We start from the raw sequence: 57,212 nt of genomic DNA, 5'->3' as shown, positions 1-57,212 counted from the left end.
CGCACCACCCGCTTCACTCCCCACCGCAACAGACCTGCACGCACCCCCGGCTTCGGGTGGGGGTGTTGGTTGTAAATGTGATATCAGTTTGGTAGCTTGGGGGTATCGAGAGGAGTTTGTGATGGTGGATGTGCAGATGCCGGCGCCCAAGGTGGTTGAGCGGGCGGGGGGTGAGGTCAACGGGTGGCTGATGTTTCTTGTTGGGCTTGCGTTGACGGTGGCTGGGGTGTTGCTGCTGATCTTCGGGGGCCGGGGTGAGGCGGTGGTGATCGCCGGGATCGTGCTGGTGGTGCTCGGGGTGATCGTGCTGAAGGGGCTGACGGCGGTGTCGCCGGGGCGGGCGCGGGTGTTGCAGATCCTGGGGCGGTACTCGGGGACGATCCGTACCAACGGTCTGCGCTGGGTGAACCCGATCTCCACCCGGCGTGAGGTTTCCACCCGGATTCGCAACCATGAGACGTCCGTTGCCAAGGTCAACGATGCCGACGGCAACCCGATCGAGATTGCCGCGGTGGTGGTGTGGCAGGTCGAGGACACCGCGCAGGCGACGTTCGAGGTGGACGATTTCGTCGAGTTCGTGGCGATTCAGACCGAGACCGCGGTGCGGCACATCGCCAACAGTTACCCGTACGACGTGCACTCCGAGCAGGACGTGCTGTCCTTGCGGGACAGTACGCACGAGATCACCGAGAAGTTGTCGGCCGAGATCGGCGCCCGGGTGCATGCGGCGGGCGTACGGGTGATCGAGTCGCGGATCACCCACCTCGCGTACTCGCCGGAGATCGCCCAGGCGATGCTGCGCCGCCAGCAGGCCGGTGCGATCGTCGCTGCCCGTCAGCAGATCGTCGAAGGTGCGGTCGGGATGGTGGAGCTCGCGCTGGACCGGCTGTCCGAGCACCAGGTGGTCGACCTGGACGAGGAGCGGAAGGCGACGATGGTCAGCAACCTGATGGTGGTCCTGTGTGGCGACCGGGACGCTCAGCCGGTGGTCAATACCGGCTCGCTGTACCAGTGAGTGGTCGCCCGACGTGGCTGTCGAACGGAAGAAGATCCTGCTCCGGCTCGATCCGGTGGTGTACGACGCGCTGGCGCGGTGGGCGGCTGACGACCTGCGCAGCGCCAACGCACAGATCGAGTACTTGCTCCGGCGCGCGCTGGCCGACGCCGGCCGGCTGCCTGCCGGAGTAGGCAAACTCCGCGGCCCGGGCCGCCCGCCCAAAGAGGAGAGCGATGAATAGGACGGTGGTGACGCCGTTACGGCGGCCAGGCCAGTCAGGCCAGTCAGGCCAGCCACGCCAGCCAGGACGGTCGGGTTCGGCGCGGCCCGGCCGGGCGCGCAAAACTGTTGCCCTCGGCAACTCAACGGCACCGGACGGGCTCGCGGCCAGGTTGTTCCTGCTCTCCTGGGACCCAGCCAAGGGAAAGCTGCGCGGGCAAGCCAAGCTAGGCAAGCTGTTACGAGCCGCAGTGCTGATCGACCTGCAGCTGAACGGAAATGTTGCCGACGACAATGGCCGCGCCCGGGTCACAACGGCGGCAGCCCCCACCGACCCCGTGCAAGCGGCAGTACTGGAAGAGCTCCGCGCAGTTGGCCCGCGACGATGGCGGCACTGGATCGACCGGCGGACCCATACGACTGTGCGGATGGTCCGCGACGAGCTCGCCCGGGCGGGGTTGATCAAGGTCGAGCCGCGTCGCGTACTGGGCATCTTCCCGGCCGCCCGGATCACCGTCCGGCACCCACTCGTACGCCGCCAGCTCCTGAACGCCGCCCACGACACGCTGCGCCCGTCCCGGCTCGTGTCCCGGGTGGATCTCCGGGACGCGTCGATCGCGGTACTGGCGGCCACCGCCGACCTGCGGATCGTGATCAGCAAAGAGCAGCGCCTTCGGCACAAGGACCGGCTGGCGCAGCTCGCGGTCCGGGTCGGCCCGGTGGTGCCTGTCCTGAAGAAGTCGCTGCAGCAGAGCCAGTACTCGGCGGGCGGCTGACCCGCCAGAGGTGCTATGGTTCGTTACTCAAGTAACGAACCAAACAACAAGCCGGCGAGAGGGGGTGCTGATGTTCGACGACCGGAGCCCGATCTACCTGCAGATCGCCGACCAGATCAAGAACGACATCCTCACCGGCGCACTCGCCGAGGACGAGCAGGTGATGTCGACCAATCAGTACGCCGCCTTCTACCGGATCAACCCCGCGACCGCCGCGAAGGGCTTCGGCCAGCTGGTCGACGAAGGTGTGCTGTACAAGAAGCGCGGGATCGGCATGTTCGTCACGCCGAACGCGCGCGACCTGCTGCGTACCGGCCGGAAGGAATCGTTCTTCGCCGACGTCGTCGACCCGATGATCCGGGAAGCGAAAGCGATCGGCATCCCGCTCACTGACATCGTCCGGCACCTCGCCAGTTACGGAGACGCGTGATGACGTCCGCCCTGACCGTGCGGACCGAGAACCTCTCGGTCCGGTTCGCCGGCGTACCCGCGCTGGACCGGCTCGACCTCCGGCTGGCGCCGGGGAAGATCCACGGGTTGCTCGGCCGGAACGGGTCCGGCAAGAGTACGCTCGCGGCCGCGCTGGCCGGCTTCCGGCAGCCCGACGAAGGGCGCGTCCTGATCGAGGGCGGTGATCTCGGCCCGGCGCAGGAGCCGTACGAGAACGCGATCGTCACCTCCCGGGTCTGCCTGATCCGGGACTCCGGCGACAACCCGGCCGGCGCGCTGGTGAAGCAGGCCGTGCAACTCGCGGCCGCCCTGCGCCCGTACTGGGACGCCGACCTCGCGGGCGAGCTGCTCGACCGGTTCGAGCTGCCGATGAAGCAGAAGATCCAGAAGCTGTCCCGCGGTAAGAAGTCCGCGCTCGGTGTCGTTCTCGGGCTCGCCAGCCGCGCGCCGCTGACCATCTTCGACGAGAGCTACCTGGGCATGGACGTACCGTCCCGGAACCTGTTCTACGACGCCTTGCTCGCCGACTACGCCGAGGTCCCGCGCACGATCGTGCTCTCGACGCATCTGGTCAGCGAGGTCAGCGCGATGCTGGAAGAGGTCGTCATCCTGGACCGCGGCCGGCTGGTCACGCAGTCGCCGGTGGACGCGCTGCGCGGGCGTGGCGCGTCGGTTGTCGGAGCGGCCGCGGCGGTCGACAAGTTCACCGCCGGCTTCACCGTGCTCGCCGAGGAGCGCCTCGGCGGGACCAAGTCCACCACCGTCCTCGGTGACCTCGACCCGGCGCTGGTGGCCGAGGCGGCCGCGGCCGGCCTGGAGATCGGCCCGGTCGGTCTGCAAGATCTGTTCGTCCACCTCACCGCCTCGACGGGAGCTCGGTCATGACCGAAACGACCGCCACCCTCCCTCGCGGGGTCACCGATCTCCAGCGGCTGAAGCATGTCGTGAACGCGATGACCCAAGGCCTCAAGCAGATGCTGGTCGGCTACTGGGTGGTGATGCTGGTCGCGCTGCTCGGTGTCGGGATCGTCCTCGCGCTGCTGACCGGCGGCGTCAAAACCAGCATGTGGGACTACGGTACCCAGTCCCCGAAGTACTTCTCGATGGCGATCGGGATCACCCTCACACCGGCGTTCTTCACGCTGCTGATCGCGCAAGGCGTCACCCGGCGGATGTACTCAGTTGCCTCTGGCATCTATCTGACCGGGACCGCGGCGGCCACCGCGCTGCTGTGGGTGCTGGCGTACCAGGGCGAGCATGCCCTGTACGGGTGGCAGGACTGGCCGGACAAGCTGTCCAACCCGCACCTGTTCACGAACACCTCGCAGCTCGGCCTGATGTTCGCCGAGTTCTTCCTGATGATCCTGTCCCACGAGGTGACCGGGTGGCTGCTCGGGATCACGTTCTTCCGGCTCAGCTTCTGGCGCGGCGTACTGCTCCTGCCGGCGAGCCTGATACCGGCCGTCGCCGCCGAGCTCCTGCTGGTGGCCCAGTGGCTCGCGGACCTGCTGCGCAACGCCGGGTACCAGCGCCCGCCGCTGGCCGTCGCGATACCGTCGGTACTGGTCGTCAGCGCGCTCGGCATCTACGCGGGCTATAGGCTCCTTCTGCCGCTCGCCCCGAAGCCCGCCAAGGGCTAGTTATGCACAGGGGTTGTGCATAACTAGCCCCGATTCTGTGGACGATTCGGCAATTGCTGTGGACGACCGGATCTGGTCCCAGGAAAGGGTTGTGCCGGCCCGGCGACGAGCGTAGAACTGACGGCACGCGGCTTCCACTCGAAGCGGCGGGTCGAACGGAAACCGAGGGCCCTTGCGGTGGGGATCCCCACCGAGGTAGACCGGTGACGGGGTCTGCCGGCCTCCACGGACCCGGATCGGGAAGCTGGAGACGTCACTGTCCCTTCAGCTGGTGCGGGCCCCTCCGACTCATACCTGGAGGGGCCCGCCTTCGTCCTACCAGCTCACTGCAAGGTGATCGCCAGTACGGAGTGCGCGCCGCGCGCCGGTGCCTGCACCTGGGTGCCGCGACTCGTCGTCACGATCTGGTACGCGGCTGGCTGCCCGTTCAACGAAACGCTCTTCACCTTCGCACCGGACGGGATGACGGCGCCCACGGTCAGCGCGGCCCCGACGCCCTTCGCGGTCACCTCGGTGGTCAGCACCTTGCCGGCCCGACGCGCAGTCACGTCGACCGCGCCGCGACCGACCAGGACGTTCCGGCCGGCGACCTTCTGCTGACCTTCCGGCAGCTGCGGTACGACCGCGATCCGCCTGTTGCCGAGATCCGGGTCGACGCCGAGCTGCTGGTGTACGACCGGCCAGAGGATGCCGTACGCACCCCACGCCTGCAGCGCCATCGAACGGTCGTAGAACGGTCGGCCGATGTTGGCGGGCGAGTCCGGCGACGGGGCGATCTCCGGCATCGCGCCGGGCGTCTCCCAGACCGACGGGTCGAGCTGGATCCGGGCGTTGCCGGTCGTGTACGTCTGCTGCTGCATCCTCCCCAGCCGACCGAAGTTGCCCTCGGCAACAGCCATGATGGACGTGTTCAGGCCGAAGATGCTGCGTTCGCTCTTGACCTGCGACACGACGCCGTCACACGACGGGCCGGGGTTGCCGGCCGGGTCCGAAGTCGGTCCGGTGCCGGTGTGGTACAAGCCGAACTCGCCTGTGTAGCAAGGAGTTTCGCGCTGGTTGAGCGCTGTCTGCGCGTGCTCGGCCGACGCCAGTGGTGCGGCCGGCTGACCCGGCTTCGTCAGCATCGCCTCCATCGGCGTGACGCCGATCCAGTGCCGCTGGAAGATCGGGGTGTTGTCGTTCGCCGGGTTGGCCGGGTCGTCGATCGAGTCGGCGTAACCCATTGCCTTCGGCACCCACCACTGCGCTTCGAAGCGGGACTCCAGGTCGGTCGCGCGGGCAGTCGCCCACTGCCGCACCTTCGAGTCGTGCTTCGATGCGGCCAGATCGGCAAGATCGCGCAGGCCGCGCGCCAAGTACACGGTGCTGTCGAGTTTCTCCACGCCCATCCCGGCGCGTTCGACGTTGGCGAGCCCCTCGGGCCAGCCGTCGCCGTCCTTGTCCAGTTCGCGATACACGTACTGCAGGTTGCGGACGCTGAAGTCGTACATCTCGTCGCGGAACTTGTTGTCACCGGTCCAGCGCCACAGCAGCGCGACCGTACTCGGGAACTTCACCGTCTCGTCCGTGTTGCCGGGGCTCTGGTTGGAGCCGTAGTACACGTCGCCGGTCGGCGTCACCTCGTGGGCGACCTTGCCGCTGCGCTTGTTCAGGATATCGCTGATGTCGCGAAGCGCGCGCAGGTGCTCTTTCACGGTGTCGAACTGACCGGCCGCGACGGCCGCGAAGGCGGTGTACTCGCCGTCGGTCGCGAACAACCACGGGTAGTCCGGGAAGCCGGCGCCGAACCAGCGCGCGGCGTCGACCGTACCGGCCGGAGCTGGATAGTCCTTGCCCTCGTTGACATCGCGGATCTTCAGATTGCGCGCTTCCTGGACCGAATCGGCCAGGTTCTGCTTGCTCCACTCGACACTCTGCTGCAGCAGCCGGTCACCAGGCAGGTCCACCGCCGACTGTGCGTCGATCTCTTGCCGCGCGGAAGTCTTTGCCCGCAGCAACTTGTCCGGGTTGCTCAAAGCCTTGCCGTACTCGCGTTCCGCGGCCTGGCTGCCCTGATCCGAGCCGGCCACCGCGAACCAGATGGTCTGCTGCTGCCCCGGCGCGAGCTTCACCTCGTACGTGAGCCGGCCGCCGGTGCCCTTGCCGACCAGCGAGTCGTCGCAGCGCGCCGGGGTCGTACCGTCCGCCGGGCAGATCACCGCGGGGTCCTGCGGGCCGCGATGGTTCGGGCCGAGCTGGTGGCTCGTCGGACGCAGGGACGATCCGACGTACGCAGCGAAGTCGTGGGCGGTCGCGTTCGGGTACGACGGAGTGCCCTGCTCGCGGAAGCGCAGCGCGCCGTTCGTGTACTCGCCGGTGTCGGGCAGGTTCGCGTCCGCCGCGCTGGGAGTCGTCCAGCCCCACGGGTACGGCTGCATTAGCTCGGAGTGGGCGTCGACGTCGAGTTTCACTGTCTTCGCGGTGGTCGAGCTGAGCGTGAGGCCGACCAGGGTGGCGCGGACGCCGTCGGGGACGAAGTCGGTGCGGCGGACGTTGACGGCGCCGGAGTAGTCGATCCGGCTGTACCCGTGACCGCTGGTGTACTTCGCGGCCGGGACCTGCTTGCCGAGCCAATTGCCGTCCAGGCCGAACCAGAGGCCGTCGAGGACTTTGATGGGTTGGGTCCAGAAGCCGCCCATCTCGCCGCGGACGTGCCAGCCGGCGGCCGGGTACAGGCCGGACTCGTCGCCCATCGCGTACGCGCGGTCGCCCACGACGAGCGAACGCCGATCGGCAAGGCGCGTGGTCTCGGACAGCTCGGATGCACCAGCTGCACCGGCCGAGCGGACCGCACCGGCTGCACCGGCTTGCGTGGCAGCGGTCGGCGCGGTGCCGGCGGCAGATCCGTTGGTTGCGAGCGTCGGTCCGGCGAGCGCGGAGGCGGTGCCGGCCAGAAGGGTTGCGGTGGCGAGTAGGGCGATGCCCACGGTACGGCGTACGCGCCGGGGCGGTGACGTGCTACTTCGGCTGGTTGGGTTGGTCGGATGGGGAGTCATGGCGGTTCCTCCTTCTCGCGGCGCCCGGGGGACAAGCGCCGGGATCATCCAGGGGCGGAGCTGCCCCTGATCACCAGTTCTGGCTGCAGCAGGCGTTCGGCCGGGGTTCCACCGGAGCCACCGGTCAGGATCGCGATCAGTTCTTCCGCGATCAGGTCCATCGGTTGCTTGAAGCTGGTCAGGCCGGGGGAGACGACCTCCGCGAGCGGGGAGTCGTCGAAGCCGGTCACGCCGACGTCCGTACCGGGGCGCAGGCCGCGGCGGGTCAGTTCGCGGAGTGCGCCGAGGGCGAGAATGTCGCTGAGGGCAACGATCCCGTCGACCTCACGTCCGGCGTCGAGCAGTTCGGCGGTGGCGCGGGCGCCTTCCTCGATGCTGTCCTCACGGCACCGTACGGCCAGGGAGGTGGTCGGCAGGCCGAGGCGTTTGCATTCAGTACGCCAGCCGCCGAGCCGGTCTTCGCCGAGCCCTGACGATTTCGGCCAGCCGATGAAGGCGATCCGGCGGCGACCGGTGTCGTGCAAATGGCGCACCGCGAGCGCGGAGCCGGCCGCGCCGTCGACGTCCACCCACGGGCCCGGTTGCGTGCTCTCTTTCCACACCCGCCCGAAGCTGACGAAGGGGATCTGCTGATCTTTCAGCCAGCCGTGCCGCGGGTCGCGCGTTTCGGTCTGCGAAAGGACGAAGCCGTCGACCAGGCGACGCGCGTGCAGGTCGTCGTACGTCGGCATCCCGTCGACGCCAGGCTCGGCGGTGAACAAGAGGATGTGCCGCCCCGTACGCTCCGCGGCCGCGCACAACGCGTGCAGGAACTGGTCCATCACGAGATGCGTCTGGTTCGGCCAGTTCGGTACGCAGTACCCGATCAGCTCGACCGCGCTGGTCCGGAGACTGCGCGCGTTACGATTGGGCCGGTAGTTGAGCAGCTCGATCGACTTGTTGACCCGCGCCAACGTGTCCGCTCGGAGCCGATGCGGTGCATTCAACGCGTTCGACACGGTCTGCACCGACACCTCGGCGTGCGCAGCAACCTGCTTCAAAGTAGCCACGCGACCTCCTGGGCGTTTTAACGTTCAAAACACCCGCAGTCTCCCGCAACCCCACCCGCCTGTCAACGGCTCAGATCGTCGGCGGACCTTGCCGGACGATCGCAACAGTTTCCGCAACCGGCAACGGCGGAATCCACCGTCCCCACCAGGCAGCGCCGGCTTCGGCAAACGCCCCCGGATCACCGCCGCTCACCTTCACCTCAAACCCAGGACGACCTTCGGCGAGCAAATCCCGTACGTCCTGCGGGGTGGTCTGCTGAGGCACAGCGGTCGTTCCCTTGTACGCGCAGGACCCGTCCCACCGAACAATCCGCCGCCGCACCGCGGGCACCAGAAAGTTGCCTCCCACCCAGATCGGTACCCGAGGACGCTGCACCGGCCGTGCCGTCAACTGCACCCCATCAACCCGGTAGTGCTTCCCAGCCACACTCACCGGCTGTCCAGTCCACAGCCGATCAATCAGTTCGAGCCCTTCGTCGAGCATCTCCGCAAGTACCCGCGGCTCCGTACCGGGCATGAACGGATCACCAGGATCGCCGATCCCCACCCCGAGGATCATTCGCCCGCCCGACAGGTGATCCAGCGCCATACACTCCGCCGCCACCTGCCACGGCCGCCGCCGGGGAAGCGGCGTCACAGTCGTCCCGATCCGGATCCGCTCAGTGGCGGTTGCGATCGCCGCCAAGCAGATCCAGGGATCGTAGGTCGGTCGCGAGACGTCGCCCTGGTACACGAGGTAGTCCTCCAGAAACAGCGCATCCCACCCGGCGTCCTCCACCACCCGACCCAGCTCAGCCAGCCCGCGCGGGTCGCGCCCTTCCCCAACTGCTCCCACCGTCACCGAGAACTTCATCTCTGCACGCTATCGAGCCGGAAGGACAGGAGGTGTCAGGCCCGTGGGTAGTGCACCTGAGCGGGACAGGGGTTTTGTGTACGGTGTCTCGCGGGTGCACTACCTGTCGTTAGGTGGACTATGCGGTGTGGCCGCCGGCGATGGTCAGTTCGGTGCCGGTGATGTAGGCGGCCGCAGGGGTGGTCAGGTAGGTGATGGCGGCGGCTACTTCGGTGGGGGTGGCGAAGCGGGGGATGGCCAGGTCGGCCAGCTGGGGTGCGGCGTACGGGCCGTTGGCGGGGTTCATTTCGGTGTCGGTGGGGCCGGGCTGGATGACGTTGGAGGTGATGTTGCGGGGGCCGAGTTCGCGCGCCAGCGCCTTGCTGAGGCCGACCAGCGCGGACTTGCTCATCGCGTAAAGGGTCATGCCGGGGCTGGTGACCCGCCCGGCGGCGCAGCTGCCGAGGTGGATCAGCCGGCCGCCGTCGGACAGCAGCGGTACAGCGGCCTGCGTGGCGGCGTACACCCCGCGGACGTTCACCGCCAGCACCCGATCGACGTCGTCCAAGGTCAGGTCGGTGATCGGAGCAATCGCGCCGACGCCCGCGTTGTTGACCACAATGTCCAATCCACCAAGGGCTTCCGCTGCCTCGCGTACGCCGTCACCAACCGCGACCGCGTCACCCGAGTCCACCGCGTACGCGAACCCGCGCCGCCCGAGCGCCTCGATCTCCCGCACCACCTTGGCCGCCGAATCAGCCGACGAGTGGTACGTGATCGCGACATCCGCGCCACGCTCCGCCAGTGCGACCGCGGCCGCCGCGCCGATGCCACGGCTGCCGCCGGTGACGAGTGCCTTCTTGCCAAGTAGTTCGTTCATGTTTCAATCTCACCGCCGCCCAGCACGCGAAGCTGGCGGAAATACGCCACCGGATCCTCCCGTCGCAAAACCGCCGGCACCGCTACCTCGATGTCGTAAAACCGCTAGTGATTGTCGGTGCGGCCGGGGATGCTGGAGGACGTGTACGAATGCAGGGAGCGATGCATCCGCGCGGTCCAGTCCAAGGACGCGCGGTTCGACGGCTGGTTCTTCACCGCCGTACTGACCACCAGGATCTACTGCCGCCCGAGCTGCCCGGTGGTGCCGCCGAAGGTCGAGAACATGCGGTTCTACCCGAGCGCGGCCGCCGCGCAACAGGCCGGTTTCCGCGCCTGCAAGCGCTGCCGCCCGGACGCCAGCCCGGGATCGCCCGAGTGGAACGACCGCGCCGACCTGGTCGCCCGCGCGATGCGCCTGATCGCGGATGGCGTCGTCGATCGTGACGGCGTACCAGGCCTCGCGACCCAACTCGGCTACTCGGTGCGCCAGGTCCAGCGCCAACTCCTGGCCGAGCTCGGCGCCGGTCCGCTCGCCCTCGCCCGCGCACAGCGCGCCCAAACCGCACGGCTCCTGATCGAAACCAGCGAGCTCCAGATGGCCGACGTCGCCTTCGCGGCCGGTTTCTCCAGCGTGCGGACGTTCAACGAAACCGTCCAAGAAGTCTTCGCCCTGGCGCCGACCGAGCTGCGCCGCCGCGCCCGCCGCGGCACGACCACCACCGCCCCGGGAACGATCTCGCTCCGCCTCCCGTTCCGCGCCCCGCTGACCCCGGACAACCTCTTCGGCCACCTGATCGCCACCGGCGTACCAGGCGTGGAGGAATGGCGCGACGGCCACTACCGGCGTACGTTGCGCCTCCCGCACGGTCACGGCGTGGTCGCGCTCCGCCCGATGCCCGACCACATCGCCTGTCAGCTGTCGCTCACCGACCAGCGTGATCTCGCGATCGCGATCAGCCGCTGCCGCCGGATGCTCGACCTGGACGCCGACCCGGTCGCGGTCGACGACCTGCTCGCCACCGACCCAGTCCTCGCGCCGCTGATCGCGAAAGCGCCGGGCCGCCGGGTTCCGCACACGGTCGACGGCGAGGAGTTCGCGGTCCGCGCGGTGCTCGGCCAGCAAGTGTCAACAGCCGCGGCGCGTACGCACGCGCACCGCCTCGTCCTGCGGCATGGCGAGCCGATCGAGGACGCGGGCGGCGGTCTCACCCACCTCTTCCCGACCATGCAGGCGCTGGCCGGCCTCGACCCGGAGGCGCTCGCGTTCCCCAAGACCCGGCGTACGACTCTGACGACGCTGATCGCGACTTTGGCCAACGGCGACATCGACCTGGGCGCCGGCGCGGACTGGGATCACGTCCGCGAACAGCTCACCGCCCTGCCGGGCATCGGTCCGTGGACGGTCGAATCGATCGCGATGCGCGCGCTCGGTGACCCGGACGCCTTCGTGGCCAGCGATCTCGGTATCCGGTACGCGGCCCGTGACCTAGGCTTGCCCGAGGCCCCGAAACCACTGACCGAGCACGCCCGCGCGTGGCGGCCCTGGCGTGCGTACGCGGTGCAGTACTTGTGGGCCACCGGTGAACACGCCATCAACACGATCCCGGCCGCCGACGACCCGACGTACCAGGTGACCCGACTCTCGACGGAGTGAGCATGACCGAACTGACCACCGACCGGCTGCTGCTCCGGAACTGGAAGGAGTCGGATCGGGAGCCGTACGCCGCGCTGAACGCCGACCCGGCCGTGATGGAGCACTTCCCGGCACCGCAGACCCGCGAGCAGAGCGACGGCCTGATCGACCGGAACCGCCCGGCGATCGACGAGCGCGGCTGGGGACTGTGGGCGCTGGAGGTCCGCGCCACCGGCGAGTTCATCGGCTTCACCGGCCTGTCGGTGCCGAGTTTCGACGCGCACTTCATGCCCGCCGTCGAGATCGGCTGGCGGCTCGCGAAAGGTGCCTGGGGCAACGGTTATGCGAGTGAGGCGGCCCGGGCGGCGCTCGCGTACGGGTTCGGGCCGGCCGGTCTGGAGGAGATCGTCTCGTTCACTGCGACGCCGAACCTGCCGTCGCAGCGCGTGATGCAACGGATCGGGATGACGCACGACGAGGCCGGTGATTTCGACCACCCGCGGATCGAGGTCGGGCACCGTCTGCGCCGGCACGTGTTCTACCGGATCAACCGTGCGCAGTGGGAATCGACCCGGTGACGTACGCCGTCATCGACAGTCCGCTCGGCCCACTCACCTTGGTGGCGACCGATGCGGACGAGCTGACCGGTTTGTACATGGATCAGCAGCTGTACCGCCCGGAGCAGGAGACCTTCGGCGATCGTGACGACTCGATCCTGCCGGCGGTGACCGAGCAGTTGGACGAGTACTTCCATCACGGCCGGACCACCTTCGACGTACCGCTGCACTTGCGCGGCACACCGTTCCAGCGGCAAATCTGGACCGCCCTCCAGACCATCCCGTACGGCGAAACCAGCACGTACGGCGGACTCGCCACCACGCTCGGCCTGGGCCAGCGCTCCGCCCGAGCCGTTGGCCTGGCCAATGGCAAGAACCCGATCGGCATCATCGTGCCCTGCCATCGGCTGGTCGGTTCCACCGGCAGCCTGACCGGGTACGGCGGTGGCCTGCCGCGCAAGCGAGCCCTACTGGACCACGAGCGCGGCGGCCACCTGTTCTGAACCGTCAGGACCTTGTGTCGGCAGTGTCCTCGATCTGCTCGGCCGCCGGCGCCGCGACGACCGGCTTCGGCTTGAACACCCGGCGGGCGAGCGGCTCGGTGTAGCGCGCCGCGATCGGGCCGAGGATGACCAGGATCAGCACGTACGCGGTGGCGAGCGGCCCGAGCCGGGGCTCGACGCCGACGGCCAGCCCGGCGATCACGATCGAGAACTCGCCACGCGCCACCAGCGTGCCGCCGGCGCGCCAGCGTCCCGCGGTCGAGATGCCCGCGCGGCGGGCGGCGAACCAGCCGGTCGCGATCTTGGTCACCGCGGTCAGTACGGCCAGCGCGAACGCGATCGCCAGCACCGGCGGGATCTTCCGCGGATCGGTGCTCAGCCCGAAGAACACGAAGAACACCGCGGCGAACAGGTCCCGCAGCGGGCTCAGCAGGTTCCGTGCACCGTGCGCGACCTCACCGGACAACGCGATGCCGACCAGGAACGCACCGACCGCGGCCGACACCTGCAGTTGCTGCGCGATCCCGGCAACGAGCAGAGTCAGGCCGAGTACGACGAGCAGCAGCATCTCGGGATTGTCCGAGGAGACCGCGCGGCTGATCACCCGCCCGTAGCGCAGCGCCACGAACAGTACGATGCTGACCGTACCGAGTGAGATCAGCAGCGTGATGCTTCCACCGGCCAGGCCGACACCGGCCAGCAGCGCGGTCAGGATCGGCAGGTAGACCGCCATCGACAGGTCCTCGAGGACGAGGATGCCCAGCACGACAGGGGTTTCGCGGTTGCCCAGCCGGCCGAGGTCGCCGACGACCTTCGCGATCACGCCGGACGACGAGATCCAGGTGACACCGGCCAGCGCGACCGCCGCGACCGGGCCCCAGCCGAGCAGCAGCGCCACGGCGGCGCCGGGTAGCGCGTTCAGCAGGAAGTCGACGGCGCCGGACACCCATTGGGTCTTCAGCGTGCCGACCAGGTCGGACGCGGTGTATTCGAGGCCGAGCAGCAACAGCAGCAGGATGACGCCGATCTCGGCGCCGGTGGCAACGAACTCCTCGCTCGCGGCCAGCGGCAGCAGACCGCCGTGCCCGAACGCGAGCCCGGCGAGCAGGTAGAGCGGAATCGGGGAGAAGCCGAGGCGGCTGGCAATGCGGCCGAGGATGCCGAGGGCAAGGATGACCGCGCCCAGCTCGATCAGCAGGGCGGTGATGTTCTCGTGCATCTCACCCACCCGCGATCAGGTCGGCAACGGCATCGACACCTTCACGGGTACCGACGACGACCAGGGTGTCGCCGATCGCGAACCGGAAGTCCGGTGTCGGCGACGGGGTCGCGCCGGTCCGGCGGAGCACGGCGACGATGGAGGCGCCGGTCCGGCTGCGGACCTGGGTGTCACCGAGCGTGCGGCCCGAGTACGGCGACTTGGTGGTGATCGGGATGTGCTCGGTGACCAGGTCGATCTCGATCTCGCCGCGGACCGGGTCGATCTGCTCGGGGACCAGCAGCTGCGCCAAGGCGGCCGCCTCGCCCTTGGCTAAGGGCACCGAGGCCTGGCATTCGTCGTCGTCATCCGGTTTGTGGAAACCGAGGAACCGCCGGCCGTCGTTGTGCACCACCACCGAGACGTGCTTGCCGGCCTCGGTGAGGAGGTCGTACCGGATGCCGATTCCGGGGAGCGGGGTGGTGGTCGGGTGGGCCTGGTGGTCCATGGTGCTCCAGATGCATTGGTGATGAATACAAGGCGTCTGCAACCATTCTCTCAAACCACTGGTAACCGATCCGGCCGCTGACTGTGACCTGAGTTGCAATCAGGTGCAGTGCAACGAGTTGCATAGTTACAGTGCAGGTATGGCGCTGGAGCACGCGATCCTGGTCTCGCTGACCGAGCGGGCCGGCTCCGGGTACGAGCTGGCCCGGCGGTTCGACCGGTCGATCGGGTACTTCTGGCCGGCCACGCATCAGCAGATCTACCGGGTGCTGCGCCGGATGGACGAGGCCGGCTGGGTGAAGCACACCGAGATCGCGCAGGAGGGCCGGCCGGACAAGAAGGTGTACCGGATCGCGGCGCCCGGACGGGCCGAGCTGAACCGGTGGCTGGCCGCGCCGGAGGATCCCGCCGTACTGCGGGACGGGCTCGGCGTGAAGCTGCGCGGCGCATCCCTCGGCGATGTCGGCGTGGTGCTCAAGGAGGTCGAGCGGCACCGGGCCGAGCACGCGATGCGGCTCGAGGTGTACCGGGGGATCCAGAAGCGTGATTTCCCGAGGCCGGCCGAGCTGCACGGGCGGGACCTGCACCAGTACCTCGTGCTGCGCGGCGGCATCCGCGCCGAGGAGTCCTTCGTGGCCTGGTGCGACGAAGTCATCGAGGCCCTCCGAAAGGACAACGCATGAGCGCGTACCCGCATCTGCTCGAGCCCTTGGACCTGGGCCACGTCGTGCTGCCGAACCGGGTGATCATGGGGTCGATGCACACCGGGCTTGAGGATCGGTTGAGCGATCTGCCCAAGCTGGCGGCGTACTTCGCGGAACGCGCCCGCGGTGGCGCCGGCCTGATGGTCACGGGCGGGTACGCGCCGAACCGTACCGGCTGGCTGACTCCCTTCGGCTCGGCCTTGACGAGTACGAAACAGGCGGCCAGGCACCGGCTGCTGACCGATGCGGTGCACGCCGAAGGCGGCCGGATCGCGCTCCAGATCCTGCACGCCGGCCGGTACGCGTACCACCCGTTCAGCGTCTCGGCGTCCGCCTTGAAGGCACCGATCAACCCCTTCAAACCGCGGGCGCTCTCCGACCGGGGCGTCCAGCGGCAGATCGCGGCGTACGTGGACTGTGCCGCGCTCGCTCGTGATGCCGGGTACGACGGGGTCGAAATCATGGGCTCCGAGGGGTACTTCATCAATCAGTTCCTGGCCGAGCGGACGAACCGGCGGACCGATCGCTGGGGCGGCAGTCCGGAGAACCGGCGCCGGCTCGCGGTCGAGATCGTCCGGCGTACCCGCGAACGGGTCGGCACGGACTTCCTGATCATCTATCGCCTGTCAATGGCCGACCTGGTCGAAGGCGGTCAGACCTGGGAGGACGTGATCACGCTCGGCCGCGAGATCGAGGCCGCCGGGGCGTCGATCATCAACACGGGCATCGGCTGGCACGAGGCGCGCGTACCGACCATCGTCACGTCGGTGCCGCGGGCGGCGTTCACCAGCGTGACCGCCGCGTTCAAGCCGCACGTCTCGATCCCGGTCGTCACCTCGAACCGGATCAACCTGCCGCAGGTCGCCGAGGAGGTGCTGGCCCGCGGTGATGCCGATCTGGTCAGCATGGCCCGGCCGTTCCTGGCCGATCCGGAATGGGTGCTCAAGGCAACAACTGACCGGGCCGACGAGATCAACGTCTGTATCGCTTGTAATCAGGCGTGTCTGGACCATGTGTTCGCGAAGAAGAAGGCGAGCTGCATGGTGAACCCGCGGGCGGCGCGGGAGACCGAGCTGCGGCTGGAGGTGACCCGCCGGGTCAAGAGCATCGCGGTTGTGGGCGCCGGACCGGCCGGGCTGGCGGCGGCGGTGACGGCGGCCGAGCGCGGGCATCGGGTCGAGCTGTTCGAGGCGAGCGGGGAGCTGGGTGGGCAGTTCGGGATCGCGCGGCGGATTCCGGGCAAGGAGGAGTTCGCGGAGACGATCCGGTACTACCAGCGGCGGCTCGAGCTGACCGGTGTGAAGGTGCATCTCGGGCAGCGCGCGACGCCTTCGGACCTTGCTGGGTTCGATGAGGTGGTGCTCGCGACCGGGGTGGTGCCGCGGGTGCCGGCGATTCCTGGGATCGATCACCCGAAGGTGCTCTCGTACGTCGAGGTGGTTCGCGAGGGGAAGCCGGTGGGGGAGACGGTCGCTGTGATCGGGGCCGGTGGGATCGGGGTGGATGTGAGCGAGTTCCTGACCACGCCGGAGTCGCCGGCGCTGGATCTGGAGGCGTGGAAGGCGGAGTGGGGCGTCGCGGATCCCGTGACGGTGCGGGCGGCGCTCGGGGTACCGCGGCCGGAGGTGGCGCTGCGGAAGGTGTACTTGCTGCAGCGGAAGGCCGGGAAGATCGGTGCCGGACTTGGGAAGACGACGGGCTGGGTGCACCGGGCAGCGCTGAAGGCGAAGCAGGTCGAGCAGTTGCGCGGGGTGAACTACGAGCGCATCGATGATGAGGGGCTGCACGTCAGCTTCGGTCCGAAGCGGGAGAAGCCTCGGGTGCTCGCGGTCGACACAGTCGTCGTCTGCGCCGGCCAAGAACCACTCCGCGACCTCGCCGACCCACTCCGAGCCACCGGCCGACCGGTCCACCTGATCGGCGGCGCCGACGTGGCCGCGGAACTCGACGCCAAACGAGCCATCGACCAGGCCACCCGCCTCGCCCTCACCCTCTGACCGCAGACCTCCAGGCCATCACAATCCGCCCCCGCACGCTCCATGAGCGCCCGCAACCCCAGCACACCCGTTACCCGCCCAAACCGGTTTGGGGCGCCCAGCAGCCCATTCCGGGGTACAACGCACCCCGTTCCACGCATCCACTCTCCCCAAACCGGTTTGGGGCACTCAACACCCCACCGCAGCGGCCGCTTGACGAAACTCATGGGGACACCCCGCCGGGTTGCCGTACTAGTGCACCTGGGGCGGGTGCACTAGTGCGCGGTGGCGTTCCGGCCTTGAACTAGTGCACCGTGTACGGCGTACGCGCACTAGTTGAGGGAGTGGGAAGCATGAAGACTGTTCTGATTTCCGGTGGTGGGATTGCCGGGCCGGCGTTGGCGTTCTGGTTGCGGCGGTTCGGGTATGCGCCGACGGTGGTCGAGATCGCGCCGGGGCCGCGGCCGGGTGGGCAGACCGTTGACCTGCGCGGGGTGTCGCGGGTGGTGGCCGAGCGGATGGGGCTGATGCCGGCGGTGGCCGAGCGGCAGGTGCATGAGCGCGGGCTCGAGTACGTGCGCGCCGACGGGCGCCGGATCGCGGCGATGGCGGCCGAGTCGCTCGACGGCGCCGGACCGGTCGCGGAGATCGAGATCCTCCGCGGCGACCTGGCCGAGCTCCTCACCGCCGCGACCACCGACGTGGAATACCTGTACGGCGACTCGATCACCGCGCTACGCCAGGATGTCGAACCAAGCACACCAACGACGAGCATCGGCAGCGTCGGCGCAGGCACCACCACCAGCGCCGGCGGCGGGGTCGAGGTGACCTTTGCGAGTGGGATGCAGCGGCGGTTTGACTTGGTGGTGGGGGCGGATGGGGTGCACTCGCGGGTTCGGCGGCTGGCGTTTGGGCCGGAGGGGGAATTCGTCCAGCACCTTGGTGGGTATACCTCGTACTTCACCATCGAGGCTCCGGAGGACCTGCAGGAGTGGATGAAGATCTACACCGCGCCGGGCGGTCGGTGGATCGCGCTGCGGCCGGACCGGGATCCGCGGTTTGTGAAGGTCCTGCTGAGCTTTCGCTCGCCGGTGCTCGACTACGACCGGAAGGACATTGCGGCGCAGAAACGGCTGGTCCGGTCGCGGTTCGAGGGGCTCGGGTGGCACGCCGACAAGGTGCTCCGAGGTCTGGACGCGGCCGACGACTTCTATCTCGACACGACCAGCCGCGTCGTCGTCCCCGACTGGTCCCGCGGCCGGGTCACGCTGGTCGGTGACGCCGGGTACTGCGGTTCCCCGATGGCCGGTCACGGTACAGCGCTCTCGCTCGTCGGGGCGTACGTCCTCGCGGGCGAACTGGCCGCGGCGAACGGCGATCACACCCGCGCGTTCCCGGCGTACCAGGCCCGGATGCAGGCGTACGTGCAGCAGCGGATGGAGCTTCCGCCGGGTGGGCTGAAGATGGCGATGCCGATGTCGGCGTTCGGGATCGCGTACCGCGACCTGGTGCTCCGGGTGATGACCTCGCCGATGATGTCCGGCGCGCTGGCGAAAATGGCCCGCGTCAAACCGGACGCCATCGACCTGCCGGACTACCCGCAGAACACGCTGAACCCGGCGGACCCGGCGAATTCAGTCGAGCGGCGACACCCAGTCCGGGTTGCGGCCGAGGAGGCCGAGTAGCTGGTCGAGGTCGGAGGACGTGCCGGACACCTTGACGCCGCGTTCGAACGCGTACCCCGGCCCGCGGTTCGCGTCGGTGTCCGGGATCCGGCGGGCCAGCGTGAGCGCCAGCTCGAGCATGTCCGGCGGCGGGTTGTACGGCACGTCGATCGCGCGGGCCAGGTCCCAGGCGTGCACGACGCAGTCGAGCTGGTGGAAGGTGAGCGCGATCCGGCGCGGGAACGAGCCGAACTCGCGCACCTCCACCAGCCGGTCCAGCGCGCCGCCGTCGGCGAACGCGTCCGCGACCCGGACGTTCGACCGCCGGTACGCGCCGGCCGGGTTGTCCGCGAGCCGGCCGCCGTTCCAGGTCCGGAACGAAGCGGAGCCGTTCTGGGCGGCCGCGGCGAGGCCCTCGTTCTGGCTGACCACGTGCCGGAGCAGGCCGCGGACGGTCCAGTCGGGGCAGGGGGTCGGAAACCACAATTGCTCGGTCCGTACCTGCATGACGACTTCCCCGAGCACCGCGCCGGCCCGGCGATCCAGATCCCGGATGTCCATCCGCTCTCCTTCAGTGGCTGCACCGAGCATAAGTCGGTACGCCGCTGTCCGCAGGGAAACGCCTGCGGCACAAGGGACAACCCGCACGCCGCTGCAACAGACGGCGGTCAGGTGTCGCGGCGGATCACGCCTTGGCGGCGGCTTTCGCGGCCTTCTTGAAGTTGCGGACCTCCTGCAGCGACGTGGCGTCGGTGACGTCCGCGATCGAGCGCCGGGAGCCCCGGTCGCCGTAGTTGCCGGCGGCCTCGCGCCAGCCCTTCGGCTGCACGCCGCGCTGCTTGCCGAGCAGCGCGAGAAAGATCTTCGCCTTCTGCTCGCCGAATCCCGGCAGCGCCTTCAGCCGCTTCAGTACCTCGGCGCCGTCCGGTTTCGGGCGGCCGGCCAGCCAGATGTTGCTGGTCTCACCGTCGTACTTCTCGATGATCTCCTGGGCCAGGGCGTGCACCCGGCGGCCCATCGACCCGCCGTACCGGTGGATCGCCGGCGGCGTGACGGCGAGCTCGACGAACTCTTCGACGTCGATCGCGGCGATCTTGTGCAGGTCGAAACCGCCCATCCGGTTCGCGATCTTCAGCGGTCCGGAGAAGGCATGCTCCATCGGGTACTGCTGATCCAGGAGCATCCCGACCAGCAGGGCGAACGGGTCGTCGTTGAGCAGCTGGTCGGCGTCCGGGTTGCCGGTGAGTTGCAGTTCGCGCAGCATGGCGTCCATCTTGACACGGAATTGAAAGGGGCCTCAGCGAGAGGGCACCCGCGTCCGCCAGAGCAGGTAGACGAAGTACGGCGCGCCGATCAGGGCGGTCAGCAGGCCGGCCGGGATCTGGGCCGGGGCGAGCAGAGTCCGGCCGAGGCTGTCGGCGAGGCTGACCAGGACGGCGCCGAGCAGCGCCGCGACCGGGAGGATCCGGGCGTGCCGGCCGCCGACCAGGGCGCGGGCCGCGTGCGGGGCGACCAGGCCGACGAAGCCGACCACGCCGATCGCCGATACGGCCGCCGCGGTCAGCAGGGCGGCCGCCAGCAGCATCACCAGCCGCGTCCGCTCCAGCCGGACCCCGAGGATGCGGGGCACGTCGTCGTCCAGCGCCAGCAAATCCAGCTCCCGCCGCACGTGCACGATGAGCGGAGTCAGTACGAGCAACGCAATCGTCACGGGCACGACTTGCGGGAGCGTACGCCCGTAGGTGCTTCCGGAGAGCCAGGTCATGGCGAGACTCAGGTTCCACGGGTCGGTGGCGACGATCAGCAGCGTGATGATCGCGGTCGCGGCGGACGAGACGCCGACGCCGATGAGGACGAGGCGATCCGAGCTCAGGCCGCCGCGCCAGGAGACGACGTACACCAGGCCGAACGTGATCAGCGCGGCGACCGCCGCCGTACCGGAGAGCAACCAGATGCTTGCCGACGGCACCAGGATCAGGATCGCCACGGCGCCGACGCCGGCTCCGCCGGTGATGCCGAGGATGCCTGGTTCGGCGAGCGGGTTCCGGCAGACGGCCTGCACGGTCGTACCGGCGATGGCGAGCGCGGCGCCGCACAGGACGGCGGAGAGTACGCGCGGGATGCGCTGATCCAGCACGTACGTGATCGCGCGGCCGGAGCGACCGGTGATCCAGTTGAGCAGATCGCCGGTACGAAGGAACGCGTCGCCGGTGAGCATCGCGCCGACGAGGGCGACGACCAGCAGTACGCCAAGCGCGACCGTGACGAGCCAGAACGTGCGCCGACTGCGTACGCCGGACCCCGTACCGCCCGGAGAGCGCCCCGAATCGCGGTGCCGCCGGGCCAGCCAAACCAGGACGACCGCGCCGACGACCATCGTCATGATGCCGGTCGGGATCTCGACACCGGCCTGGCCGCCGAACACTGCCCGCAAGACGACATCCGAGGCGAGTACGACCAGAACACCGGCCAGACCGGCGAGCGGCAGCAGTACGCGGTGCCGGAGTACGCCCGGAACGATTGGAGCGATCAGCCGGACGAGTACGGGCGCCACCAGGCCGACGAAACCGACCGGTCCCGCGACCGTGACCGCGGCGGCCGAGAGCAGCACGGTGACCAATGTGGTGAGGATGCGGACCCGGCGTACGTGCACGCCGAGGACCGAGGCGGTGTCGTCGCCGAGCGTGAGGATGTCGAGTTTCGCGGCCAGCAGGAAGGCTCCGAAGATGCCGAGGGCAACGATCGGTGCCATCTGCGTGACCGCCTGAAGGTCGGTCTGAACCAGCGTGCCGGCGCCCCAGGCGAACGTACCGACGGTCTCCTCGCGATAGAGCAGCAGGAGCAGCGTGGCCACGCCCGCAAGCGCCATCGCGACCGCGGAGCCCGCGAGGATCAGCCGCGTGGGACCGGTCGTGCCACCGGCGGACAGCGCGAGTACGAGACCCGCGGCCGCCAGCCCGCCGAGGAACGCGACCCCACCGGCCGGCAGCACCGGCAGTGGAATCCCGAACGCGGCGACCACCACGACCGCCAGGTACGCGCCCGCGTTGACGCCCAACGTGTCCGGCGAGGCCAGCGGGTTGCGCGCCAGCGATTGCAGACCGGCACCGGCTACGCCAAGGGCGACCCCGACCAGTACGCCGGCCAGCAACCGCGGCAAGCGGGACGCGATCAGTACGTTCAGCGCATCGTCGGAGCCGCGGCCGATCACCAGCCGGACCAAATCCCCGGCCCCCACCGAGGACGTTCCTTGCGTCAGATGGACCGCCGCCAGCACGATGATCGCCGCCGCGACCAGCACGAACACACCGGCGACGCGCACCGTACGGACCGGCTGCCGGAGGGTTTCGGCAGCCGGCGCGGTGACTTGGGTCAAGAGGTGACTGCCTGGACGGCAGCGTCGATGAACTGCTCGGTCGACTTCGGCCCGCCGAACATCCAGATGCCGTCCGGCAGGCGATGGACGTTGCCCGCCTTCACGAACGGAAGGTTCTTCCAGATTGCGTTGCCGGCCAGGTCCTCGCCGAACACGTCGCCGCCGTCGTTCTTGTTCGCGATGTACAGGAACGCACCGTTCGGGAGTTTGGTCAGCCCTTCCAGATCGGTCTGCGCCATCCCGTACACCTTGTCGCCGGCGCCGGTCCAGCCGTTCTTCAGGCCGAGCTCGGCCGCGACCGCGCCGAGCAGCGAGCCGGACGTGTACATCCGGATCGAGATCGTACTGCCCTGCTTCCATCCGTCGGACATCGTGAAACCGGTACCGGCCTTGCCTGCGTCGGCGATCTTCTTCTTGCCCTCGGCAACCGCTTTGCCGAAGTCGGTGGTGAGCTGTTTCGCCTGTTCCTGCTTGCCGATCGCCTGCCCGATCAGGTCCAGGTTCGTCTTCATCTGCGGGATCGGCTTCGCCGCATCCGCACCGCGCAGGACCAGCACTGGCGCGGCCTTCTCGAGCTGCCCGATCGTGCTCGCCGATTCGTCGGTGGTGGTGACGACCAGATCGGGGTTCAAGGCAACGATCGCGTCGACACTCGACTCGCCGCGCGTACCCACGTCCTTCACCGACGAGTCCAGCTTCTCGGCCGTCACCCAGTTCGTGTACCCCTTGACGTCCGCGACACCGACCGGCATCACGCCGAGCGAGATCAGGCTCTCGACCGCGTTCCACTCGAGCGCGACCACCTTCTTGGCGGGTGCTTTCAGGTCGAGCTTCTTGTTCCGCGCGTCGGTCAGTGACACCGGCTGCGCGGCCGCGTTCGAGGTGTCGTCGGAGGTGGCCGGTTCACTGGTACCGCAGGCTGTCAGGGACAGCAGGGCAGCAGTGATCAGAGCGATGGCGGTTCGTCTCATCAGGATGACTTTCAGCTCGTGGTGACGCGGGACAGGTGTTTGCCGATGGGGCGGGTGCTGACCAGGCCGGTGGCCGGATCGGTGCCGACCTCGATCCGGAGGCCGTACGTCGCGGTCAGCGCGTCGGCTCGCAGGACCTCCGCCGGCGTACCGGTCGCGCGTACTCGCCCCTGATCGAGTAGCGCGATCCGGTCGGCCACCGCGGCCGCCTGGTTGAGGTCGTGCAGGACGACGCCGACGGCAACTCCGTGCTCGTCGGCGAGTTCGCGCATCAGGTCGAGGATCTCGATCTGGTAGCGCAGGTCCAGGAAGGTGGTCGGTTCGTCGAGCAGCAGGACGCCGGTGTCCTGGGCGAGGCAGGTCGCCAGCCAGACGCGTTGCAGTTCGCCGCCGGACAGTTCGTCGACCGCGCGATCGGCCATCGGGCGTACGCCGGTGACCGTCATCGCGTGCTCGATCGCCCTTGGGCCGTCGGTGTCGTCGGTGCGCCAGCGGCCCTTGTGCGGGTGCCGTCCGTACCCGACGACATCGCGTACACAGACGCCGCTCGGGGTCGGCCGGGACTGGGACAGCAGTGTGACCTTGCGGGCGAATTCCTTGGCCGACAGCGCGAGCGCGTCGGCGCCACCGGGAAGCGTGATGCTGCCCGCGTCCGGGTGGTGCAGGCGGGCCAGGGCGCGGAGCAGCGTCGACTTGCCGCTGCCGTTCGGGCCGACGAGCGCGGTCACGCTCGCGGCCTCGATCCGCAGCGAAGCGCCGTCGACGACGCGCCGGCCGTGATACCCGAGGCGCAGTTCGGCACCGGTCAGCCCCACCAGTTCGTGCATGCGAGCGAGGATAGCCTTACCTAACCTGACGTGTCAGCAGCGGTCTCATCGTGGACTAGTGCGCGTACGATGTATGCGCACTAGTTTGGGAGGCTCGATGACTGAGGCGCCGTACTTGGCGATCGCCGCGGAGCTGCGGCAGCGGATCGAGGACGGGGAGCTGCGTCCGGGCGAGCGGGTGCCGTCGACGCGGGCTCTGGTCCGCGACTTCGGCGTGGCGATGGCGACCGCGACCAAGGCACTTCAGGTGCTGCAGCAGGAGCGGCTCGTGCATCCGTCGCCGGGCGTCGGGACCGTGGTGGGTCCGCCGCCGCGTGCTCGCCGTCCGGACGGGTCCGCGCCGGAGCGGCGGGTGCTGCCGGACGGTTCGCTCGACCTGGACCGCGCCGAAGTGGTGGAGATGGGGATCGCGATCGCCGACGCGGAAGGTCTCGCCGCGTTGTCGATGCGGCGGATCGCGGCCGAGCTCGGGGTGTCGACGATGGCGCTCTACCGGTACGTCGGCGGGAAGGACGCGCTGGTCGTACAGATGGTCGACACGGCGATCGGGGAGTTCCCGTTGGGGCCGGTGCCGGCGCAGTGGCGGGACGCGATCGCGGCGGTCGCACGGGTGCATTGGGCGGCGTACCGGAAGCATCTTTGGCTGGCCAGTGCGATCAGTTTGAGCCGGCCGCAACTCGTACCGCAGCTGTTGCCGCACACCGATGCGGTGCTCGGGGCATTGCGCGGTTTCGAGAAGAGCGCGGCGCTGTCGACGATGATCAGCCTGTTCGCGTACGTGCGCGGGATCGCGCTGGTGATGGAAGCCGAGGCGCAGGCCGAGCAGGACACCGGCGTGACGGCCGACGAGTGGGTGCTGCGGCAGGGCGACCAGCTGGCGGCGATGATCGCGGCCGGCAACCTGACCGCCTTCGGCGACTTGCTGGCCGACGACTTCGACTTCGACTACGACCTGGACAAGTTGTTCGAATTCGGCCTCGGCGTCTTCCTCGACGGACTGTCGGTACGGCTACGCTGAGTACTGACAACGACTCCGGAGGTGGCGATGGAGCCAGTGTTCGCGCCGGGTGTGCCGGACCAGGTACGGCGGTTGTACGAGCGCAGGCCGGAGTTGTTCGTGGCGGCGGACGCGCCCCGGCCGCGGCGGCAGACGTCCTGGTCGGCGGCGCCGGGGAGTACGTTCGGCACGTTGCTGGTGTGGATCGGGGTGTGCGTCGGGGGCTGGATCTTCGCGCTGATCGTGATGGCCGCGACGCTGCCGACCGCGGTGGCCGGGTGGATCTCGGTGGCGCTGGCCGGGGTCGCGGTGCTCGCCACCGGCGGGATCGTGGTGAAGACGATGGCCGAGGATCGCGGGCACAAGGCGGTCCGGGTACAGCACCGGAAGTACCTGCTGCCGGAGGACTTCGACGACGCGGCCGGGGCGTTGCTGGGGCGGGCGCAGCGCGCGGTCAAAACGGTGCTTGAGGCAACGGTTACCCGGCGCGGGTTGCTCGACGACGTGAAGAACGAGCTGGTCTTGCCGGAGCAGTTGTGGGACATCGCGCAGGTGTTGCGCGAGCAGACCGTGTTGCGGGCGCGGCAGCAGGACGTCGCGCGGGGGATGGCGACTGCCGAGCTGGATGCGGTACTGGGACCGCAGCGGCGGGCGCTGGCGTTGTCGGTCGACGCGATCCGGCGGAAAGTGGATCTACTCGATCGGTACGCCGACCGCGTACGCTCCGCCGATGCCGCACTTCGGGCCGAGGCCGCACTGAGCGACGGCGATCGCTACATCGAGCTGCTGGCCCGGACCGAACCGGCTGGCGACACGTCGCTCGTCGAAGGTTTCGCCGACGAAGCGAACGCTCTGAAAGACACCCTCACCCGCTCGATCAACGCCGCCCGAGACGCCGGCAAAACCCTCGCCCTCCCGGACTAGCCGCCACCGCGCCCCGCGCACCTGGGCGGTCGCCTGACCGGTACCGAAGAACGGGTAGTGGTCCGGCAGGCGACCACCGGCCGCGGGTGCAGCACGCTCAGGCTCCGACGAAGGCGCCGACCACTACCCGTCCTTCGGTACGCGATAGGGGTTGCCCGGCGCACCCACGCCCCACGCCACGCACCGCGGTCCGCACGCCGCACCCCGCGCCCCGCATGCCGCACGCCGCACCCCGCATGCCGCGCCCCGCATGCCGCACGCCGCACCCGCCGCGCCCCGCATGCCGCATGCCGCACGCCGCGCGCCGCACGCCGCGCCCGGACGCCGCGCGCCGCGGTCCGTCGCCGCCCTCACCCCGCCCGCGCTAGCGCTGCGCGAGCAGCTGGTTTTCTTGTTCTGCTGTTGGGCCGATGGTCAGCGCTGGGGTGCCTCGGGTTTCGTCCCAGGTGAGTATGTCGGCGACTGTCTGCCGGAGTGGGGTGACCGGCATCCCGGCTGCTCGTGCCTTCGCGGGGTTGCGTCGTCGGCCGTTCCATTCGGTTTCCGGCTCGACCAGCGGGAACCGCGTCGCATCCGCGGGAACAGGTACGAGCTCAACCGTCGTACCCGCCAACTCCGCCGCGACCTCGATCAGCTCCGCGAGGGTCGACTCCGGACCGACCGCGTTGAACGCACCGTCGCGCTCATCAGCGATCAACTGCATGACCAACCGCCCGACATCCCGGCTGTCGATCAACTGCAACGGCTGCTCCGGCTTCGTCGGCAGCGCGACCCGCCCGCCGCGCGCACCGCGCCGAATCCAGTACAGGACCGTGCCCGACGAATCACCCGGACCGGTCACCTTGCCAGGGCGTACCAGCGTCGCCCGCGCGCCGTACCGCTCGACCACGTCGTCCTCACACGCCACCTTGCACGGCCCGTAGGTGTCGTTGGTGAGCTCATCCGCATCCCGCATCGGCTCCCGTCGCGGCGCGGTCTCGTCGGTACCGGGCGGGAGACCACGCTCGTACACCGCATGGCTCGACACGAACACGTACCGCCCGACCCGATCGCCGAGGACCTCCATCGCTTGGTCGACCTCGCGGGTGCGGAACGCGCTGAGGTCGACCACCGCGTCCCACTCGCCGCTCCCCAGCGCCGAGTAATCGCCGGTCGACCGGTCGCCGATCAGCTCCGTCACCCCGGCCGGCACCGACCCGCTCTGCCCGCGGCTGAACGACGTCACCTCGGCCCCCTGCGCCAGCGCGTCCGCCACGATCGCGCGCCCGACAAACCCGTTTCCACCCAGCATCAGTAATCGCACGACCGCCGAACTTACCTGCCCGATCGGGCAGATGGACAACCGAATAACTGTGTAACACGTCTGAAGAGGTAAGGGGTGCGGTGTGTGGCGCACACTGGAGGTGGTGGACGGCGACAGGGGAGCCATGGGGAGACGTGCGCACGCGGGCCAGGAACGGTCGATGCCGAGGCTATTGGGGTTGACCCTGGTCGGCGCACTGCTTCCAGGGGCCGGGCTGATCATCGGTGGTCGCCGGCGGATCGGTGCGTTCGTACTGACCGTGTTCCTCGGGCTGGTCGGGCTCGGCGTGTACGTCGGGCTGACCCGCCGCGACGAAGTACTCGCGGCGATGGTCGTACCGAGCCGGCTGCTGCAGACCTCGATCCTGATCGGCCTGCTCGCGATGCTCTGGATCGTGGTCATCGTCGCCTCGCACCGTTCGTTGCGTCCGGCAACGGGTAGTGCCGGCGGACGCGTACTCGGGGCGGCCTTCGTCGGCCTGTTGTGCTTCGCGGTCGCGGCGCCGTCGGCGATCGGCGTGCAGACCGTGCTGGCCCAGCGGACGCTCGTGCAGGACGTGTTCGAGGGGCAGGCCGAGAGCAAGAGCGCGACCCGCCCGACCGTCGTCAACGTCAAGGACCCGTGGGAGGACCGGCCGCGGCTGAACCTGCTGCTGCTCGGCGGCGACGACGCACCGGACCGCGAAGGGGTGCGGACGGACACGGTGATCGTCGCGAGCATCGACACCAAGACCGGCAACACCGCGCTGATCTCACTGCCCCGGAACCTGACCTTCATGCCGTTCCCGGCCGACTCGCCGCTGTCCAAGTTCTACCCGGACGGTTTCGGCAAGGAAGGGCTCAGCCTGGACGGGCGGCTGGAGTGGATGCTGACCGCGATGTACCAGAACATCCCGGACGCGCATCCCGGCATCCTCGGCCCGTCCGACAACGAGGGCGCGGACGTGGTGAAGCAGTCGGTCGGTGAAGCGACCGGGCTGAAGCTGGATTACTACCTGCAGGTGAACCTGCGCAGCTTCCCGGAGATCGTGGACGCGCTCGGCGGGATCAAGGTGAACGTGAACGAGCGGGTCGCGATGGGCGGCGTCAGCAGCTCGCACATCCCGCCGAAGGAATGGATCGAGCCCGGCCCGAACCAGCACCTCGACGGGCGGCACGCGCTGTGGTTCGCCCGCGGCCGGTACGGTGCCGACGACGACCAGCGGCAGATCCGGCAGCGCTGCGTGATCAAGAGCATTGTCGACGCGGCGGACCCGCAGACGCTGGTCACCAAGTACAAGGCGATCGCGAAGGCCGGTCAGCATTTGCTCCGTACCGACATCCCGCAGGAACTGCTGCCGGCGCTGGTGGAGCTCGCGCTGAAGGTGAAGGCCGGGACGGTGTCGAACGTGACGCTGGACCCGGAGAAGCTGCGGCTGAAGTACTTGCACCCGGACTACAAGGCGCTGCGCGAGACCGTACAGACCGCGCTGGAGTCCACGCCGCCGCCGGCCACCAGCACGCCCGCGGCAACCAGCACGCCGGTGGCGCCGAAGCCCAGCTCCACTCGCAAACCGACAACCCCGGCCACGACGCCGACCCCAGGTCCCACCCAGGATCTCGCCGACGCCTGCGCCTACCACCCGAACGGCGACCAGCCGAACTAATCCACTGGCACCTCACGGCCGAAGAGTGCTTCGGCGACCGTGGCGAGGTGGGGGCGGAGGTCGTCCTCGGTGGCTTTGGCGAGGGTGGGGGTGCCGACGGCGGTCCGGAGGATGCCGATGCCGAGCAGCCAGGCGGCGAAGAGCTCGGTCCGGAGATTCTTGTCCTCGTTGCCCTCGGCAAGGTCTGACAGCACGTCCAGGTAGCCTTCGCACACCTGCTGACGGAGGCGGTCCTTCATGTCCTCGTGACCGGCCGAGCGGAGCATCGCGATCAGCGGGTGCTCGCCGGCGTACTCGGCCCAGTCCTCGAACACGAGCTGCCGCATCAGCTTGGCCGGCAGCTCCTCGACCGGCCCGTCCGGCAGGATCACCGGCTCCGACGACCCGGCCATCGCCTCGGTGAACAGCCCGGACTTGGAGCCGAAGTAGCGGAACACCAGCGCCGGATCGACCCCGACGTCACCGGCCACGTCACGGACGCTGGTGCCGTCGTACCCGTCGCGGGCGAACCGCAGCCGCGAGCACTCCAGCAGCTTCGCCCGGGTCGCCTCCCGGTCCCGCTTGTGCGCCATCCGCCCTCCTAAGTCATCGCTCGTTGACATCGTACCGGGACCGGCTCTACGGTCTAAGTCACCGATCGATGACTTAGGAGCTGGCGAATGAAGAACGTCGTGGTGGCCGGAGGTACCACCGGCATGGGCCGGGAGATCGCGCTGCACTACCTGCGGGCCGGTGCGAGCGTCACGGTGATCGGCAGTACGCCGTCGCGCGGCGCGGACCTGCTGGTTGCCGCCCGGGAACTGCCGGGGACTGCCACGTTCCTGCAGGCTGATCTGCTGTCCGTCGCCGAGAACCACCGCGTGATCAAGGAGATCCAGAGCCGGTACGACAAGCTCGATGTACTGGTACTGGCCGCGATGGTGCCGTTCGTGAAGCGCCGGGAGACCGTTGACGGGCTGGAGGGTGCGTTCGTGCTCTATTACCTGAGCCGCTTCATCTTGAGCTACGGCCTGACCGACCTGCTGGAACGCGGCGAGAGCCCGATCATCGCCAACCTGGGCGCCACCGGGATCACCAAAGGTGCGGTCAACTGGGACGACCTGCAGTTCGCGGGGAAGTACAGCATGGTGAAGGCGACGATCAGTGGCGGGCGGGCGAATGACCTGCTGGCGGTGCATTACCTGCAGAACCACCCCGATGGGCGGACGAAGTACTTCGGCATTCAGCCGCCGTACACGAAGAGTGGTACCAACCACCTGCCGCAACCGTTGCGCGCGCTGGCCAAGGTGAGTGCCGCGCTGTTCGCGAAGCCGCCGGCGGAGAGCGTGCGGGACACACTCGCGGTGCTGGACGATCAGCCGGACGAGCGGCTGATCCTGCGCGCGGTGGGCCGGCCGGTCGATCCGAGGTTGAAAACGTTCGACCCGCAGGCGGCGCGAAAGTTGTACGAACTGACGAAGGAAATGATCTGAGGCCGGGTGTCGATCCTGGTGTGGCTCGCTCGACGTGAGAGTAAGGGATCGACCGAAGACGAGGAGCAGCCGCAATGCGTTACATGATCATCAACAAGGCCGACGGGAACAGCGAAGCCGGAAAGTTGCCGGGGCCGGAGGTGGCGGAAGGGGTCGGCAAGGTGGTCGAGGACCTGTCCAAGGCCGGGGTGCTGCTGTTCGCCGAGGGCGTGCACCGCAGCTCACTCGGGGCCCGGGTGAAGGTGGCGGACGGGCGCCGGACCGTCACCGACGGCCCGTTCGCGGAGACCAAGGAACTGGTCGGCGGCGTGATCGTCGTCGAGGTCCGGAACCGGGACGAGGCGATCGAGTGGGCCGCCCGGCTGGCCGAGGCACTCGACGGCGAGGTCGAGGTGCGCCGGGTCGTCGAGGAAGCCGACTTCGACTCGGACCTCTTCCAGCACTGATTCAGCGCTGATTTGAGATCCTCGGGAACCACCTGTCCATTTCCGCCGGGTCCGCTCGTGGAAGGGACATGAACAACACACTGGTGGTTCCCGAGGCGGAGTTGTACTACGAACTGCACGGCGCGGGACCTTTGGTGGTCCTGATCGGTGCACCGATGGATGCCGACGCGTTCGCGCCGCTGGCCGGCCTGCTCGCATCCGACTACACCGTGCTGACACATGACCCGCGCGGTGTGAAACGCAGCACGCTCGCACCCGGCGGTACGTCCACGCCGGAGCAGCGCGCCGATGACCTGGCCCGGCTGATCGAGCACGTCAACGCCGGACCGGCCGTCGTCCTCGGTTCCAGCGGCGGGGCAGTCACCGCGCTGGCGCTGGCGCAGGCGTACCCGCAGCTGATCCGTACCGTGATCGCGCACGAGCCGCCGCTCGATCGGCTCCTCCCGGACGCCGATGAGCTGCTGAAAAAGTCAGAGAAGATGATGGCCGACTACCTCGCCGGTGACGTGACCGGTGCGTGGAAGCAGTTCTTCGCGCTGGCGAACATGTACGTGCCGGACGAGGCGATCGAGCAGATGTTCGGCGGCGAGCGTGACCCGCAGGAGGTCGCGGCGGAGCGGTTCTGGTTCGCGCACGAGATGCGCGAGAGCATCAGCTGGCGGCCGGACATCGATCAGTTGCGTACGGCCAGGATCGTGGTTGGGATCGGTGCTGACTCGACGGGGCAGCTGTGCGACCGTACGTCCACTGCGCTGGCCGCTCGGCTCGGGATCGAGCCGACCCGTTTCCCCGGCGGTCACACCGGCTTCGCGGACGCGCCCGAGGTGTTCGCCGGGGCCCTGCGGGTGGAGCTGAAGGCCGCTCACCAGTCGCGGTGAGACTCCCGCGTGGATCGTCGGGGTGAGTATGTGAAGCTGGGGGTGTCCGGTGTGTGCGCGAGTGTGTTGATCGCGGTCGTACCGGGCACCGGTCGAAGATGCCGCGTTGCCCGCGTGGCGCCTTGACCTCAACCGTGGTTGAAGTTTCAAGCTGGTGTCGCTGGCTGAGGACATCGCAGATATCGGCCCAGTGGGCCCCGACGAAGGAGCAGAGTTGACCACGTACACGCTTCCAGACCTCCCGTACGACTACAGCGCCCTGGCGCCCAGCATCGCCGGCGAGATCATGGAGCTGCACCACGACAAGCACCACGCGACCTATGTGAAGGGTCTGAACGACACCCTGGACAAGCTGGCCGAGGCCCGCGACAAGGGTGACTTCGGCGCGATCGTCGGGCTGGAGAAGACGCTCGCCTTCAACCTCGGCGGGCACGTCAACCACTCGATCTTCTGGAAGAACCTGTCCCCGGACGGCGGCGACAAGCCGGACGGCGAGCTGGGTGCCGCGATCGACGAGTTCTTCGGCTCGTTCGACAGCTTCCAGGCGAACTTCACCGCGAGCGCGACCACCATCCAGGGCTCCGGCTGGGCGATCCTCGGCTGGGACGCGCTCGGCGGCAAGCTGCTGATCCACCAGCTGTACGACCAGCAGGGCAACCTGCCGGCCGGCCAGATCCCGATCGCGATGCTGGACATGTGGGAGCACGCGTTCTACCTGCAGTACAAGAACGTGAAGCCGGACTACGTCAAGGCGTGGTGGAACGTGGTGAACTGGGCCGACGCCCAGGCCCGCTTCGACGCCGCCCGCTCCGGCGCAGCCGCCCTCATCACCGGCGCCTGACCACACGAGCTGGTTGCCGGCGCCCTAGGCGCTTGATACCCGGGAGCTCGATCGCGGGGTGCTGAGTACCAGCGTCTGAGCGCCGTTGCGGCACCCACCTCGCGCCCGCCCGCGCCCGCCCGCGCCCGCCCGCGCCCGCTCCGCGGGCGCGGGCGGGCGGTTAGGCGGCGAGGCCGGAACGCTCTCACCGGTTGGCTCTGTGAGCGCTGACGCGGTCTGTCGTCGCCGGTTGGCTCTGCGAGCGCCGACGCAGTCACCGTCACTGGCAGAAGGCGGCGATTGCTGGGGTGATTGCGGCTGCTTTGATCACGTGGGTTTGGCCGGGGATCTCGGTGTGCTGGGCGGTGGGGATGGCGGCTGCCAGGGCTCGGGTGGATGTCTTCATCCATGCGGGGCTCTTGCCGCCGTTCACCACCAGCACCGGCTGATCGATCGGCGTCCACTGCGACGCGTCCATCGGGCCGCCGAAGCAGTTGTCGCCAAGGACCTGGGCGTCGTACGGGAGCGTGTGCGCGATCGCCTTCATCGGCTTCCAGGCCGGCATCAGCTTCATCATCGTGACGAAGATCGCGGGCAGCCCGATCCCCTTGGTGAAGAAGTACTTGATCGCGTCGCCCGCCTCGAGCCCGCGCAACTGGGCGACCCAGTCCCGCGGGATCTGCTTCCGGCTGTCGTCCACCACGTACGGCGGCTCGAACGCGACCAGCTTCTCGACCGGCAACCCGGCCGCGGTCGCCCGCAACGCCAGCGCGGCACCGGACGACGACCCGTACACGAACGCTGACCCACCGGCCGCCTCGATCACGGCAGCCAGGTCCTCGATCTCCCGCTCGACCGCGTACTCACCCGCGTCCCCGGAATCGCCCCGCCCGCGCCGGTCGTAGTTGTACACCGTGAACCGCTCCGCCAGCAGCTCGGCCAGCTCAGCCATCGGCCCTTGCGCCCGGCTGCACAGCGCGCCGTCGACCAGTACCAGCGCGGGCCCGCTGCCCCGCCGGTCGTACGCGATCTTCGTCCCGTCCTTCGAAACCGCGATGTCCATGATTTCCTCCTGCTCAGGGTGACCGTCTCACCCCTGCGTCGACCGCACAGGATCAGCCTCGACTATATGTGTCGTGGATCACATCAACGATTCCAGAGGTCGCAGTGGTGGTTGCCGCGGTCGTCGAGCGGGTGAGTGGCTCCCGGCGCGAGGACCTGGGTGCTCGGCCATTGCGGCCAGTTGGGGGTGCCAGGGCCGTTCGGGTTGCCGGTACGGGCGAAGTTCGTCCAGTAGCGGCGTAGTTGGCCGGCGAGCCGCTCCTGGGCTGGAGTCAGCCAGTACGGCGGCCCGCCGGCGGCGTTGAACAGGTAGTTGAGCTCCGATCCGTGCGACGAACCAGTCGGAAAGCCGGCCGGGAACGGGAGATAGCCGGGCGCTGCCGGGTCGGCGAACTCGTAGGCATAGGCCGTCGTGTGCCGGGCGAAGGCAGCGGTCGTCGCCTGCTGGGTGCAGGCCCAGACCCGATCGGTGTCCATCGCCGACCAGGCCAGCGCGGCGGCGCGCTTGCCCCGGTAGGCCGACACCGGGTACGCCGCCTGCACAGCACGCGCTCGCGGACCGAAGGCCTCCTTCAGCCGGGTCGGGTAGTTGCGGGCCGTCACCGGATCACCGAGTAGTTCCGCGACGGCCGCGATCGCGCGGGCCTCGTCCTTGGTGTGTCCGGACAGCACCGGAATGCGCGGAAACAGCCCGAGTTGGAGCGCTTTGCCGGGTTCCAGCGGGAGCGTCGGATTGCCATAGGCAACGGAGCCGAAGGCGTTCGATTCGGTGAACACCTTGGCCGTGTCCAGGGTGCGCAGACAGTGCAGCACCGCCGCACTCGTACCGCGGCAGCCCAACCGCGCGGCAGCCGCCCGGCCGGTACGCCGCACCTGGGCCGCCGGCTGCCAGAACGAACCGGCCGGAATGCCCATGCCCAGGCCGTTGCGCGGCCAGTTCAGCAGGCACGAACCGCTCTGCATGATCGCCCGGTCGACCAGCCCGCGGGTACCTGGTGAGGTCAGCAGTCCGCAGGTCCCGACCCCTCCGCCGGACTCGCCGAACAGCGTCACGTTGCGCGCGTCGCCGCCGAAGGCGCCGATGTTCTTCCGGACCCAACGCAACGCGGCCTGCTGGTCCTGCAACCCGAAGGTGCCCGATCCGGGCAGCCCGGACAGGCCGAAGTTGCCGAAGACCCCGATCCGGAAGTCGACCGTCACCACGATCACGTCGCCCTCGGTCGCCAGCGAGGTCGGTACATGCTGACTCCCCGAACCGGAGCTGAACCCACCGCCGTGCGACCACACCATCACCGGTCGCGGTTTGCTCGCCACTGCCTTCGGCACGGTGATATGGAGGTAGAGGCAGTCCTCGGACGTACCGGACAGCGGTTGCCCGTCACCACCGGTTTGCGGGCAGTACGGCGTCGGCTTGGTCGCGTCGCGTACGCCGGACCATGGCGCCGGCGGGCGTGGTGCCGTCCAGCGCGCCGCGCCGACCGGGGGAGCGGCGTACGGGATGCCCTGGAAGGTGACTGTGGACGCCCCGGTCGCACCGCGCAGGAGTCCATCGGCGATGCGTACGACGGCCGGCCCGGGATGCGCCGCGCCGCCGGCCTGAACTGTGCCACCGGTCGGAACCACGCCGCCGGTCTGAACCGCGCCGGCGGCCTGAACTGTGCCGCCGGGAAGGACAATCAGCAGGCTGAGCGCTGCGGAGAGAAGGCTTCTGATCATGGGATCGAGCCTGGTGTGCATCCCCGGCAGGCAGCAGTAGCCAGATGGCTAGTTCGGTTGGCCAACCGTCGACGATCCGGTCACGGCGGTCCGGATTCCTTCTACTCTCGGGAAGGTGGACGACTCGGATGAACAGCCGTGGCCGCGTCGGCAGTGGCTTGCCGACGTCGGCCTGACCCTGCTGGCGTACCTGGTGGCGGCGGCGACCCTGACGGCCGAGTTGGTGGCCGACCCACAGCCCGTACGCGCCTGGATCGTGCTCGATGCGGTGAGCGCGGCTGCCGGTCCGGCGTTGCTGATGGTTCGGCGGCGGTGGCCGATTCCGGTGGTGGCGGTGCTGCTGGTGCTGACCGCGGTCAGTACCACTTCCGGTTCGGCCGCGGCGATCGCGGCGGTGATGGTGCGGCGGCGGTATCAGCAGGCGCTGGCGGTGTCCGGGTTCGCGCTGGCCGCGGTGACGGTGAACCTGGTGCTGCGGCAGGGCTTCGCGACGTACTGGCCGATCTTCGGGGTGCTGGTCCTGATCGGCGCGGTGGAGCTCGGGCTGTTTCTCCGGCTCCGGCTGCGGCTCGCGCGGGAAGCGGCGGAGCGGGTCCGGCGGGCCGCGGCCGAGGAGCAGGCGCGGATCGAGAACGCCCGGCGGTCCGAGCGGCTACGGATCGCCCGTGACATGCATGACGTGCTCGCGCATCGGATCTCGTTGCTGAGCGTGCACGCCGGGGCGCTGGCGTTCCGGCCGGACGCGCCGGCCGCGGAGGTGGCCGCGACGGCGGAGGTGATTCGCGGTGCGTCGCACGACATCCTGACCGATCTGCAGAAGGTGATCGGGGTCCTCCGGGACGACGTCCTGCCTCCGGAGGTGGACCCGCGGGCGCCTGATGTGCACCGGATCGGTGAGCTGATCGAGGCGGCGGTTCGTTCCGGGCAGCCGGTACGGGCCGGATCGTTGCCGGAGGTGGAGATTCCGGTGGCGGTGCGACGGACGGCGTACCGGGTCGTGCAGGAAGGGCTGACCAACGCGCGCAAGCATGCGCCGGGACAGGAAGTGCGGATCGACATCACCGCCGGTGACGGGCTGACGGTGGCCATCAGCAACGATCTGACGCATACCCCGAAGCACCTCGATGGCGGTGTGGGCGGGCCACCGGAAACCGGGGTGCCGCGGCAGACGGGTGGTGGTGCGGCGGATGGGCTGCCGGGGGCTGGGCTTGGGTTGATCGGGCTGCGGGAGCGGGTCGATCTGCTGGGCGGACGGTTGAGTTGCGGGGCGTCCGGCGGGGTCTTCCGGCTGGCCGCCTGGCTACCCTTGGCGCCATGAGCGCGGCTGCGGAACGGCCCGTGCGGGTGCTGCTCGTCGATGACGATCCGCTGGTCCGGATGGGGCTGCGGACGATGCTCGGTGGCGTACCCGAGCTGACCGTGGTCGGGGAGGCGGAGGACGGCGCGGACGTGCCGGCTCTGGTCGCGAAGACCCGGCCGGAGGTGGTGCTGATGGACCTCAAGATGCCCGGCACCGACGGCATCACCGCGACCGCTCGGTTGCACGAGCGGCCGGACGGCCCGGCGGTGATCGTGCTGACGACGTACGACGCCGACGACCAAGTGGTCCGGGCCTTGCGCGCCGGTGCGGCCGGGTTCGTGCTCAAACACACGCCGCCGGCCGAGATCGTGGCCGCCGTCCGCCGGGCCGCCGCCGGTGAACCGGTGCTGTCACCGAGCGTGCTCGCCGGACTGATCCGGCACGTCACCACCCCGGACGACGACCGGCACCGCGCGCGCGAACTGCTCGGCACCCTGACCGACCGCGAACAGGCGATCGCCGCGGCCATCGCCCGTGGGCTGACCAACCGGCAGATCGCCGCCGAGCTCTACCTCAGTACGGCGACGGTCAAGGCGCATCTGACCCGGTTGATGGCGAAGCTCGGCGCCGCGAACCGTACCCAGGTCGCCGTGCTCCTGCACGCCGCGGAATAACCGTCCCCGCGGAGTGGCCGCCCGCGGGGTCAGTCGGCTTGGCTGGCGGCTGCCCGTTCGAGGAGGAGTTTGCGTTCGCGTTCGTTGCGGGTCAGCCCGGCGGCCTTCTCGAACTCGGCGCGGGCCTCGGCGAAGCGGCCGAGTTTGAAGAGCAGGTCGCCGCGTACGCTCGGCAGCAGGTGGTAGTCCTTCAGCGACGGGTCGTCCGCGAGCAGATCCACCGCCTCCAGACCGCGCGCCGGACCGAACGCCATCGAGATCGCGACCGCCTGGTTCAGCTCAACCACCGGCGACGGCGCGACCTGCGCAAGGACCGCGTACAGGCCGGCGATCCGCGCCCAATCCGTGTCTTCGGGGTCGGCCGCGCGGGCGTGGCAGGCGGCGATGGCGGCTTGCAGCAGATACGGGCCGGGTGGTTTCTCCAGCGCCCAGGCCCTCTCGATGCCTTCGAGCCCGCGGCGGATCAGCAGCCGGTCCCAGCGGCGGCGGTCCTGGTCCAGCAGCAGCACCGGCTCGCCGTCGGGGCCGGTGCGGGCGTTGGCGCGGGACGACTGCAGCTCCATCAGCGCGAGCAGCCCGAGCACCTCGGGCTCGGTCGGCATCAGCTCCGCGATCAGCCGGCCGAGCCGCATCGCCTCGTTGGCCAGCGCCGGGCGCATCCAGTCGTCGCCGGCGGTCGCGGAGTACCCCTCGTTGTAAATCAGGTACACGACCTCGAGCACCGACGAGAGCCGCTCCAGCAGGTCCGGGCCGGACGGCACCTCGAACTCGACGCCGGCTTTGGCGAGGTTGCGCTTGGCCCGGACGATCCGCTGCGCGATCGTCGCCTCCGGCGCGAGGAACGCCCGGGCGATCTCGTCGGTTTTCAGGCCGCCGAGCAGCTTCAGGGTCAGCGTGACCCGGGCGTCCATGGTGAGGACAGGGTGACAGGCGGTGAACACCAGCCGGAGCAGGTCGTCCTCGATGTGGTCCTCGAGGATCGCCTCTACGTCGTCTTCGACACTCTCGCCGTCGATCTCGAGCTCGTGGCCCATTTCGGCGAGCTTGCGCTGGTACGTCTCCTTGCGCCGGATCAGGTCGATCGCGCGGCGCTTGGCGATCGTCATCAGCCAGGCGCCCGGATTCTTCGGTACGCCGGACTCGGGCCACTGCTCCAGCGCCGCCACCAGTGCGTCCTGAGCCAGTTCCTCGGCCAGACCGACATCCCGCACGATCCGGGCCACACCCGCGATGATCCGCGCCGACTCGATCCGCCACACCGCATCGATCGCCCCGTGCGCATCCGTAACCGTCACCCCGCCGATAGAACATCAGCAACCCGGCGTACGCAACCACCGACCGGGCCCGGTGCACCGCGTTCGCCTCACCGCACGGCCGGCGCTTGGGCGCGATCATGCTGTCAGCCGCCAGAGCGTGGTCAGTTCCCCGGACCGCGCCCGCCCGTGCCGAGGGACCGCATCAGTCCGTCCGGCGACCCGCAATCCACCCGCCCGCACCATCTCCAGCAGTTCGCCCTGCTCGCGTAGCCCGAACCGCTCGGCCAGATCGGACAAGATCAGCCAGACCTCACCACCCGGTTCGAGATGCTCCCCGGCGGTGCGGAGAAACGCCCGCAGCATCCGGCTGTCCTCGTCGTACACCGCGTGATCCAGCATCGTCAGCGGCACCGCCGGAATCCACGGCGGATTGCACACGATCAAGTCCGCCCGCCCCGCCGGGAACAGGTCGGTCTCAACCACACCGGCGCGTACGCCCAGCCGCGCGAGGTTCTCGCGGGCACACTCCACCGCCCGCGGATTGTTGTCCGTCGCAACCACCTCCGGAACTCCACGCTTCGACAGAAGAGCCGTCAGCAACCCGGTACCGGTCCCGATGTCAAAGGCCGTCCGTACGCGTGGAAGCGGTTGCCCAACCACCAGGTCGGCGTACTCAGATCGCGTCGGCGCGAACACTCCGTAATGCGGATGAACACGTGCACCCAAAGCCGGTACGTACACCCCACGAACCCGCAACTGATGCGCCCCGATCACCCCGAGCAGTTCCCGCAACGGCACCGCCCGATCGCCCTGAGCCGGTCCATACGCCTGATCGCACGCCGTTCGTACATCTGGCGCCCGCCGCAGCAGGACCTGATGCCCGACAAGAGGAACCACCAGCGCGTTCAGTACGCGCGCCCGCTCGGCCGCCCGCCGCCGCTGAGCCTGGAACGAACCGCCTCGCTCCGCCGGAATCCGCCGCCCGAGCGCGGCCAGAAGTTGTTTCGCGTTCTGGAAATCACCTTTCCAAAGAAGTGTGGAACCGCGCCGGATCAGGCGGAGGGCCCGGTGCGCGGAGATGCTGTCGTCGACCGTGATGACGTGGTCCATGAGTCGTCCCTGCCAGTGCGAAGTGAAGATGGGCAGCACGGCTCACCCGGACGCCGGGGCGGCGCCGGGGAGCGGGGGACGAGGACTAGCGGACTACCGCTGCCTGTCGGGGCCAGGTCACCGGACAACTCTAGACAGGCGCACCGATAGACTTTCCGACCGGATACTCCCTCGGACGATGGCATGAGGTTTGTTGTGCTCACCATGCAGGACGCGCTGCTGGCGCTGACGAAGTACTGGACCGACCGCGGCTGCATGGTCGTGCAGCCGTTCAACACCGAGGTCGGTGCCGGGACGCTGAACCCGGCGACCATCCTCCGGGTGCTCGGTCCGGAGCCGTGGCGGGTGGCGTACGTCGAGCCGAGTGTCCGCCCCGACGACGCCCGCTACGGCGAGAACCCGAACCGCCTGCAGACGCACACCCAGTTCCAGGTCGTGCTCAAGCCGGACCCGGGGAACCCGCAGGAACTGTTCCTGGACAGCCTGACCGCGCTCGGGATCGACATCGACGCGCACGACGTCCGGTTCGTCGAGGACAACTGGGCCAACCCGGCGACCGGTTCCTGGGGTCTCGGCTGGGAGGTCTGGCTGGACGGCCTGGAGATCACCCAGTTCACGTACTTCCAGCAGGCCGGCGGGATGACGCTGGACCCGGTGTCGGTCGAGATCACGTACGGCATCGAGCGGATCATGATGGCGCTGCAGGGCGTCTCGCACTTCAAGGACATCGCTTACGCGCCAGGCATCTCGTACGGGGAAGCGTTCGGGCAGGCCGAGTACGAGATGAGCCGGTACTACCTGGACGACGCCGATGTGGAGTCGCAGAAGCGCCTGTTCGAGGAGTACGCGAACGAGGCCCGCCGGATGATCGACGACCGGCTGCCGGTGCCCGCGCACATTCAGGTGCTGCGCTGCTCGCACACGTTCAACGTCCTGGACGCCCGCGGCGCGGTGAGTACGACCGAGCGCGCGAAGGCCTTCGGGCGGATGCGGACGCTGGCGCGCGAGGTGTCGCGGCTGTGGGCCGAGCGCCGCGAAGAGCTGAAGCACCCGTTGGGCCTGGCCGAGTTGCCGGCCGCGGCGGCGGAGCCGACCGAGTTCCCGGCGAGCAGTGGGACGCGGCAGCTGACGTTCGAGATCGGCACCGAGGAGATGCCGCCGTCGGAGGTCACCAAGACGGCCGCGGCGGTGCAGACCGCGCTGGAGGAGAAGCTGGCCGCGACCCGGCTCGGGCACGGCAAGATCACCACGTACGCGACGCCGCGCCGCGTGATCGCGTTCGTCGCCGAAGTGCAGGCCGGGGAACCGGACGCCGACCGGGTGGTCCGCGGTCCGCGGAAGTCGGCCGCGTACGACGCCGACGGCAATGTCACCAAGGCTGCCGCCGGGTTCGCCCGTGGTCAGGGCGTGGACGCGAGCGAGCTGCACGACCTGGACGTCGACGGCGTCGAGTACGTCGCGGTGACGAAGCCGGACCCGGGCCGTGGCGCGGCCGAGGTGCTGAGCGGCGTACTGAAGGAGATCGTCGCCGGACTGCGTTCGGACAAGAACATGCGCTGGAACGACGCGAACCTGTCGTTCACCCGCCCGATCCGCTGGCTGGTGGCACTGCTCGGCGATCAGGTCGTACCGGTCTCGGTGTCGTCGCTCGCGGCCGGCCGGACCACCCGCGTACACCGGACCGCGGCCCAGCCGAAGGTGGAGATCGCGTCCGCGGAGGGGTACCTGGACCTGCTCCGCATCCACGGGATCGAGGCCGACCCGGCCCGCCGCCGCGCCCAGATCGTCGAGGCGGCCGCCGAGCTGGCCGCGAAGGTCCAGGGCACGGTCGACGTCGAGGGCGAGGCCGCGCTGGTCGACCAGATCGTCAACCTGATCGAGGAGCCGACGCCGATCCTGGGTGGCTTCTCGGCCGACTACCTGGACCTGCCGAGCGAGATCCTGACCACGGTGATGCGCAAGCACCAGCGGTACCTGCCGGTCCGCGACGCTGATGGCAAGCTGCTTCCGCACTTTGTTGCCGTCGCCAACGGTTCGGTCGACGCCGACCTGGTCCGGGGCGGCAATGAAGCGGTGCTGCGAGCCCGGTACGAGGACGCGGCGTTCTTCTGGCGCGCGGATCTGGACACGCCGCTGGAGTCGATGAAGGGCGAGCTGGAGAAGCTGGCCTTCGAGGAGCGGCTCGGATCGATGGCGGACCGGGCCGGGCGGATCGGCCGGATCGCGCAGGCCCTGGCCGCGAAGATCGAGCTGGGCGGCGACGACCTGACCACGCTGAAGCGGGCCGCCGAGCTGGCGAAGTTCGACCTCGGTTCGCAGATGGTGGTCGAGCTGACCAGCCTGGCCGGCACGATGGCTCGCGAGTACGCGCGCCGCGCCGGTGAGACCGAGGGCGTCGCGCAAGCGCTGTACGACATGGAGTTGCCGCGATCGGCCGGCGACCCGGTGCCGTCGACCACGCCCGGTGCGCTGCTCGCGCTGGCGGATCGCTTCGACCTGCTGGCCGGGCTGTTCGGGATCGGCGCGAAGCCGACCGGCAGCTCGGACCCGTTCGCGCTGCGGCGGGCGGCCGGGGGAGTGGTCGCGATCCTGCGTGAGCACCCGGAGCTGCGGGCAATCACGTTGCCGGTCGGGCTACAGGCCGCGGCCGACGAGATCGGTGCCCAGGGCATCGAGGTGCCGGCCGAATCACTCGCCGAGGTGGCCGAGTTCACCGTCCGGCGGTACGAGCAGCAGCTGATCGATCGTGGGGACGACCATCTTCAGGTCGCGTCCGTGTTGCCGTTGGCAACTGCTCCGGTGGTGGCGGACGAGGCGCTGACGGCGCTGCAGGGGCTGGTCGGGAACAGCGAGTTCGCTGATCTGGTCGCGGTGTTGCAGCGGGTGCGGCGGATCGTTCCGGAAGGCACCGAGGCGGTGTACGACTCGAGCAAGCTGACCGAGCCGGCCGAGGTCGTGCTGCACGGCGCGGTCGAGAAGATCGGCGAGGCCCCGACCGGGCTGGCTGATTTCGTCGCGGCGGCGTCCGTGCTGGTCGAGCCGGTGAACGCGTTCTTCGACGAGATCCTGGTGATGGCCAAGGACCCGGAGCTCCGGGCGGCCCGGCTGGGCTTGCTCGCCACGATCAGCAAGCTCGCGGCCCCGGTGCTCGACTGGCAGGCCCTCGGCACCAGCCTGAGCCCGGCCGAATGAGCCCTCAATGAGCCTGGAGTGAGCACGCTATGAGTGTGGCGGGGTCGGTTGAGATTGCCGAGCGGGCGGCGCGGGTTGCTCCTCGGCTGCGGGAGTACTTGGCGCCGACCCCGTTCGTCCGGTACGACGCGTGTAGCGATGAGCTGGGTGCCGAGGTGCTGGTGAAGTGTGAGCACCAGCAGCGCACCGGCTCGTTCAAAGCGCGTGGTGCGCTGGCGAAGGTACTCACCCTGACCGACGCGCAGCGTGAAGCCGGGGTGATCACCGCGTCCACCGGCAACCACGGGCTCGGCGTCGGCAACGCGCTGGCGATGCTCGGCGGGCATGGCATCGTGTACCTGCCGGAGAACGCCGCCCCGGGCAAGGTCGCCGCGCTCCGGCGCCTCGGTCTGGAATTGCGGGCCGAAGGCAACGACACCGGTGCGCTGGAGCTGAAGGCGCGGGCTTACGCGGTTGAGCATGGACTCACGTACGTGCCGCCGTACAACGACCTCGATGTCATCGCCGGGCAGGGGACCGTCGCGGTGGAGATCCTCGAACAGGTCGGCACCGCGCCGCTCGACGCGATCGTGGTGTCGGTGGGTGGCGGCGGCTTGATCAGTGGTGTCGCTGCCGTACTGAAACAGCACCTCCCCGGCATCCGGGTTTACGGCGCGCAGCCGGCCGTCGACGACGCGATGGCCGCGTCCGTACGCGCCGGTGAGATCGTCCAGGTCGACGCGCGGCAGACCCTCTCGGACGGTACGGCGGGCAGTGTCGAGCCGGGCAGTATCACCTTCGATCTGTGCCGTGAGCTGGTGGACGACTGGGTGCTGGTCGAGGAGGACGCGATCCGCGATGCGCTCCGGCTGGTGATCGACACCGAGCATCAGTTGATCGAAGGCTCCGCGGCGCTGGCATTCGCGGCAGCGCGGGAGCGGCGCACCGAGCTGGCCGGGCAGCGGGTCGCGGTGGTGTCCTGCGGCGGCAATATGTCGTCGTCGACGTTGGTGGCCGCGCTTGCGTGAGCTCGTGGTCCTCGGGACGGGCAGTCAGGTGCCGTCCCGGGAACGCACACAGAACGGGTACTTCCTGCGCTGGGACGACGAGGGTTTCCTGTTCGATCCGGGCGAAGGCACGCAGCGGCAGATGCTGTACGCCGGGGTGCCGGCGAGCGCGATCACGCGACTGTGCGTGACGCACTTCCACGGCGATCACTGTCTCGGCGTACCCGGCATCGTGCAGCGGTTGTCACTGGATGACGTACCGCATCCGGTCCGCGCGCACTACCCGGCGTCGGGGCAGACGTATTTCACCCGGTTGCGGTACGCGGCGTCGTTCTTCGAGCGGGCCGAGTTGCTGGAGGAGCCGGTCGAGGAGGACGGACTGTTGTCGGTCGGATCGTTCGGTCAGCTGTGGGCGCGCCGGCTGGAGCATCCGATCGAGTCGTTCGGTTATCAACTGATCGAGCCCGACGGCCGGCGGATGCTGCCTGACAAGCTGGCCGCGTACGGGGTGGGCGGACCTGCCGTCGGTGAACTGCAACGGGCCGGATCGATCGAGGTCGACGGCCGGACGGTTCGTCTGGAAGAGGTCAGTGAGCCGCGGCCGGGGCAGCGGTTCGCGTTCGTGATGGACACCCGGTTGTGCGAGAACGTACTCCGGTTGGCTGAAGACGCCGATCTGCTGGTGATCGAGTCGACGTACCTGTCGTCCGAAGCGGAGCTGGCCCGGCGGTTCGGGCATCTCACCGCGCGGCAGGCGGCCCGGGTCGCGGCGGAGTGCGGCGTACGCAAACTCGTCCTCACGCACTTCTCCCAGCGCTATCTGGAGCCCGAACGCTTCCACGCGGAGGCAGCAGCCGAGTTCTCCGGCGAGATCGTGGTCGCTGCGGATCTCAGTCGCGTCCCGGTGCCCTCCCGCCGCTGATCATCGGCAGCTCGACAGGTAGTGCACCGGCGAGACGCCGTACACGCCGGCCCATCCACGCTCAGGTGCACTAGGCACCGCCGGACACCTCCTGTCGAGCCGCTGATTGCGAACAGTTGATGAGCGACGCGCGAATACTCGGCATCAGCGGGGGTGGCGGGATTAGCATTGCCCGCGAATGTAAATCGCCGATCGCCCGCCGAGTCCCAGGAGCATCCCGTCGTGCGCACACCCCGTCTAGTGCCGGTGGCTGTCGCGCTGGTTCTGGTGGGCACGGTTGTGGCGGTCTGGCGGCCTTGGGAGAGTTCGGCTGACGCGGCGCGCGAGCCGGAGGGGATCGCGATCTCGCGGAGTCAGTGCGGTCAGGGCTGGAGCGATCCGAAGGCGGGGCGGCAGACGATCGTCGTGCACAACACCGGGTCCGCGGCCGCGGAGGTCGATCTGGTCGAGGTCGGCAGCGGCAAGGTGTACGGCGAGGTGGAGGGCCTTGGGCCGAACACCAGCGCGCCGATGGACGTGCAGCTGGGCGCCGGAAAGTACGCGATCCGGTGTTTGATCGAGGACACGGATCCGATTACGGGGCCGACTGTCGCGGTGGCGGGTGACGGTGTTGGTGGGGCGGCTGCGGTTCCGGTGACGAAGAACGACATGTTGCCGTTGGTGAAGAAGTACGAGGCTTCCGTTGCGTCCGGGGTTGCTGTGCTTGCGGTGAAGACGGACAAGTTGCGGGCCGATGTGGGTGCGGGGGATCTGGCGGCGGCTCGGGTGGACTGGTTGGGCGCCCACTTGGCGTACAACTCGCTTGGGGCTGCTTATGGGGCGTTCGGGGACTTCGCGGATCAGATCGACGGGGCGGACGCGGGGTTTCATCCGTTGGAGAAGGGGTTGTGGCACGGGGCGCCGGCCGCGGCGCTGAAGCCGGTCGTGGATCGGTTGGCGGCCGCGGTCCATGGGTTGCAGGCTGATCTGCCGAAGGAGCAGGTTGATCCGGATGATCTGGGTCTGCGCGCGCACGAGATCATGGAGAACGCGCTGCAGTTCGAGCTGACCGGGGAGAACGATCAGGGCAGCGGTACGTCACTGAACACCGCGCTGGCGAACTTGAACGGTACGGCGACGGTGCTCGCGATCCTCAATCCCGTCCTCCAACCGCGCTACCCGGAGCTTCCTCAGGTGCGGAAGTGGGAGGCCCGCGTACGAGCCCTGCTGACCGCCCACCAAAACACCCCAGTCACCCAACTCAACCCCACCACCCGAGAACAACTGAACGGCGCCGTCGGCCAACTCCTGGAGCTGCTCGCTCCAGTAGCCACCCTCTGTGAAGTCAGGAGAGGATGATGAAGCCTGAGCGCGGGGGTGTCGGCCGTCGCTCTTTCCTGCGTGGGGCGCTCGCGGGCGCCGGCGCGGCAGCTGTCACCGGTGCGGCAGTCGCCGACTCGACCACGGCCGCCGCCGGGCCGGCGGGTGCTCTGCAGCCGGTTCCGTTCCATGGGGTGCGTCAGGCTGGGGTTACTACTGGGCAGCAGCGGCAGGCTGTGTTTGCGGCGTTTGATGTGGTTGCTGTGGGCAAGGGTGAGTTGAGGGACTTGTTCAGGACCTTGACCGAGCGGGCGCGGTTACTGACTACTGGCGGCGCGCTTCCGCCGGTCGGGATCACCGCGCCGCCGGCCGACTCGGGCGTACTCGGACCGGACATGCCCGCCGACGACCTGACGATCACGGTCGGTGTCGGCGCATCGCTCTTCGACGACCGCTACGGTCTGAAGGACCGCAAGCCGGCCAAGTTGACCGCGATGAAAGAGTTCCCGAACGACACCCTCGATGCGAGCTTGTGCCACGGCGACCTCAGCCTCCAACTCTGCGCGAGCGACACCGACACCGTCCTGCACGCGCTCCGCGACCTCGCCCGCCACACCCGCGGCGGAATGCAGCTCCGCTGGCGGATCGACGGCTTCCACAGCCCGCCGCGCCCATCCGGTACGCCCCGCAACCTGATGGGCTTCAAGGACGGCATCGTCAACCCGGCCGAGTCGGACTACGACAAACTGGTCTGGGTCGGCCGTGGCAACGGCGAACCACCCTGGACCGAGGGCGGCACGTACCAAGTACTCCGGCAGATCCGGATGCTGGTCGAGTTCTGGGACCGGGTGTCGATCGGTGAGCAGGAGAACATGTTCGGCCGGCGCCGCGACTCCGGTGCACCACTGGACGGCAACCACGAAACCGACAGCCCGGACTACGCGGCCGATCCGACCGGTGGTGCGATCCCGTTGACCAGTCACATCCGCCGCGCCAACCCGCGTACGCCGGAGACGGCTTCCAGTCAGTTCCTGCGTCGCGGCTACAACTACGACAAGGGCATCGACTCGGTCGGTGACCTGGACCTGGGGCTGTTGTTCTGCGGGTACCAGCAGGACATCGCCCGGCAGTTCGAGGCCGTGCAGACACGCCTAGTCGACGAGCCACTCGCCGACTACATCCGGCCGGTCGGTGGCGGCTACTTCTTTGTACTTCCCGGCGTCCGGGACGGCAACGACTACTTCGCAAGGTCGCTGCTGGAGTGAGTTACCCAGAAGGAGAAGGCATGCGCGCAAGACTCCGGGTCGCGGCGACGGCTGCCGCGGCCGCTTCCGGCCTGGTGCTGGCTGCGGGTTGCAGCGGCACCACTCATCAACTGACCAACGCCGCGTACCAGCTGGACGCCGCGGCGTACCAGCACCCGGTGCGGACGACCACGCCGATCAAGCACGTGGTGGTGATCTTCGGCGAGAACATCTCGTTCGACCACTACTTCGGTACGTATCCCAACGCCACCAACGAAAACGGCACGCCCTTCACCCCGGCCCGCCACACGCCCAAGGTGAACGGTCTGTCCAAGCAGCTGCTGACGAACAACCCGAACGCGTACAACCCGAAGCGCCTCGCGCCGTCGCAGGCACTGACCTGCGACCAGAACCACGGGTACTCCGCGGAGCAGAAGGCGGTCAACGGCGGCAAGATGGACAAGTTCGTCGAGAACACCGAGACGGACAAGTGCACCGGCCAGCCCGTACTGTTCGGCGAGCCCGGACTGGTGATGGACTACTACGACGGCAACACCGTCACCGCGATGTGGAACTACGCCCAGCACTACGCGCTCAGCGACAACTCGTTCGACAGTGTGTACGGTCCGTCCACGCCCGGCGCGATCAACCTGATCTCCGGGCAGACCCACGGCGTTCAGGCCATCGACCCGAAGACCGGCAAGCCGACCACGGACGCGTACGCGGTGCAGTCGCCGGACGCGAACGGGATCGGGACCATGACCAACGACCCCGACCCGTACTACGACGACTGCTCGAACAACAACGGCAAGTCGGCGAACAACCTGGCCGTGATGCACGGGCAGAACATCGGCGACCTGCTGAACCGGCAGCACGTCACCTGGGGCTGGTTCCAGGGCGGGTTCAAGCCGACCGGAACGGCCAACGACAAGGCGGTCTGCGGTACGCAGCACACCAACGTCGGCGGCAACGCGGTGAACGACTACAGCCCGCACCACGAGCCGTTCCAGTACTACCAGTCGACCGCGAACCCGAAGCACCTGCCGCCGTCGTCGGTGGCCGCGATCGGCAAGACCGACCAGGCCAACCACCAGTACGACACCTCCGACTTCGACGCGGCCGTTGCCGCGAACAACCTGCCCGCGGTCAGCTTCCTGAAGGCCGGCGAATACCAGGACGGCCACGCCGGGTACTCCGACCCGCTGGACGAGCAGGCGTTCGTGGTGAAGGAGATCAACCAGCTGCAGAAGTCCAAGGAATGGTCGTCGACCGCGGTCGTGCTGGCGTACGACGACTCCGACGGCTGGTACGACCACGTGAAGGCACCGGTGGTGAACGGTTCCCACGATGCGGCGCTCGACCAGGCCGCACTGTGCGGTACGAAGCCGGCCGCCGGCGGGTACGCGGATCGTTGTGGGTACGGCCCGCGGCTGCCGCTGCTGGTCGTCTCGCCCTACGCGAAGGTCAACCACGTCGACCATTCGCTGACCGACCAGACCTCGGTGCTGAAGTTCATCGAGGACAACTGGCGGACCGGCCGGATCGGCGACCACTCGTTCGACCAGCGGGCCGGCAGCATGAACGGCATGTTCAGCTTCTGGGGACACCCGAGCGGCAAGAAGCTGATCCTGGATCCGAAGACCGGCGCCGTCGTCCGCTGACAACACCTCCGCGCTGAGAACAGCGCCCGCGCTGAGAACAGCCCCGCCCTGCAGGCTTTTACCTGCGGGGCGGGCTCAGTGGTCGGCGAAGAAATCGTCGATCAGCGCGTTGACTTCCTTGGGTGATTCGAGCGCGGCCAAGTGCGCCGACCGCTCGAGCACGACGAACCGGGCGCCCGGGATCACGTCCGTCATCTGCTTCGTCTCCGCGACCGGGAACGTCTGATCCTCGGCGCCGGCGACGACCAGCACCGGGGTCCGGATCGCGCGGAACAGTGCTCGTTGGTCAGGCCTACGAGGTACGACGCTGGTGACCGCGTGCATTCCGGACCGGACGTTCACCTGGTGGACCAGCTCGTTGACCTTGGCAACAACATCCGGTTTCTCGCGTATCGCGGTGGGGCCGAGGAAGGCGCCCAGCACCGGTCGGGTCAGTGGGCCACGGATTCCGCCGAGAAGCTGGGCCGACCGGGTCAGCACTCCGTACTCGAAGCGCTGCCGGCGGCCCGCGGGGGAGGCGGCCGCGTTCATCAGGACGGCGCGGCCGGTCCGGTCCGGGTGCAGGGCGGCGAAGGTGCCGCCGATCATGCCGCCCCAGCTGTTCCCGATCAGGTGGACCTTGTCGACTCCAAGATTGTCAACAATCTGCAGTACCACCTGCGCGCACTCCGCGAAGCTGAACGGCTTTGTCAACAATGCACTGCCGCCGTGCCCAGGTGGATCGACCAGGATCACCTGGAAGCGCCTGGCGAAGTGCTCGGCCTGCGCGGACCAGAGCGTGCCGTCCATCAACAGGCTCGGCCAGAACAGCATCGCGGCGCCGGACCCGTCGATCCGCAAGCGAATCCGGCCCAGTACGGTCTCGACGTACCGATCCTGCATGCCAGAACGCTACCGGTCAGAGCGGCGGCACGGACTCCATCAGGCGCGTCGTCAACGCACGGATGCAGTCGACCAGCTCCGGCGGCGACTGCACCTCGAACGGCAGCCCGAGCGCACCGAGATGCAGTGCGAGCTGTTCGAGTGAGTTCGCCCCGGTCTCGACCAGCGTGGTCGACTCGTCGATCGGTGTCACCGCGGCGACATGCGTCCCGTACACGTCCGCGACCTGCTCGGCCGGTGCATGGACCAGGATGCGGGCCTGATGCCGGTAGGCCCCGGAGGCGACGCCGCGGGTCGTGGTTGCCAGGTCCGGCGCTTCCCGTGGGGTGAAGCGCGGTCCGGTCGGAATCCGCGGCTCGAGCCGGTCAAGCCGGAACGTACGCCAGTCCTCCCGGTCCAAGTCCCACGCCACCAAGTACCACCGGCGACCGGTGTGTACGAGCCGGTGCGGCTCAGTTGTCCGCGTGGACGCCGTGCCGTCGTGGTTGCGGTAGTCGAACCGGAGCCGCTGGTGGTCGCGACAGGTAGCAGCTACCGCTAGCAATACGTCAGGCTGTACGGCCGGACCGCTCTCCGGGGTGACTGCGATCTGCTGCAACAGCTCGATCCGGTGCCGCAGCCGGGACGGCAGTACTTGTTCGAGCTTGGTGAGCGCCCGGACCGACGACTCCTGGGTCCCGGCCACTGTGCCGGTCGCTGCGGCCCGCAGCCCGACCGCCACGGCCACCGCCTCCTCGTCGTCGAGCAGCAGTGGCGGCAGCGAGGCGCCGGCGCCCAGGCGGTAGCCGGCCACCCCAGAGACAGCATCGACCGGGTAGCCAAGGTTGCGCAGCTTGTCGACGTCGCGCCGGACTGTGCGGACGCCCACGCCGAGCTCCTCGGCCAGGGCGGCGCCACTCCACTCCTTGGGTTGCTGCAGGAGCGACAGAAGCCGGAGCAGTCGAGCGGAAGTTTCGAGCATGCTGACAGTTTGCCAGCAAGCTAGGACCGGAGCTGTCCTAACCGGTTGAAAGACTGAAGTCATGATCAAGCCGTTCAGCATCGACATCCCGCAGAGCACCCTCGACGACCTCGCCGCCAAGCTGGCGAGCGCCCGCCTCCCCGCGCCGCTGCCCGGCGACGACTGGACCACCGGCGTCCCGGTGTCCTGGCTGTCGGACCTGGTCGAGTACTGGCGCACTTCGTACGACTGGCGTGCCGCCGAGAAGGAGCTCAACTCGTACCCGCAGTTCACCACCGAGATCGAAGGGCAGCGGATCCACTTCATCCACGTACGCTCCGCGGAGCCCGGCGCGCTGCCGCTGATGCTCACGCACGGCTGGCCGGGATCGATTGTGGAGTTCCTGGACCTGATCGGCCCGCTGACCGACCCGGTCACGCACGGCGGGCAGGCGGCGGACGCGTTCCATGTGGTGATTCCGGCGCTTCCCGGGTTCGGGTTCTCCGGGCCGACCGTTGACGGCAACTGGACGTTCCCGCGGATCGGGCGGGTGTGGGCCGAGCTGATGAGCCGGCTCGGGTACGAGCGGTTCGGCGTTCAGGGCGGTGACCTCGGGGGATCGGTGTCACCGGAGGTCGCCCGGGCGGTGCCGGAGCGGGTGGTCGGCGTACACACCAACGGCGGGACGAACCTGCCGCCGCTGGAACTGCCCGAGGACGAACTGAAGACGCTGACCCCGCTGGAGCAGGACAAGATGGCGCGGATCGGGCGCTTCATGCAGGAGGAGTTCGGGTACATCTCGATCCAGTCGACCCGGCCGCAGACGCTGGCGTACGGGCTGGTCGACTCGCCGGTCGCGCAACTCGCCTGGATCATGGACAAGTTCCACGCCTGGACCCACCCGGCCGAAACCTTGCCTGAGGCAATCATCAGCAAGGACCGGCTGCTCACGAACGTGATGATGTACTGGCTGACCGGTACCGGTGGTTCGGCGGCGTACATCGGGTACGCGCAGCCGCGGGACTGGTCGCCGCGGCCGAACTCGGGTGTGCCGACCGCGGTGCTGGCGCTCGCGCACGACGTGGCGATCCGGCGGTACTGCGAGACCTCGAACACCATCACCCGGTGGACGGATGTCGATCACGGCGGGCATTTCGCGGCGCTGGAGGTACCGGACCTGCTGCTCGGCGATGTCCGGGAGTTCTTCCGCGAATTGCGGTGAAATGTGACTGAGAGTGACATTTCGGGCGCGGGTGGTGGCTCGGAGTGGATTCTCAGGTGATTCCTTGGTTCAGCCGATGGAGTTCTCAGTCTGGCGCGCTCTACTCGTAGTAGAGGGACTTGGCTGAGGAGGGCGACGGCAATGAGCGAGAGCGGCGGGCAGTACGGGGGCGGACAGCAGTCCGGTGGGCCGCAACAGGGTGGACCGCAGTACGGCGCTTCGTACGGTGGTGGTCAGTACAGCGGGCCGCGGTACGGGCAGCCGTACTACGGTGGTCAGCCGCCGTACGGTGGGCAGCCGTACTACCCGTTCGGCCCGCCGCCGCAGCCGCCGAAGAAGCACCGGCGGCGGTTGCTCGGTGCCGGCGTACTCGGTCTGGCCGCCGTTCTGGTCGCCGGATCGGTTGCCTGGGGCATCGATCAGCGCGCCGACCGGAGCAGCTCGCAGCTGTCCCAGAAGGCCTTCGACGCATCAACCGTGGCGGCCGACGTGTCGCCGGGCCTGGTCGACGTGAACACCGTGCTCGGGTATGAGGGCGCACGGGCCGCCGGTACCGGGATCGTGCTCACCTCCGACGGCGAGGTGCTCACCAACCACCACGTGGTCGAAGGCGCCACCGCGATCAGCGTGACCGACATCGGCAACGGGAAGACGTACACCGCGAGCGTCGCCGGGTACGACACGCAGCACGACATCGCCGTCCTGAAGCTGAAGGACGCGTCCGGGCTGCAGACCGCGAAGACCGGGAACTCCGACCAGGTCAAGGTCGGCGACCAGGTGGTCGGGGTCGGCAACGCGGGCGGCGCCGGCGGTGCGCCGAGCTACGCGAGCGGAAAGGTGACCGCGCTCGGCCAGGCGATCACCGCGACCGACCAGAACGGGCAGGACCCGGAGAACCTGAAGAACCTGATCCAGACCAACGCGAACATCCAGGCCGGCGACTCCGGCGGCCCGCTGGTGAACGCGAGCGGCCAGGTGGTCGGGGTCGACGTCGCGGGCGGCAGCGCGAACGGCGGCGGGCAGGGCTACCGGGGGCAGACCTCGGCGAGTACCGCGCACGCGGCCACCGCGACGCTGGCGGCGGCGGGCGACAACGGGTACGGGTTCGGGAACGGTCAGGACAACGGGTACGGCGACGGAAACGGCTTCCCGTTCGGCGGCTTCGGTGACGGCAACGGATCGGGGAACGGGAACGGTTCTGGCAACGGCGACGGTTCTGGCAACGGAAACGGCGGCGGCTTCGGCCAGGGCGACGGCACGGGCAATGGCTCCGGCAATGGCTCCGGCAATGGCTCCGGCAATGGTTCCGGCAATGGTCAGGGCACGACGACCGAGGGGTACGCGATCCCGATCAACGAGGCGCTCTCCATCGCGCAGCAGATCGAGAACGGCAAGTCCTCGTCGGCAGTCCACATCGGCGACTCCGCGATGCTCGGTGTCTCGGTCGTCACCACGCCCGGCACCACCGGCGCGGTCGTCGGCGACGTACTCTCCACCGGCCACGCGGCCGCGGCCGGCATCTCCGCCGGTGACGTGATCACCTCCTTCGCCGGTCACGCGGTCGACTCCCCGGACGCGCTGTCCAAGCTGCTGAACAACCAGCACCCGGGCGACAAGGTCGAGGTCGGCTGGACCGACCAATCCGGTCAGACCCACAAGACCACCATCGAACTCATCACCGGCCCGGTCCGCTGACGCCGTACCCCCTCCACAGCGGACCGCCCCGATCGGGCCCCGCGCTCCCCTCCCCCTCGAGCGCCCGGGCCCGATCGGCCTATCCACCCGATCCCCCCCAACCCCGCCCACCCCAAACCGCTCGGCGCGCATAACCACCCATTCCAGGCGCACACCCCGTTACCCGTTAACACCGGTGGATATCCACTGCTGTGGTGGGTTCTCCACCGGTACACGAGTGGAGAACCCACCACACGAGTGGAGAACCCACCACGCGAGCAGATCCCCGCGCACCGCTGACCCGCGCAGCACCTATGCCGCGCAGCGCACACCTACCGGCGTCTCGGCTTGGCGGCTGGCGGGTTATGTGACTGCTGGCGCACTGCAACCCGCCAGCGGTCAAACAACCCCGCCAGTGGTGACGCAACCTGCTGGGTGTACGAGGTTGGTGCAGGTGTTCGAGGCCGGCGTGGGTGAGCGTGGGTGAGGCGGTGGGCCGGGGATGGCGGGAGCGGGTTGGGGCGCCCAAGACGCGCTTGACGAACCGAGTGGGAGCCCCGCCGATGACCCCGCTGGTGAACCCCCGTTGGTGAACGCCTGGGCGCCCGGCGGTGAACCCCCGGCGGTGAACCTCCGGCGGGTGATCCTCCGGCGGGTGATCCTCCGGCGGGTGATCCTGCGGCGGGGGAAGCCCGGAGGAAACCTCGGGCGGTGGGCGGGATCACTTTCGGGTGGGGTGAACGAGCGTTTACGATCGTTGGGTAAACGCCCGTTCACCCCCGTGAGGACTCCGCGCTTGACCGTCCGTCCTGTTGTTCATCCGCGGCTGATACTGGCCGCGCTTGCGTTCTGTGGTGTGCTCGTCTCGGTCAGTCAGACGATCGTCGTGCCGCTGCTGCCTGTGCTGCCCGGCATCACCCACAGCCCGCCGGCCGACGTGACCTGGCTGATCACCGTCACGCTGCTCACCGGCGCCGTCTTCACCCCGCTGCTCGGCCGCGCCGGCGACATGTACGGCAAGCGCCGCGTGCTGCTGATCGCCCTGGCGTCGATGGTGATCGGTTCACTGCTCTGCGCCAGCAGCTCCGACCTGACCGTATTGATCGTCGGCCGCGCATTTCAGGGCGCGGCAGTCGCGGTCGTACCGCTCGGGATCAGCATCCTGCGCGACGAACTGCCGCCCGGCCGGGTGATCCCCGCGATCGCGATGATGAGCGCGACGCTCGGTGTCGGCGCCGCGTTCGGCATCCCGGCGGCGACGCTGGTGGTCGAGTACGCCAACTGGCACACGATGTTCTGGATCAATCTCGGCCTCGGCCTGCTCGACATCGTGCTCGTGCTGCTGATCGTTCCCGAGTCCGCGGTCCGCAGCCGCGGGCGCTTCGACATCCTCGGTGCCGTCGGCCTCAGCGCGTTCCTGGTCTGCCTGCTGCTCGCGGTCTCGAAGAGCAGCAGCTGGAGTACGACGACCGTCATCGGCCTGTACGCGATCGCCGTCCTGATGGTCCCGCTCTGGGGCTGGTACGAACTGCGGACGAAGAGCCCACTGGTCGACCTCCGCGTCTCCGCGAAACCGGCCGTGCTCTTCACGAATCTCGGCGCCCTCCTGATCGGCTTCGCGTTCTATGCGAACTCGCTCTCGACCGCCCAACTCGTCCAAGAGCCGACCTGGACCGGGTACGGGCTCGGCGAATCCATCGTGGTGAGTGGACTCTGCCTGCTGCCCGGCGGGGTCGCGATGGTGCTGCTCTCGCCGGTGTCCGCGCGGATCTCCAACGCACGCGGGCCGCGGTTCACGCTGACGATCGCGTCCGTACTGATGGCCGCCGGGTACGTCGTGCGCTTGTTCACCACCTCGAACGTGGCCGGCATCGTGATCGGCGCGACCGTGGTCTCGGCGGGTACGGCCGTGGCGTACTCGGCACTGCCCGCCCTGATCATGCATGCTGTGCCGGTGACCGAAACCGCCGCCGCCAACGGCCTGAACACGCTGATGCGGACGATCGGGTCCGCGATCTGCAGCACGGTCGTGGCCACCGTGCTGGCGAACATCACGATCACCGACGGCGGCCGGGTCGCGCCCGCGCTGGCCGCGTACCGGATCGTGTTCGTGGTCGCCGGGATCGCGGCCGTGGTCGCGGCCGGGCTGGCGTTGCTGATCCCGGTCCGTCGCGCCGAGCCCGTGTACGAGGTGGTCAGGACGTGACCGATCCGGGGCGGACGTCGATCCTGCGGGCGGCCCGGAAGGCGTTCGCGCGGGAGCCGTACAACGCGGTCACGCTGCGCGGGGTCGCCGCCGACGCCGGCGTCAGCGCCGCCCTGATCGTCAAGCACTACGGCAGCAAGGAAGCGCTCTTCGAGAAGGTCGCCGACTTCAGCGAGGCGGCTCAGCTGCTGCTGCAGGCGCCGAACGAGCGGCTCGGCGAGCACGCGGTCCGGACCTTGGTCGAGTACCGCCGCGAGAACGACCAGGACCTGCTGGTCCGGGTCGTGTTCGCGGCCGGGAAGGGTGACGAGCGGGCCCAGATCCGCGAGCACTTCCGCGACCAGGTCACCCGCGCTTTCGCCGCCCGGCTGACCGGCCCGGACGCCGAGCTGCGGGCCGCGCTGATCACCGGTCAGCTGCTCGGCCTCGGCGCCGCGATCGCGATCGACAAGACCGGCCCGATCGCCTCCGCGGACCTGGATCAGGTAGTCGCCATGTACGCGCCAGGACTCCAGGCGCTGATCACTCCTTGAAACACCGTCTTACAATGTGATCTGAGGTGCTCGCCGAGGGCGGTGCCGCCGCTAGCATGGACGATCCAGGCCGAGAGGCGCTGCAACGGGCCGACGGCCCGCCACGCTCGACCTGAGTGCATCGCCGGTGAAGGCCGCGTGCACCCTGCAAGGGCGCCTCCGGAGATCGTTTCTGGAGGGGACGGCAGATGACCGAGACCGCGCTGCGCGAGCTGCTGGACCAGCGGATCGTCGTACTCGACGGTGCCTGGGGCACGATGCTGCAGAACGCCAAGCTCGAGCCCGCGGACTTCGTCGGCGATCGGTTCGGCGACCACGCCCACGACGTGACCGGTGACCCGGACCTGATCAACCTGACCCGGCCGGACGTGATTCTCGACGTCCACCGGCAGTACCTGGCGGCCGGCGCCGACATCACCACCACGAACACGTTCACCGCGACGAGCATCGGCCAGGCCGACTACGGCCTGCAGGCGTACGTACGGGAGATGAACCTCGCCGCCGCGAAGCTGGCCCGGCAGGCGGCCGACGAGTACGCGACTCCGGACAGCCCGAAGTTCGTCGCCGGATCGATCGGTCCGCTGAACGTCACGCTGTCGCTCAGCCCGCGAGTCGAGGACCCGGCATACCGCGCGGTCACGTTCGAAGCGGTCAAGGCCACGTACGCCGAGCAGATCGCCGCGCTCGCCGAAGGCGGCGTCGACCTGCTGCTGATCGAGACGATCTTCGACACCCTGAACGCGAAGGCGGCCGTCGCCGCGGCCCGCGAGGTCGCGCCGCACCTGCCGTTGTGGATCTCGGTCACCATCGTCGACCTCAGCGGGCGCACACTCTCCGGCCAGACCGTCGAGGCGTTCTGGAGCTCGATCGAGCACGCCGATCCGCTGGTGGTCGGCGTCAACTGTTCACTCGGTGCCGAGGAGATGCGTCCGCACGTCGCGGATCTGGCGCGGTTCGCGGGCACGTACGTCGCCTCGCACCCGAACGCCGGCCTGCCGAACGCGTTCGGCGGGTACGACGAGACGCCCGACGAGACCGCCGGGATGCTCGAGGAG

General features: G+C 69.0%; 51 protein-coding genes (1 of these 51 running past the window's edge). 32 read left to right on the top strand and 19 right to left on the bottom strand.

Annotation, left to right across the window (positions count from 1 at the left end):
• The first annotated feature begins 121 nt into the window (after positions 1–121).
• The 6 genes from ABD260_RS21570 (at position 122) to ABD260_RS21545 (ending at position 4,082) form a co-directional block, all read left to right on the top strand.
• Positions 122–1,015, top strand: coding sequence for an SPFH domain-containing protein (locus tag ABD260_RS21570; protein ID WP_344235610.1), 894 nt, complete (start codon positions 122–124; stop codon positions 1,013–1,015).
• A gap of 13 nt (positions 1,016–1,028) precedes the next feature.
• Positions 1,029–1,238 carry a type II toxin-antitoxin system antitoxin gene (locus ABD260_RS21565; protein WP_344235608.1) on the top strand — a complete coding sequence of 70 codons (210 nt, stop codon included), beginning with the start codon at positions 1,029–1,031 and terminating at the stop codon, positions 1,236–1,238.
• A complete protein-coding gene (locus ABD260_RS21560; protein WP_344235606.1) occupies positions 1,231–1,992 on the top strand; it encodes a GOLPH3/VPS74 family protein in 762 nt (253 codons plus the stop codon). Before ABD260_RS21565 ends, ABD260_RS21560 begins: the two co-directional genes overlap by 8 nt.
• 70 nt (positions 1,993–2,062) lie before the next feature.
• Positions 2,063–2,422 carry a GntR family transcriptional regulator gene (locus tag ABD260_RS21555; RefSeq protein ID WP_344235604.1) on the top strand — a complete coding sequence of 120 codons (360 nt, stop codon included), beginning with the start codon at positions 2,063–2,065 and terminating at the stop codon, positions 2,420–2,422.
• Complete coding sequence (locus ABD260_RS21550) at positions 2,422–3,327, top strand: ATP-binding cassette domain-containing protein (protein WP_344235602.1); 906 nt, start codon at positions 2,422–2,424, stop codon at positions 3,325–3,327. The genes ABD260_RS21555 and ABD260_RS21550 overlap by 1 nt, the downstream gene beginning before the upstream one ends.
• Positions 3,324–4,082: a hypothetical protein gene (locus ABD260_RS21545; protein ID WP_344235600.1), complete on the top strand. Its 759-nt coding sequence runs from the start codon at positions 3,324–3,326 to the stop codon at positions 4,080–4,082. The genes ABD260_RS21550 and ABD260_RS21545 overlap by 4 nt, the downstream gene beginning before the upstream one ends.
• A 323-nt stretch (positions 4,083–4,405) precedes the next feature.
• Here the strand turns inward: ABD260_RS21545 and ABD260_RS21540 are convergent, their stop codons facing one another.
• The 4 genes from ABD260_RS21540 to ABD260_RS21525 all read right to left on the bottom strand — a co-directional run bounded on the left by ABD260_RS21540 (position 4,406) and on the right by ABD260_RS21525 (position 9,878).
• On the bottom strand, positions 4,406–7,117 hold the full coding sequence (locus ABD260_RS21540) for a glucosidase family protein (protein WP_344235598.1): 2,712 nt from the start codon (positions 7,115–7,117) through the stop codon (positions 4,406–4,408).
• 44 nt (positions 7,118–7,161) lie between these two features.
• Positions 7,162–8,166, bottom strand: coding sequence for a LacI family DNA-binding transcriptional regulator (locus ABD260_RS21535; RefSeq protein ID WP_344235596.1), 1,005 nt, complete (start codon positions 8,164–8,166; stop codon positions 7,162–7,164).
• A 70-nt stretch (positions 8,167–8,236) separates the two neighbouring features.
• Positions 8,237–9,019, bottom strand: coding sequence for an LLM class flavin-dependent oxidoreductase (locus ABD260_RS21530; protein ID WP_344235594.1), 783 nt, complete (start codon positions 9,017–9,019; stop codon positions 8,237–8,239).
• 118 nt (positions 9,020–9,137) lie between these two features.
• Entirely contained in the window at positions 9,138–9,878 is a 741-nt protein-coding gene (locus ABD260_RS21525; RefSeq protein WP_344235592.1) for an SDR family NAD(P)-dependent oxidoreductase, read from the bottom strand.
• A gap of 117 nt (positions 9,879–9,995) precedes the next feature.
• Between ABD260_RS21525 and ABD260_RS21520 the strand changes: the two genes are divergently transcribed.
• From ABD260_RS21520 to ABD260_RS21510, 3 genes are read left to right on the top strand one after another with little or no spacing between them, the layout of a single operon-like run.
• A complete protein-coding gene (locus ABD260_RS21520; RefSeq protein ID WP_344235590.1) occupies positions 9,996–11,531 on the top strand; it encodes an AlkA N-terminal domain-containing protein in 1,536 nt (511 codons plus the stop codon).
• Positions 11,532–11,533: 2 nt separating this feature from the next.
• Positions 11,534–12,088 carry a GNAT family N-acetyltransferase gene (locus tag ABD260_RS21515; protein ID WP_344235588.1) on the top strand — a complete coding sequence of 185 codons (555 nt, stop codon included), beginning with the start codon at positions 11,534–11,536 and terminating at the stop codon, positions 12,086–12,088.
• Complete coding sequence (locus ABD260_RS21510; RefSeq protein WP_344235586.1) at positions 12,085–12,570, top strand: methylated-DNA--[protein]-cysteine S-methyltransferase; 486 nt, start codon at positions 12,085–12,087, stop codon at positions 12,568–12,570. The genes ABD260_RS21515 and ABD260_RS21510 overlap by 4 nt, the downstream gene beginning before the upstream one ends.
• Before the next feature lie 4 nt (positions 12,571–12,574).
• Here ABD260_RS21510 and ABD260_RS21505 read toward each other — a convergent pair whose 3' ends face one another.
• Positions 12,575–13,789 carry a cation:proton antiporter gene (locus ABD260_RS21505; RefSeq protein ID WP_344235584.1) on the bottom strand — a complete coding sequence of 405 codons (1,215 nt, stop codon included), beginning with the start codon at positions 13,787–13,789 and terminating at the stop codon, positions 12,575–12,577.
• A gap of 1 nt (position 13,790) precedes the next feature.
• Positions 13,791–14,276: a cation:proton antiporter regulatory subunit gene (locus ABD260_RS21500; RefSeq protein ID WP_344235582.1), complete on the bottom strand. Its 486-nt coding sequence runs from the start codon at positions 14,274–14,276 to the stop codon at positions 13,791–13,793.
• A 139-nt stretch (positions 14,277–14,415) separates the two neighbouring features.
• On the opposite strand from ABD260_RS21500, the gene ABD260_RS21495 reads away from it, so the two are divergent.
• The 3 genes from ABD260_RS21495 (at position 14,416) to ABD260_RS21485 (ending at position 18,640) form a co-directional block, all read left to right on the top strand.
• Positions 14,416–14,958, top strand: coding sequence for a PadR family transcriptional regulator (locus tag ABD260_RS21495; protein WP_344235580.1), 543 nt, complete (start codon positions 14,416–14,418; stop codon positions 14,956–14,958).
• Positions 14,955–16,976: an oxidoreductase gene (locus ABD260_RS21490; RefSeq protein ID WP_344235578.1), complete on the top strand. Its 2,022-nt coding sequence runs from the start codon at positions 14,955–14,957 to the stop codon at positions 16,974–16,976. The genes ABD260_RS21495 and ABD260_RS21490 overlap by 4 nt, the downstream gene beginning before the upstream one ends.
• A 332-nt stretch (positions 16,977–17,308) precedes the next feature.
• Positions 17,309–18,640 carry an FAD-dependent monooxygenase gene (locus ABD260_RS21485; RefSeq protein ID WP_344235576.1) on the top strand — a complete coding sequence of 444 codons (1,332 nt, stop codon included), beginning with the start codon at positions 17,309–17,311 and terminating at the stop codon, positions 18,638–18,640.
• On the opposite strand, the gene ABD260_RS21480 is transcribed toward ABD260_RS21485, so the two are convergent.
• The 5 genes from ABD260_RS21480 to ABD260_RS21460 all read right to left on the bottom strand — a co-directional run bounded on the left by ABD260_RS21480 (position 18,590) and on the right by ABD260_RS21460 (position 23,793).
• Positions 18,590–19,180 (bottom strand): TIGR03086 family metal-binding protein, encoded by a 591-nt coding sequence (locus tag ABD260_RS21480; protein ID WP_344235574.1) that lies wholly within the window; start codon positions 19,178–19,180, stop codon positions 18,590–18,592. The genes ABD260_RS21485 and ABD260_RS21480 overlap by 51 nt on opposite strands.
• A 124-nt stretch (positions 19,181–19,304) precedes the next feature.
• On the bottom strand, positions 19,305–19,892 hold the full coding sequence (locus ABD260_RS21475) for an HhH-GPD-type base excision DNA repair protein (protein WP_344235572.1): 588 nt from the start codon (positions 19,890–19,892) through the stop codon (positions 19,305–19,307).
• A 24-nt stretch (positions 19,893–19,916) separates the two neighbouring features.
• Positions 19,917–21,995 (bottom strand): iron ABC transporter permease, encoded by a 2,079-nt coding sequence (locus tag ABD260_RS21470; protein WP_344235570.1) that lies wholly within the window; start codon positions 21,993–21,995, stop codon positions 19,917–19,919.
• Entirely contained in the window at positions 21,992–22,966 is a 975-nt protein-coding gene (locus ABD260_RS21465) for an ABC transporter substrate-binding protein (RefSeq protein WP_344235568.1), read from the bottom strand. The genes ABD260_RS21470 and ABD260_RS21465 overlap by 4 nt, the downstream gene beginning before the upstream one ends.
• Before the next feature lie 11 nt (positions 22,967–22,977).
• Positions 22,978–23,793 carry an ABC transporter ATP-binding protein gene (locus ABD260_RS21460; protein ID WP_344235566.1) on the bottom strand — a complete coding sequence of 272 codons (816 nt, stop codon included), beginning with the start codon at positions 23,791–23,793 and terminating at the stop codon, positions 22,978–22,980.
• A 97-nt stretch (positions 23,794–23,890) separates the two neighbouring features.
• Between ABD260_RS21460 and ABD260_RS21455 the strand changes: the two genes are divergently transcribed.
• On the top strand, positions 23,891–24,811 hold the full coding sequence (locus ABD260_RS21455; protein ID WP_344235564.1) for a GntR family transcriptional regulator: 921 nt from the start codon (positions 23,891–23,893) through the stop codon (positions 24,809–24,811).
• 27 nt (positions 24,812–24,838) lie between these two features.
• A complete protein-coding gene (locus ABD260_RS21450) occupies positions 24,839–25,714 on the top strand; it encodes a hypothetical protein (protein WP_344235562.1) in 876 nt (291 codons plus the stop codon).
• 364 nt (positions 25,715–26,078) lie between these two features.
• Here the strand turns inward: ABD260_RS21450 and ABD260_RS21445 are convergent, their stop codons facing one another.
• Entirely contained in the window at positions 26,079–27,017 is a 939-nt protein-coding gene (locus tag ABD260_RS21445) for an NAD-dependent epimerase/dehydratase family protein (protein WP_344235560.1), read from the bottom strand.
• Positions 27,018–27,177: 160 nt separating this feature from the next.
• Here ABD260_RS21445 and ABD260_RS21440 point away from each other — a divergent pair, with 160 nt between their 5' ends.
• Positions 27,178–28,662 carry an LCP family protein gene (locus ABD260_RS21440; protein WP_344235558.1) on the top strand — a complete coding sequence of 495 codons (1,485 nt, stop codon included), beginning with the start codon at positions 27,178–27,180 and terminating at the stop codon, positions 28,660–28,662.
• Here ABD260_RS21440 and ABD260_RS21435 read toward each other — a convergent pair.
• Positions 28,659–29,234 carry a TetR/AcrR family transcriptional regulator gene (locus tag ABD260_RS21435; RefSeq protein WP_344235556.1) on the bottom strand — a complete coding sequence of 192 codons (576 nt, stop codon included), beginning with the start codon at positions 29,232–29,234 and terminating at the stop codon, positions 28,659–28,661. The two genes, ABD260_RS21440 and ABD260_RS21435, sit on opposite strands and share 4 nt — an antisense overlap.
• An 87-nt stretch (positions 29,235–29,321) precedes the next feature.
• Between ABD260_RS21435 and ABD260_RS21430 the strand changes: the two genes are divergently transcribed.
• The 4 genes from ABD260_RS21430 to ABD260_RS21415 all read left to right on the top strand — a co-directional run bounded on the left by ABD260_RS21430 (position 29,322) and on the right by ABD260_RS21415 (position 32,299).
• Positions 29,322–30,134 (top strand): SDR family NAD(P)-dependent oxidoreductase, encoded by an 813-nt coding sequence (locus tag ABD260_RS21430; RefSeq protein ID WP_344235554.1) that lies wholly within the window; start codon positions 29,322–29,324, stop codon positions 30,132–30,134.
• A 74-nt stretch (positions 30,135–30,208) separates the two neighbouring features.
• A complete protein-coding gene (locus ABD260_RS21425) occupies positions 30,209–30,580 on the top strand; it encodes a YciI family protein (protein ID WP_344235552.1) in 372 nt (123 codons plus the stop codon).
• Between the two features lie 68 nt (positions 30,581–30,648).
• Complete coding sequence (locus tag ABD260_RS21420) at positions 30,649–31,458, top strand: alpha/beta fold hydrolase (RefSeq protein ID WP_344235550.1); 810 nt, start codon at positions 30,649–30,651, stop codon at positions 31,456–31,458.
• A gap of 214 nt (positions 31,459–31,672) precedes the next feature.
• On the top strand, positions 31,673–32,299 hold the full coding sequence (locus ABD260_RS21415) for a superoxide dismutase (protein ID WP_344235548.1): 627 nt from the start codon (positions 31,673–31,675) through the stop codon (positions 32,297–32,299).
• 259 nt (positions 32,300–32,558) lie between these two features.
• On the opposite strand, the gene ABD260_RS21410 is transcribed toward ABD260_RS21415, so the two are convergent.
• Both ABD260_RS21410 and ABD260_RS21405 read right to left on the bottom strand, forming a co-directional pair.
• On the bottom strand, positions 32,559–33,341 hold the full coding sequence (locus ABD260_RS21410; RefSeq protein ID WP_344235546.1) for an alpha/beta fold hydrolase: 783 nt from the start codon (positions 33,339–33,341) through the stop codon (positions 32,559–32,561).
• A gap of 83 nt (positions 33,342–33,424) precedes the next feature.
• A complete protein-coding gene (locus ABD260_RS21405; RefSeq protein WP_344235544.1) occupies positions 33,425–35,056 on the bottom strand; it encodes a carboxylesterase/lipase family protein in 1,632 nt (543 codons plus the stop codon).
• 115 nt (positions 35,057–35,171) lie between these two features.
• Between ABD260_RS21405 and ABD260_RS21400 the strand changes: the two genes are divergently transcribed.
• The gene (locus ABD260_RS21400) at positions 35,172–36,374 is read left to right on the top strand and encodes a sensor histidine kinase (RefSeq protein ID WP_344235542.1); all 1,203 of its coding nucleotides are present in this window, start codon (positions 35,172–35,174) and stop codon (positions 36,372–36,374) included.
• Positions 36,371–37,030 (top strand): response regulator, encoded by a 660-nt coding sequence (locus ABD260_RS21395; RefSeq protein WP_344235540.1) that lies wholly within the window; start codon positions 36,371–36,373, stop codon positions 37,028–37,030. Before ABD260_RS21400 ends, ABD260_RS21395 begins: the two co-directional genes overlap by 4 nt.
• Before the next feature lie 29 nt (positions 37,031–37,059).
• Here the strand turns inward: ABD260_RS21395 and ABD260_RS21390 are convergent, their stop codons facing one another.
• Positions 37,060–38,325, bottom strand: a complete 1,266-nt coding sequence (locus tag ABD260_RS21390; RefSeq protein WP_344235538.1) for an RNA polymerase sigma factor — start codon at positions 38,323–38,325, stop codon at positions 37,060–37,062.
• A gap of 96 nt (positions 38,326–38,421) precedes the next feature.
• Complete coding sequence (locus ABD260_RS21385) at positions 38,422–39,396, bottom strand: methyltransferase (protein WP_344235536.1); 975 nt, start codon at positions 39,394–39,396, stop codon at positions 38,422–38,424.
• 183 nt (positions 39,397–39,579) lie between these two features.
• Here ABD260_RS21385 and ABD260_RS21380 point away from each other — a divergent pair, with 183 nt between their 5' ends.
• From ABD260_RS21380 to ABD260_RS21355, 6 genes are all read left to right on the top strand, one after another.
• Positions 39,580–42,588 (top strand): glycine--tRNA ligase, encoded by a 3,009-nt coding sequence (locus tag ABD260_RS21380; RefSeq protein WP_344235534.1) that lies wholly within the window; start codon positions 39,580–39,582, stop codon positions 42,586–42,588.
• Between the two features lie 29 nt (positions 42,589–42,617).
• Positions 42,618–43,595: a pyridoxal-phosphate dependent enzyme gene (locus tag ABD260_RS21375; RefSeq protein WP_344235532.1), complete on the top strand. Its 978-nt coding sequence runs from the start codon at positions 42,618–42,620 to the stop codon at positions 43,593–43,595.
• Positions 43,588–44,496 carry a ribonuclease Z gene (locus ABD260_RS21370; protein WP_344235530.1) on the top strand — a complete coding sequence of 303 codons (909 nt, stop codon included), beginning with the start codon at positions 43,588–43,590 and terminating at the stop codon, positions 44,494–44,496. The genes ABD260_RS21375 and ABD260_RS21370 overlap by 8 nt, the downstream gene beginning before the upstream one ends.
• Positions 44,497–44,718: 222 nt before the next feature.
• Entirely contained in the window at positions 44,719–45,834 is a 1,116-nt protein-coding gene (locus ABD260_RS21365) for an imelysin family protein (RefSeq protein ID WP_344235528.1), read from the top strand.
• Positions 45,834–47,060, top strand: coding sequence for an iron uptake transporter deferrochelatase/peroxidase subunit (efeB, locus tag ABD260_RS21360; protein WP_344235526.1), 1,227 nt, complete (start codon positions 45,834–45,836; stop codon positions 47,058–47,060). Before ABD260_RS21365 ends, efeB begins: the two co-directional genes overlap by 1 nt.
• 20 nt (positions 47,061–47,080) lie before the next feature.
• Positions 47,081–48,700: a phospholipase C gene (locus ABD260_RS21355; RefSeq protein ID WP_344235524.1), complete on the top strand. Its 1,620-nt coding sequence runs from the start codon at positions 47,081–47,083 to the stop codon at positions 48,698–48,700.
• 75 nt (positions 48,701–48,775) lie between these two features.
• Here ABD260_RS21355 and ABD260_RS21350 read toward each other — a convergent pair whose 3' ends face one another.
• On the bottom strand, positions 48,776–49,582 hold the full coding sequence (locus tag ABD260_RS21350) for an alpha/beta fold hydrolase (protein ID WP_344235522.1): 807 nt from the start codon (positions 49,580–49,582) through the stop codon (positions 48,776–48,778).
• 16 nt (positions 49,583–49,598) lie between these two features.
• The gene (locus tag ABD260_RS21345) at positions 49,599–50,543 is read right to left on the bottom strand and encodes a helix-turn-helix transcriptional regulator (RefSeq protein ID WP_344235520.1); all 945 of its coding nucleotides are present in this window, start codon (positions 50,541–50,543) and stop codon (positions 49,599–49,601) included.
• 61 nt (positions 50,544–50,604) lie between these two features.
• Here ABD260_RS21345 and ABD260_RS21340 point away from each other — a divergent pair, with 61 nt between their 5' ends.
• The 5 genes from ABD260_RS21340 to metH all read left to right on the top strand — a co-directional run.
• The gene (locus ABD260_RS21340) at positions 50,605–51,744 is read left to right on the top strand and encodes an epoxide hydrolase family protein (RefSeq protein ID WP_344235518.1); all 1,140 of its coding nucleotides are present in this window, start codon (positions 50,605–50,607) and stop codon (positions 51,742–51,744) included.
• Positions 51,745–51,885: 141 nt separating this feature from the next.
• Entirely contained in the window at positions 51,886–53,439 is a 1,554-nt protein-coding gene (locus ABD260_RS21335; RefSeq protein ID WP_344235516.1) for a S1C family serine protease, read from the top strand.
• Between the two features lie 775 nt (positions 53,440–54,214).
• On the top strand, positions 54,215–55,624 hold the full coding sequence (locus tag ABD260_RS21330; RefSeq protein WP_344235514.1) for an MFS transporter: 1,410 nt from the start codon (positions 54,215–54,217) through the stop codon (positions 55,622–55,624).
• Positions 55,621–56,157 carry a TetR/AcrR family transcriptional regulator gene (locus ABD260_RS21325; protein WP_344235512.1) on the top strand — a complete coding sequence of 179 codons (537 nt, stop codon included), beginning with the start codon at positions 55,621–55,623 and terminating at the stop codon, positions 56,155–56,157. Before ABD260_RS21330 ends, ABD260_RS21325 begins: the two co-directional genes overlap by 4 nt.
• Before the next feature lie 188 nt (positions 56,158–56,345).
• A protein-coding gene (gene metH, locus ABD260_RS21320; RefSeq protein ID WP_344235510.1) for a methionine synthase crosses the window boundary here: on the top strand, positions 56,346–57,212 show its beginning. 2,751 nt of this gene lie beyond the right edge of the window; only the first 867 of its 3,618 coding nucleotides appear in the window; its start codon is at positions 56,346–56,348; the stop codon falls past the right edge of the window.

The sequence above is a fragment of the Kribbella hippodromi genome, assembly GCF_039531045.1.
GTDB classification, from domain to species: Bacteria; Actinomycetota; Actinomycetes; order Propionibacteriales; family Kribbellaceae; genus Kribbella; species Kribbella hippodromi.
This window is presented reverse-complemented; position numbering and strand designations above follow the sequence as displayed.

What these genes read in the sequence shown, in the direction of transcription:
- ABD260_RS21570 (WP_344235610.1), top strand. Translation starts at nt 122, where the DNA reads ATGGTGGATGTGCAGATGCCGGCGCCCAAGGTGGTTGAGCGGGCGGGG.
- ABD260_RS21560 (WP_344235606.1), top strand. Translation starts at nt 1,231, where the DNA reads ATGAATAGGACGGTGGTGACGCCGTTACGGCGGCCAGGCCAGTCAGGC.
- ABD260_RS21555 (WP_344235604.1), top strand. Translation starts at nt 2,063, where the DNA reads ATGTTCGACGACCGGAGCCCGATCTACCTGCAGATCGCCGACCAGATC.
- ABD260_RS21550 (WP_344235602.1), top strand. Translation starts at nt 2,422, where the DNA reads ATGACGTCCGCCCTGACCGTGCGGACCGAGAACCTCTCGGTCCGGTTC.
- ABD260_RS21545 (WP_344235600.1), top strand. Translation starts at nt 3,324, where the DNA reads ATGACCGAAACGACCGCCACCCTCCCTCGCGGGGTCACCGATCTCCAG.
- ABD260_RS21540 (WP_344235598.1), bottom strand. Translation starts at nt 7,117, where the DNA reads ATGACTCCCCATCCGACCAACCCAACCAGCCGAAGTAGCACGTCACCG.
- ABD260_RS21530 (WP_344235594.1), bottom strand. Translation starts at nt 9,019, where the DNA reads ATGAAGTTCTCGGTGACGGTGGGAGCAGTTGGGGAAGGGCGCGACCCG.
- ABD260_RS21525 (WP_344235592.1), bottom strand. Translation starts at nt 9,878, where the DNA reads ATGAACGAACTACTTGGCAAGAAGGCACTCGTCACCGGCGGCAGCCGT.
- ABD260_RS21515 (WP_344235588.1), top strand. Translation starts at nt 11,534, where the DNA reads ATGACCGAACTGACCACCGACCGGCTGCTGCTCCGGAACTGGAAGGAG.
- ABD260_RS21505 (WP_344235584.1), bottom strand. Translation starts at nt 13,789, where the DNA reads ATGCACGAGAACATCACCGCCCTGCTGATCGAGCTGGGCGCGGTCATC.
- ABD260_RS21500 (WP_344235582.1), bottom strand. Translation starts at nt 14,276, where the DNA reads ATGGACCACCAGGCCCACCCGACCACCACCCCGCTCCCCGGAATCGGC.
- ABD260_RS21495 (WP_344235580.1), top strand. Translation starts at nt 14,416, where the DNA reads ATGGCGCTGGAGCACGCGATCCTGGTCTCGCTGACCGAGCGGGCCGGC.
- ABD260_RS21490 (WP_344235578.1), top strand. Translation starts at nt 14,955, where the DNA reads ATGAGCGCGTACCCGCATCTGCTCGAGCCCTTGGACCTGGGCCACGTC.
- ABD260_RS21485 (WP_344235576.1), top strand. Translation starts at nt 17,309, where the DNA reads ATGAAGACTGTTCTGATTTCCGGTGGTGGGATTGCCGGGCCGGCGTTG.
- ABD260_RS21480 (WP_344235574.1), bottom strand. Translation starts at nt 19,180, where the DNA reads ATGGACATCCGGGATCTGGATCGCCGGGCCGGCGCGGTGCTCGGGGAA.
- ABD260_RS21475 (WP_344235572.1), bottom strand. Translation starts at nt 19,892, where the DNA reads ATGGACGCCATGCTGCGCGAACTGCAACTCACCGGCAACCCGGACGCC.
- ABD260_RS21465 (WP_344235568.1), bottom strand. Translation starts at nt 22,966, where the DNA reads ATGAGACGAACCGCCATCGCTCTGATCACTGCTGCCCTGCTGTCCCTG.
- ABD260_RS21460 (WP_344235566.1), bottom strand. Translation starts at nt 23,793, where the DNA reads ATGCACGAACTGGTGGGGCTGACCGGTGCCGAACTGCGCCTCGGGTAT.
- ABD260_RS21455 (WP_344235564.1), top strand. Translation starts at nt 23,891, where the DNA reads ATGACTGAGGCGCCGTACTTGGCGATCGCCGCGGAGCTGCGGCAGCGG.
- ABD260_RS21450 (WP_344235562.1), top strand. Translation starts at nt 24,839, where the DNA reads ATGGAGCCAGTGTTCGCGCCGGGTGTGCCGGACCAGGTACGGCGGTTG.
- ABD260_RS21440 (WP_344235558.1), top strand. Translation starts at nt 27,178, where the DNA reads ATGCCGAGGCTATTGGGGTTGACCCTGGTCGGCGCACTGCTTCCAGGG.
- ABD260_RS21435 (WP_344235556.1), bottom strand. Translation starts at nt 29,234, where the DNA reads ATGGCGCACAAGCGGGACCGGGAGGCGACCCGGGCGAAGCTGCTGGAG.
- ABD260_RS21430 (WP_344235554.1), top strand. Translation starts at nt 29,322, where the DNA reads ATGAAGAACGTCGTGGTGGCCGGAGGTACCACCGGCATGGGCCGGGAG.
- ABD260_RS21425 (WP_344235552.1), top strand. Translation starts at nt 30,209, where the DNA reads ATGCGTTACATGATCATCAACAAGGCCGACGGGAACAGCGAAGCCGGA.
- ABD260_RS21420 (WP_344235550.1), top strand. Translation starts at nt 30,649, where the DNA reads ATGAACAACACACTGGTGGTTCCCGAGGCGGAGTTGTACTACGAACTG.
- ABD260_RS21410 (WP_344235546.1), bottom strand. Translation starts at nt 33,341, where the DNA reads ATGGACATCGCGGTTTCGAAGGACGGGACGAAGATCGCGTACGACCGG.
- ABD260_RS21405 (WP_344235544.1), bottom strand. Translation starts at nt 35,056, where the DNA reads ATGATCAGAAGCCTTCTCTCCGCAGCGCTCAGCCTGCTGATTGTCCTT.
- ABD260_RS21395 (WP_344235540.1), top strand. Translation starts at nt 36,371, where the DNA reads ATGAGCGCGGCTGCGGAACGGCCCGTGCGGGTGCTGCTCGTCGATGAC.
- ABD260_RS21385 (WP_344235536.1), bottom strand. Translation starts at nt 39,396, where the DNA reads ATGGACCACGTCATCACGGTCGACGACAGCATCTCCGCGCACCGGGCC.
- ABD260_RS21380 (WP_344235534.1), top strand. Translation starts at nt 39,580, where the DNA reads ATGAGGTTTGTTGTGCTCACCATGCAGGACGCGCTGCTGGCGCTGACG.
- ABD260_RS21375 (WP_344235532.1), top strand. Translation starts at nt 42,618, where the DNA reads ATGAGTGTGGCGGGGTCGGTTGAGATTGCCGAGCGGGCGGCGCGGGTT.
- efeB (WP_344235526.1), top strand. Translation starts at nt 45,834, where the DNA reads ATGAAGCCTGAGCGCGGGGGTGTCGGCCGTCGCTCTTTCCTGCGTGGG.
- ABD260_RS21355 (WP_344235524.1), top strand. Translation starts at nt 47,081, where the DNA reads ATGCGCGCAAGACTCCGGGTCGCGGCGACGGCTGCCGCGGCCGCTTCC.
- ABD260_RS21350 (WP_344235522.1), bottom strand. Translation starts at nt 49,582, where the DNA reads ATGCAGGATCGGTACGTCGAGACCGTACTGGGCCGGATTCGCTTGCGG.
- ABD260_RS21345 (WP_344235520.1), bottom strand. Translation starts at nt 50,543, where the DNA reads ATGCTCGAAACTTCCGCTCGACTGCTCCGGCTTCTGTCGCTCCTGCAG.
- ABD260_RS21340 (WP_344235518.1), top strand. Translation starts at nt 50,605, where the DNA reads ATGATCAAGCCGTTCAGCATCGACATCCCGCAGAGCACCCTCGACGAC.
- ABD260_RS21335 (WP_344235516.1), top strand. Translation starts at nt 51,886, where the DNA reads ATGAGCGAGAGCGGCGGGCAGTACGGGGGCGGACAGCAGTCCGGTGGG.